The 57,671-nt window shown below is 40.2% G+C and carries 51 protein-coding genes and 1 tRNA gene (1 of these 52 only partly in view); 18 read left to right on the top strand and 34 right to left on the bottom strand.

The genetic code is table 11. The annotated features are described in order from the left end of the window. The 8 genes from R2R71_RS14230 to R2R71_RS14265 form a co-directional block, all read left to right on the top strand. Positions 1-79, top strand: the 3' portion of a protein-coding gene (locus R2R71_RS14230; protein WP_316831945.1) for an SRPBCC family protein. Its footprint begins 347 nt before the window's first position; only the last 79 of its 426 coding nucleotides appear in the window; its start codon lies beyond the left edge, outside the window; its stop codon occupies positions 77-79. A gap of 181 nt (positions 80-260) precedes the next feature. Continuing rightward, positions 261-1,649 (top strand): TolC family protein, encoded by a 1,389-nt coding sequence (locus R2R71_RS14235; RefSeq protein ID WP_316831946.1) that lies wholly within the window; start codon positions 261-263, stop codon positions 1,647-1,649. Positions 1,650-1,662: 13 nt separating this feature from the next. Further along, the gene (locus tag R2R71_RS14240; RefSeq protein WP_316831947.1) at positions 1,663-4,947 is read left to right on the top strand and encodes an efflux RND transporter permease subunit; all 3,285 of its coding nucleotides are present in this window, start codon (positions 1,663-1,665) and stop codon (positions 4,945-4,947) included. Between the two features lie 14 nt (positions 4,948-4,961). After that, complete coding sequence (locus R2R71_RS14245) at positions 4,962-6,059, top strand: efflux RND transporter periplasmic adaptor subunit (RefSeq protein ID WP_316831948.1); 1,098 nt, start codon at positions 4,962-4,964, stop codon at positions 6,057-6,059. Between the two features lie 24 nt (positions 6,060-6,083). Next, positions 6,084-7,022 (top strand): AraC family transcriptional regulator, encoded by a 939-nt coding sequence (locus R2R71_RS14250; protein WP_316831949.1) that lies wholly within the window; start codon positions 6,084-6,086, stop codon positions 7,020-7,022. Between the two features lie 90 nt (positions 7,023-7,112). Beyond that, the gene (locus R2R71_RS14255) at positions 7,113-8,117 is read left to right on the top strand and encodes a phosphotransferase enzyme family protein (protein ID WP_316831950.1); all 1,005 of its coding nucleotides are present in this window, start codon (positions 7,113-7,115) and stop codon (positions 8,115-8,117) included. A gap of 78 nt (positions 8,118-8,195) precedes the next feature. After that, a complete protein-coding gene (locus R2R71_RS14260; protein ID WP_316831951.1) occupies positions 8,196-9,047 on the top strand; it encodes a dienelactone hydrolase family protein in 852 nt (283 codons plus the stop codon). Between the two features lie 29 nt (positions 9,048-9,076). Next, positions 9,077-10,648, top strand: coding sequence for a hypothetical protein (locus tag R2R71_RS14265; protein WP_316831952.1), 1,572 nt, complete (start codon positions 9,077-9,079; stop codon positions 10,646-10,648). A gap of 23 nt (positions 10,649-10,671) precedes the next feature. On the opposite strand, the gene R2R71_RS14270 is transcribed toward R2R71_RS14265, so the two are convergent. From R2R71_RS14270 to R2R71_RS14280, 3 genes are all read right to left on the bottom strand, one after another. After that, on the bottom strand, positions 10,672-11,688 hold the full coding sequence (locus R2R71_RS14270; RefSeq protein WP_316831953.1) for a WD40/YVTN/BNR-like repeat-containing protein: 1,017 nt from the start codon (positions 11,686-11,688) through the stop codon (positions 10,672-10,674). Positions 11,689-11,697: 9 nt separating this feature from the next. Beyond that, a complete protein-coding gene (locus R2R71_RS14275) occupies positions 11,698-12,129 on the bottom strand; it encodes a DUF2147 domain-containing protein (RefSeq protein ID WP_316831954.1) in 432 nt (143 codons plus the stop codon). Positions 12,130-12,294: 165 nt separating this feature from the next. Beyond that, on the bottom strand, positions 12,295-12,717 hold the full coding sequence (locus R2R71_RS14280; RefSeq protein ID WP_316831955.1) for a VOC family protein: 423 nt from the start codon (positions 12,715-12,717) through the stop codon (positions 12,295-12,297). 168 nt (positions 12,718-12,885) lie between these two features. Between R2R71_RS14280 and R2R71_RS14285 the strand changes: the two genes are divergently transcribed. Then, entirely contained in the window at positions 12,886-13,848 is a 963-nt protein-coding gene (locus R2R71_RS14285) for a GlxA family transcriptional regulator (RefSeq protein ID WP_316831956.1), read from the top strand. Between the two features lie 308 nt (positions 13,849-14,156). Here R2R71_RS14285 and R2R71_RS14290 read toward each other — a convergent pair whose 3' ends face one another. The 10 genes from R2R71_RS14290 to R2R71_RS14330 all read right to left on the bottom strand — a co-directional run bounded on the left by R2R71_RS14290 (position 14,157) and on the right by R2R71_RS14330 (position 26,105). Beyond that, complete coding sequence (locus R2R71_RS14290; RefSeq protein WP_316831957.1) at positions 14,157-14,339, bottom strand: hypothetical protein; 183 nt, start codon at positions 14,337-14,339, stop codon at positions 14,157-14,159. Between the two features lie 96 nt (positions 14,340-14,435). Then, positions 14,436-15,806 (bottom strand): phosphatase PAP2 family protein, encoded by a 1,371-nt coding sequence (locus R2R71_RS14295; protein WP_316831958.1) that lies wholly within the window; start codon positions 15,804-15,806, stop codon positions 14,436-14,438. Between the two features lie 249 nt (positions 15,807-16,055). Next, positions 16,056-17,810, bottom strand: coding sequence for an ATP-binding protein (locus R2R71_RS14300; RefSeq protein WP_316831959.1), 1,755 nt, complete (start codon positions 17,808-17,810; stop codon positions 16,056-16,058). Between the two features lie 26 nt (positions 17,811-17,836). Further along, positions 17,837-18,964: a sensor protein KdpD gene (locus R2R71_RS14305; RefSeq protein ID WP_316831960.1), complete on the bottom strand. Its 1,128-nt coding sequence runs from the start codon at positions 18,962-18,964 to the stop codon at positions 17,837-17,839. Positions 18,965-18,993: 29 nt separating this feature from the next. After that, complete coding sequence (locus R2R71_RS14310; RefSeq protein WP_316831961.1) at positions 18,994-20,064, bottom strand: porin; 1,071 nt, start codon at positions 20,062-20,064, stop codon at positions 18,994-18,996. A 7-nt stretch (positions 20,065-20,071) separates the two neighbouring features. After that, the gene (locus tag R2R71_RS14315) at positions 20,072-20,632 is read right to left on the bottom strand and encodes a K(+)-transporting ATPase subunit C (RefSeq protein ID WP_316831962.1); all 561 of its coding nucleotides are present in this window, start codon (positions 20,630-20,632) and stop codon (positions 20,072-20,074) included. A gap of 18 nt (positions 20,633-20,650) precedes the next feature. Further along, positions 20,651-22,678, bottom strand: a complete 2,028-nt coding sequence (gene kdpB, locus R2R71_RS14320) for a potassium-transporting ATPase subunit KdpB (protein ID WP_316831963.1) — start codon at positions 22,676-22,678, stop codon at positions 20,651-20,653. A gap of 10 nt (positions 22,679-22,688) precedes the next feature. After that, positions 22,689-24,407 (bottom strand): potassium-transporting ATPase subunit KdpA, encoded by a 1,719-nt coding sequence (gene kdpA / locus R2R71_RS14325; protein WP_316831964.1) that lies wholly within the window; start codon positions 24,405-24,407, stop codon positions 22,689-22,691. Between the two features lie 36 nt (positions 24,408-24,443). Continuing rightward, a complete protein-coding gene (gene kdpF / locus R2R71_RS21185) occupies positions 24,444-24,521 on the bottom strand; it encodes a K(+)-transporting ATPase subunit F (RefSeq protein ID WP_410478236.1) in 78 nt (25 codons plus the stop codon). A gap of 252 nt (positions 24,522-24,773) precedes the next feature. Next, entirely contained in the window at positions 24,774-26,105 is a 1,332-nt protein-coding gene (locus tag R2R71_RS14330) for a sigma-54 dependent transcriptional regulator (protein WP_316831965.1), read from the bottom strand. A 142-nt stretch (positions 26,106-26,247) separates the two neighbouring features. Here R2R71_RS14330 and R2R71_RS14335 point away from each other — a divergent pair, with 142 nt between their 5' ends. Both R2R71_RS14335 and R2R71_RS14340 read left to right on the top strand, forming a co-directional pair. Beyond that, positions 26,248-27,018, top strand: coding sequence for an SDR family NAD(P)-dependent oxidoreductase (locus R2R71_RS14335; RefSeq protein ID WP_316831966.1), 771 nt, complete (start codon positions 26,248-26,250; stop codon positions 27,016-27,018). Positions 27,019-27,111: 93 nt separating this feature from the next. Next, positions 27,112-28,023, top strand: coding sequence for a helix-turn-helix transcriptional regulator (locus R2R71_RS14340; protein WP_316831967.1), 912 nt, complete (start codon positions 27,112-27,114; stop codon positions 28,021-28,023). Positions 28,024-28,059: 36 nt separating this feature from the next. Here R2R71_RS14340 and R2R71_RS14345 read toward each other — a convergent pair whose 3' ends face one another. The 4 genes from R2R71_RS14345 to R2R71_RS14360 form a co-directional block, all read right to left on the bottom strand. After that, positions 28,060-28,956: an AraC family transcriptional regulator gene (locus R2R71_RS14345; RefSeq protein WP_316831968.1), complete on the bottom strand. Its 897-nt coding sequence runs from the start codon at positions 28,954-28,956 to the stop codon at positions 28,060-28,062. 5 nt (positions 28,957-28,961) lie between these two features. Next, positions 28,962-29,426, bottom strand: a complete 465-nt coding sequence (locus R2R71_RS14350) for a nucleoside deaminase (protein WP_316831969.1) — start codon at positions 29,424-29,426, stop codon at positions 28,962-28,964. A 122-nt stretch (positions 29,427-29,548) separates the two neighbouring features. Further along, the gene (locus tag R2R71_RS14355; RefSeq protein ID WP_316831970.1) at positions 29,549-29,914 is read right to left on the bottom strand and encodes a DsrE family protein; all 366 of its coding nucleotides are present in this window, start codon (positions 29,912-29,914) and stop codon (positions 29,549-29,551) included. Between the two features lie 201 nt (positions 29,915-30,115). After that, positions 30,116-31,201: an NADH:flavin oxidoreductase gene (locus tag R2R71_RS14360; protein ID WP_316831971.1), complete on the bottom strand. Its 1,086-nt coding sequence runs from the start codon at positions 31,199-31,201 to the stop codon at positions 30,116-30,118. 200 nt (positions 31,202-31,401) lie between these two features. Between R2R71_RS14360 and R2R71_RS14365 the strand changes: the two genes are divergently transcribed. From R2R71_RS14365 to R2R71_RS14390, 6 genes are all read left to right on the top strand, one after another. Beyond that, positions 31,402-31,779: a VOC family protein gene (locus tag R2R71_RS14365; RefSeq protein ID WP_316831972.1), complete on the top strand. Its 378-nt coding sequence runs from the start codon at positions 31,402-31,404 to the stop codon at positions 31,777-31,779. After that, positions 31,772-32,212, top strand: coding sequence for an EVE domain-containing protein (locus R2R71_RS14370; RefSeq protein ID WP_316831973.1), 441 nt, complete (start codon positions 31,772-31,774; stop codon positions 32,210-32,212). The genes R2R71_RS14365 and R2R71_RS14370 overlap by 8 nt, the downstream gene beginning before the upstream one ends. Then, positions 32,205-32,663 (top strand): MarR family winged helix-turn-helix transcriptional regulator, encoded by a 459-nt coding sequence (locus R2R71_RS14375; protein WP_316831974.1) that lies wholly within the window; start codon positions 32,205-32,207, stop codon positions 32,661-32,663. Before R2R71_RS14370 ends, R2R71_RS14375 begins: the two co-directional genes overlap by 8 nt. A 250-nt stretch (positions 32,664-32,913) precedes the next feature. After that, on the top strand, positions 32,914-36,012 hold the full coding sequence (locus R2R71_RS14380) for a DUF6493 family protein (protein ID WP_316831975.1): 3,099 nt from the start codon (positions 32,914-32,916) through the stop codon (positions 36,010-36,012). Next, entirely contained in the window at positions 36,009-37,352 is a 1,344-nt protein-coding gene (locus R2R71_RS14385; RefSeq protein WP_316831976.1) for an SWIM zinc finger family protein, read from the top strand. Before R2R71_RS14380 ends, R2R71_RS14385 begins: the two co-directional genes overlap by 4 nt. 475 nt (positions 37,353-37,827) lie before the next feature. Beyond that, the gene (locus tag R2R71_RS14390; protein WP_316831977.1) at positions 37,828-38,340 is read left to right on the top strand and encodes a hypothetical protein; all 513 of its coding nucleotides are present in this window, start codon (positions 37,828-37,830) and stop codon (positions 38,338-38,340) included. A gap of 200 nt (positions 38,341-38,540) precedes the next feature. On the opposite strand, the gene R2R71_RS14395 is transcribed toward R2R71_RS14390, so the two are convergent. From R2R71_RS14395 to R2R71_RS14420, 6 genes are all read right to left on the bottom strand, one after another. Next, positions 38,541-39,197: a hypothetical protein gene (locus R2R71_RS14395; RefSeq protein ID WP_316831978.1), complete on the bottom strand. Its 657-nt coding sequence runs from the start codon at positions 39,195-39,197 to the stop codon at positions 38,541-38,543. 292 nt (positions 39,198-39,489) lie between these two features. Next, on the bottom strand, positions 39,490-39,936 hold the full coding sequence (locus R2R71_RS14400) for an SMI1/KNR4 family protein (RefSeq protein WP_316831979.1): 447 nt from the start codon (positions 39,934-39,936) through the stop codon (positions 39,490-39,492). A 287-nt stretch (positions 39,937-40,223) separates the two neighbouring features. Then, positions 40,224-40,688: an Imm9 family immunity protein gene (gene imm9 / locus R2R71_RS14405; protein ID WP_316831980.1), complete on the bottom strand. Its 465-nt coding sequence runs from the start codon at positions 40,686-40,688 to the stop codon at positions 40,224-40,226. 147 nt (positions 40,689-40,835) lie between these two features. Next, complete coding sequence (locus tag R2R71_RS14410; protein WP_316831981.1) at positions 40,836-41,411, bottom strand: SMI1/KNR4 family protein; 576 nt, start codon at positions 41,409-41,411, stop codon at positions 40,836-40,838. 303 nt (positions 41,412-41,714) lie between these two features. Beyond that, a complete protein-coding gene (locus tag R2R71_RS14415; protein ID WP_316831982.1) occupies positions 41,715-42,248 on the bottom strand; it encodes a hypothetical protein in 534 nt (177 codons plus the stop codon). Positions 42,249-42,492: 244 nt separating this feature from the next. Beyond that, entirely contained in the window at positions 42,493-43,248 is a 756-nt protein-coding gene (locus R2R71_RS14420) for a hypothetical protein (protein ID WP_316831983.1), read from the bottom strand. A 492-nt stretch (positions 43,249-43,740) separates the two neighbouring features. Between R2R71_RS14420 and R2R71_RS14425 the strand changes: the two genes are divergently transcribed. Continuing rightward, a complete protein-coding gene (locus R2R71_RS14425) occupies positions 43,741-44,061 on the top strand; it encodes a hypothetical protein (RefSeq protein ID WP_316831984.1) in 321 nt (106 codons plus the stop codon). Between the two features lie 698 nt (positions 44,062-44,759). Here R2R71_RS14425 and R2R71_RS14430 read toward each other — a convergent pair. The 11 genes from R2R71_RS14430 to R2R71_RS14480 form a co-directional block, all read right to left on the bottom strand. Next, a complete protein-coding gene (locus R2R71_RS14430) occupies positions 44,760-46,118 on the bottom strand; it encodes a TIGR00341 family protein (RefSeq protein WP_316831985.1) in 1,359 nt (452 codons plus the stop codon). A 2-nt stretch (positions 46,119-46,120) separates the two neighbouring features. Then, the gene (gene nhaA / locus R2R71_RS14435) at positions 46,121-47,455 is read right to left on the bottom strand and encodes a Na+/H+ antiporter NhaA (protein WP_316831986.1); all 1,335 of its coding nucleotides are present in this window, start codon (positions 47,453-47,455) and stop codon (positions 46,121-46,123) included. A gap of 427 nt (positions 47,456-47,882) precedes the next feature. Next, positions 47,883-48,014, bottom strand: a complete 132-nt coding sequence (locus R2R71_RS14440) for a hypothetical protein (RefSeq protein ID WP_316831987.1) — start codon at positions 48,012-48,014, stop codon at positions 47,883-47,885. A 79-nt stretch (positions 48,015-48,093) separates the two neighbouring features. Next, positions 48,094-50,220, bottom strand: a complete 2,127-nt coding sequence (locus R2R71_RS14445; protein ID WP_316831988.1) for an ATP-binding protein — start codon at positions 50,218-50,220, stop codon at positions 48,094-48,096. A 235-nt stretch (positions 50,221-50,455) separates the two neighbouring features. After that, positions 50,456-50,818, bottom strand: a complete 363-nt coding sequence (locus R2R71_RS14450) for a response regulator (RefSeq protein WP_316831989.1) — start codon at positions 50,816-50,818, stop codon at positions 50,456-50,458. Further along, positions 50,808-52,364: a PAS domain-containing protein gene (locus tag R2R71_RS14455; protein ID WP_316831990.1), complete on the bottom strand. Its 1,557-nt coding sequence runs from the start codon at positions 52,362-52,364 to the stop codon at positions 50,808-50,810. Before R2R71_RS14455 ends, R2R71_RS14450 begins: the two co-directional genes overlap by 11 nt. Positions 52,365-52,969: 605 nt before the next feature. After that, positions 52,970-53,053: transfer RNA gene (locus R2R71_RS14460), tRNA-Leu, on the bottom strand. Positions 53,054-53,100: 47 nt separating this feature from the next. Next, complete coding sequence (locus tag R2R71_RS14465) at positions 53,101-53,865, bottom strand: MBL fold metallo-hydrolase (RefSeq protein WP_316831991.1); 765 nt, start codon at positions 53,863-53,865, stop codon at positions 53,101-53,103. Positions 53,866-53,913: 48 nt separating this feature from the next. Next, positions 53,914-54,186, bottom strand: coding sequence for a hypothetical protein (locus R2R71_RS14470; RefSeq protein ID WP_316831992.1), 273 nt, complete (start codon positions 54,184-54,186; stop codon positions 53,914-53,916). A 155-nt stretch (positions 54,187-54,341) separates the two neighbouring features. Further along, positions 54,342-54,992 (bottom strand): outer membrane lipoprotein carrier protein LolA, encoded by a 651-nt coding sequence (locus tag R2R71_RS14475; protein WP_316831993.1) that lies wholly within the window; start codon positions 54,990-54,992, stop codon positions 54,342-54,344. Between the two features lie 59 nt (positions 54,993-55,051). After that, positions 55,052-57,652 (bottom strand): DNA translocase FtsK, encoded by a 2,601-nt coding sequence (locus R2R71_RS14480; protein ID WP_316831994.1) that lies wholly within the window; start codon positions 57,650-57,652, stop codon positions 55,052-55,054. Positions 57,653-57,671 lie beyond the last annotated feature (19 nt).

The following is a 57,671-nucleotide window of genomic DNA, read 5'->3' on the forward strand; positions in this document are numbered from 1 at the left end:
CAGCAATCCCATTGAAATGCAGCGTGGTGGCTGGCAGGCTATTTTGGATAATTTCAAAAGCCATACAGAGCAAGATTAGGCTATAAAGCCAAAAACCTTAGCGAATCCCCTTGCATAAAGGGGATTTTTTTTGTTGCTATAAAAATCAAACCACAATTAAGTAACATTTCGATGATTATTTGATTTGAATAATAATTGGTTTGCTTTAAATAGTTTGTTATTGCAATCATAATTTACATTTGCGGTGTAAATTATACACTATGCCTCGAATATCATTTTTTAAATTCGGTTTTCTAATCATTATGCTCACCGCTTGCCAGGTTAATGCCCAAACCTTAACCTTAAAAGAAGCTGTAAATACCGCATTAACGAATTATGGCACAATAAAAGCCAAAAATAATTATGCAAATGCATCAAAATCCGGTATTCAGCAGGCAAAGAGAGACTACTTACCCAATTTCAGTCTGAGTGCACAACAGGATTACGGTACCATTAACGGGCAAAACGGTCCTCAGTACGGCCTTGGCGGATTGGGTACAGCCTCATCAGGGCCGGCACTTGATCATCAAAACTGGAATGCCGCATTCGGGGCCCTTTACCTGGCTAATGTTAACTGGGATTTTTTCACCTTTGGCAGGATTAAACAACGTATAAAAGTTGCCGACGCGGCTTTTCAGCGTGATAAAAACGACCTGGAACAGGAGAAGTTCCAGCATGAAATCAGGGTTACTGCGGCTTACCTTAATTTACTGGCTGCACAACGTTTAACTAAATCGCAGGAGAAAAACCTTTCGAGGGCGGTAACCTTTCAGAATACCGCCATTGTTAGGGCTAAAAACGGTTTAATTGCCGGTGTCGATTCTTCATTTGCAAAAGCTGAAGTTTCAAATGCCCGAATCGCCTTAACAAGGGCTAAGGATTTTGAGCAGGAACAGGCGAACCGTTTGGGCGTTTTAATGGGCAGCATTGCCACATCCTATACCATTGATACCACCTCCATTACCAGAATCCCTGCCGATTTATTAAACGACAGCATTAAGAATTCCCATCCGGTACTTAAATTTTACCAGAACAGGATTGATGTAAGCAACCAGCAGGTCAGCTATTTCAAAAGACTTTATTACCCAAGCTTTTCGCTTTTTGGGGTTATGCAGAGCCGTGCCTCGGGTTTTGGCTCCAACTATCTGCTTAACCAGCACGATTACTCCAGCAATTATTTCGATGGCATCAATCCAACGAGGTCAAACTATTTGATTGGAATAGGAATGACATGGAACTTAACCTCACTGTTAAGAAACCATCCGCAGGTGAGGGCACAGCAATATACCAGCGAAGGCTTAAAGAATGAATATGAGCTTGTAGACCAGCAGTTAAAATCGCAACTGGCCCTTGCCGAAACCAAGCTAAAAAATGCACTGGATAATTATAAAGAAGCACCCGTTCAGGTTAAAGCCGCATCAGATGCTTACCTGCAGAAAAGTGTACTTTACAAAAACGGCCTCACTACGCTGGTAGATTTAACCCAGTCGCTTTTTACACTTAACCGGGCAGAAACCGACCGCGATATTGCCTATACCAATGTATGGCAGGCCTTATTGTTAAAATCAGCCGCCTTAGGCAACTTCGAAAGCTTTATCAACGAATTTTAATACGTTTCCATAAATGAACTTAATACGTTTCGCATTACGAAAACCAATTTCAATACTTGTTTTAGTAGCAGGTTTATTTTTCTTTGGTATAGGGGCAATTAACCAGATCAAGGTTGATATCCTGCCGCAGATGAATTTACCGGTAATTTACATTGCACACCCCTTTGGTGGTTATACGCCTAACCAGATGGAGGCCTATTTCGGCAAGCAATATGTTAACATTTTGCTGTTTGCCAATGGTATTAAAAGCATCGAAACCAAAAACACACAGGGTTTAATGCTGATGAAGTTAACTTATTACGAGGGTACAAACATGGCGCAGGCAGCAGCCGAGCTCAGTGCGCTCTCTACCCGGGCGCAGGCAATCTTTCCGCCCGGCTCACAACCGCCTTTTGTTATCCGCTTTGATGCTTCCTCACTTCCGGTAGGGCAGCTCGTATTAAGCAGCCCTAAACGTACCAACAACGAACTGCAGGATCTGGCAAACACTTATATCCGCCCGGGTTTCTCCGCTATTCCGGGATTATTGTCGCCCGCACCTTTTGGGGGTAGCCCGCGTACCATCGAGATTAATGTTAACCCTTCGTTGTTACGTTCGCACAATTTAACGGTCGATCAGGTTGTTGAAGCCATCCGCCTGAACAACCAGACAGCTCCTTCGGGAAATATCAGGATAGGCGATAAAAACTACATCACCCCTACCAACTACACTATTAAAAAGGTTAAGGATTTTGAAAACATCCCGCTTTTTAAAGGTGGCGTTCAGAATTTACAGCTTCGCGATGTGGCTACGGTGAAAGATGGTGCCGATTTAGTAGCAGGTTATGCCTTGATAAACGGAAAGCGGTCAGTTTACCTGAGCATTGCAAAATCGGGTGATGCCTCTACCTGGGATGTGGTAAAAAATCTGAAGAAAAACCTGCCCAATATCCAGGCTTCCTTACCTGAGGATGTAACCTTATCCTATGAGTTCGACCAGTCGGTATATGTTATCAATGCCGTAAAAAGTTTAATCAGCGAGGGGGCCATCGGGGCGATTTTAACAGGATTGATGGTTTTACTTTTCCTCGGCGACAGAAGAGCTGCCCTGATTGTAATTTTAACCATTCCGACATCGATTATCGCCGGGGTACTGTTTTTAAAACTCTTCGGGCAAACCATTAACATCATGACATTAAGTGGTCTGGCACTGGCCATCGGTATTCTCGTGGATGAATCGACGGTAACCATCGAAAACATACACCAGCACTTCGACATGGGTAAGCCCAAGGCACTTGCCATCTGGGATGCCTGTAAGGAAATTGCCTTTCCGAAGCTTTTAATTCTCTTTTGTATCCTGGCTGTGTTTGCCCCGGCATTTACCATGTCAGGGATTCCGGGCGCCTTGTTCTTACCCTTGGCCCTTGCCATTGGCTTCTCGATGGTGGTTTCCTTCCTTTTATCACAAACCTTTGTGCCCATTATGGCCAACTGGCTGATGAAAGCGCACCCTAAAAAAGGTGCAGAACACCATCCGGGCATTACACAGGATGAAGCAGACTTTACGGCAACGGGAATTACACTCGAATCGGAAAAAGATACCCTTAACCAGAAAAAAGTTTTAGTAGAAAGAGACGATTTCAGCGGCGATGGAAAAATTGGTTTCTTTGATAAATTCAGGAATCGTTTCATGCGTTTTATCGACCGCATCTTGCCTTACCGTAAATCGGTCGTATTAATTTATTTGTTTGTAATTATCGGTATTGCGGCGTTATTACTGGTTAATATTGGTCGCGATGTTTTGCCAAGGGTAAACTCCAGCCAGTTCCAGTTAAGGTTGCGTGCACCTGACGGGACACGTTTGGAACGTACCGAGGAAAAAGCAAATACCGTTCTGGCAGAACTTAAAAAAATGGTTGGTCCTGAACATGTTGGCATATCATCCGTATATGTAGGGCAGCATCCGGCGCAGTTTTCTGTAAATCCGATCTACCTTTTCATGACCGGCCCGCACGAAGCTGTTTTCCAGGTAAGCTTAAAGGATTTTGAAGGTGATATGGACGATTTTAAAGATGCTTTCAGGGATAAAATCAAAACAGTTTTACCTGATGTTAAGCTTTCGTTCGAGCCCATAGAACTTACCGACAAGGTTTTAAGCCAGGGCTCCCCTACACCGGTTGAAGTACGTATTGCAGGTAAGAACAAAAAGCTGAACGAAAAGTATGCGAAGAAAATTTTAGCGGAGCTGAAAAACATCCCTTACATGCGTGATGTACAGATTGCACAGCCGATTAAATATCCTTCATTGAATATTGATATCGACCGCACCAGGGCTGCGCAGATTGGGGTTGATATGGCCGATATTTCGCGTTCGCTGATTGCCTCGACCTCTTCATCACGTTATACGGATAAAAATATCTGGCTCGATGAAAAAGCTTCCTTACCGTATAGTGTTCAGGTGCAGGTACCTTTAAACCAAATGACAAATAAAGATGATATTGGCGAAATACCGCTCTTAAAAAATGCAGCAAGACCTGTTTTAAGCGACGTTGCCAAGATTACGCCGGATACCACTTACGGTGAGAATGACAATATTGGCGCAATGCCATTCCTTTCGGTTACGGCAAACCTTTACCATACCGATCTGGGAACAGCATCAAAAGATGTTGATAAAGCAATTGCAGCACTCGGCGAACTGCCAAGGGGTCTAAACGTTTCTCCTATTGGAATGAGCAAAGTACTTACCGAGACGCTTGACAGCCTACAATCGGGCTTATTTGTCGCCATTGTGGTGATCTTTTTAATGCTCGCTGCAAATTTCCAGTCGTTTAAAGTGCCTTTGGTTATTTTAGCAACCGTTCCGGCGGTAATACTTGGTTCACTGCTATTATTAACCCTCACAGGATCTACCTTAAACCTGCAGTCGTATATGGGTATCATCATGTCAGTCGGGGTATCCATTGCCAATGCGGTTTTACTCATTACCAATGCCGAGCAATTGCGTAAACATAACGGAGATGCACTGGCATCGGCCCGCGAAGCAGCAGCATTGCGTTTACGCCCGATTATCATGACCAGTATTGCAATGATTGCCGGTATGTTGCCAATGGCTATCGGCCATGGCGAAGGTGGTGGTGCCGTTTCACCACTGGGCAGGGCGGTAATCGGTGGTTTACTTGCATCAACCTTTGCCGTACTTATTGTATTACCTTTGGTATTCGCATGGGTGCAGGGCAAACAAAGCACAGATTCTATGTCACTCGACCCGGAGGATGAAGACAGCATACATTACATTAAAGGTTTAGCAGAAAACGAATAACAGCAACAGCATAAATGAAAACGAATATATTCTCAAAAACAATTTTAGGTTCGGGTTTAATCTTTTTAACCGTAGCCAGCGGCTGTAGCAATGCCGAAAAAAAGGAAGTAAAAAAAGAGAAGGAAGTAGCCATACCCACTTTCGACTTAAAGAAGGATAAACTTTCTACAGCTTTGACTTTACCAGGCGAACTGATCGCTTTGCAACAGGTAGATTTATATGCTAAGGTGAGCAGCTTTGTAAAAACGCTGAAAGCTGATATCGGCTCAGAAGTTACTAAAGGGCAACTTTTAATGACCTTAGAAGCACCAGAAATGGGATCGCAGGTAGCGGCAGCACAATCGAGGTTAAAATCGCAGGAAGCGATTTATATGGCCAGTAAAGCCAATTACGACCGCCTATACGAAACCAGCAAAACACCAGGAACCATTTCTAAAAACGACCTGGATCAGGCAGTAGCGAAGCGCAATTCGGATCTTGCACAGTTTGAAGCCGCTAAGGCATCGTTTAAAGAAGTTGGTTCGATCCAGAATTACCTGGAAATCAGGGCGCCATTCAGCGGTATTATTTCAGCAAGAAATGTGAATTTAGGCGCTTATGTAGGTCCATCGGGAAAGGGCTCAGAATTACCTTTATTTACCCTTCAGGATCAGAAAAACCTGCGTTTAGCGGTTTCCATTCCGGAGGTGTATACCGGTTATTTAAAACAAGGCGATGAAGTGAGCTTTACCGTAAAATCATTACCGAGCCAAACCTTTAAAGCTAAAGTAAAACGCTTATCTGGTGCTTTGGATTTAAGGCTTCGCTCAGAACGTGTGGAAATGGATGTACCGAACAGCACTAAAGTACTTTTACCGGGTATGGTTGCCGAGATAAACATACCGTTACCCGCCAGTGCAAGCACCTTTGTTATTGATAAAAAGGCACTGCTGGACACCAGTGAAGGGTTTTACGTGTTAAAGGTAGAAAATAACAAAGCGGTAAAGATTGCAGTAAAAAAAGGCCGTGAAACCGATGATAAAGTAGAAATTTTCGGCAACCTGAACGAAGGTGACAAATTAGTTGCAGAACCTACGGAAGAAATGCATGAGGGAATGACGATTAAACCTTAACTTTACCTTAAGCAATTAATGGATATGCTCGCCAGAACGGAAAGTTTTAATACCCTTACCACGCACGAAACGCTTGAGGATTTTTATAACAGGCTTAAAATTACACGTCCTGAAATTCCTACACCGAATTTAGGTTCCATTAATGAAATCGGGCATTTCAATGTTTTCAATCGTGCCATCGTTTGTACCAATACACCATCAGTTTTTAGCAGACGTGATTTTTATAAGATTTCTTTAATTATCGGCAATGGCATCCTGCATTATTCAGATAAGCAGATCGAAATTAAAGGCAGGGCTTTGCTTTTTACCAATCCAAATGTACCCTATTCGTGGGAAAGCACTTCAGCAAAGCCCAACGGTTATTTCTGCCTGTTTACCGACAACTTCATCCACCACCGTAACGAAAACCTGCGGGAATCTTTTCTGCTAAGGATAAATGACAACCCGGTAATCCATATCGACGAAGAAAAAGAAGTTGCAATAAAAGATATTTTCTGCAAAATGATTACTGAAATGGAAAGCGATTACATCCATAAGTATGATTTATTGAGAAACTATGTACAGCTGATTGCGCATGAAGCATTAAAAGTACTGCCTAAGGAAAATATATTTAAGCTTAACAATGCCTCGGCCCGTTTAACCGCCCAGTTTACCGAACTGCTGGAACGTCAGTTTCCGATTGGTTCTACCGAACATGTTCTGGAGCTGAAAACTGCACATGATTTCGCCTGCAGGCTTCTGGTTCATGTAAACCACTTAAACCACGCCGTTAAGGAAGTTACCGGGCGGACAACTTCTGAGCATATTGCCAAACGCATTACATCAGAGGCGCTGGCATTATTGAAACATACCGAATGGAACATTGGCCAGATTGCTTATTGCCTGGGCTTTGAATACCCCGCAAACTTTAATATTTTCTTTAAACGCCAGATGGGCTGTACACCAAAGGCTTTCAGGAACTAAACTCCCTGGTTTTTAAAGGTTTTAATGGCTGATTTGAAACCATGCATTTGGTTATTAAAATCTTATTTTTGACGACCAAATTTAAATCAGATGACGCAAGCTCCTTTCCCGGCACAATACTCTACCCTTTCTTCCCGAGCATTGAACGAACACTTATCTCGTGCTTATGACTTAAGCGGTTTTGAGTGCCGCCTGCTGATCAGAAATGTTAGCGATACTTACCTGCTTGAAAAGGGAAAGGAGAAATACATTTTCAAAATCTACCGTGATGCACACCGGAAACGCCATGAAATTGAAGCTGAAGTAGAACTGCTGAATATTTTAAAAGAAAATGGCCATCCGGTTTCCTATCCGATAAAAGCTGTTTCAGGCAAACAAATACAGCAGTTTAATGCGATAGAAGGCATCAGAAATGGTGTTTTATTTTCGTATGCTGAGGGTAAAGTAATCCACGACCTGGAAGAAGCCCACCTGGTTCAAATCGGACGGGATATTGCGAAATTACACAACACTACAGCCTCAATTAAGCTTAAGCAGCAAAGACATGTTTTTAACTTTGATACGACGCTTTTTGAGCCTTTAAAAACCTTAAAACTGCACTTTACAGAAATGCCTGAGGAATACCGGTACCTTGAAGAAATTTCGGCTGCTTTAGTTGAAAAATTTAAATCTTTCGAAACGGCTGCATTTAGTTACGGCTATTGCCACTATGATTTTTTCCCTAAAAACTTCCACTTCGACGAGTCAGGAAACATTACCTTCTTCGACTTTGATTTTGCTGGCGAAGGTTACCTGATCAACGATTTAATGTCTTTCCTTAACCATTTCTTTTTTCATGTTTTAAATAACCTTTTAACGGTTGAACAGGCGGCTAAAGATTTCAACACCTTCTTAAAGGCTTATCAGGATATCAGAAAGCTAACTGCTGATGAAATAAAGGCCATACCCTACCTGGGCATTACTTTTCATGTTTTCTTCCTCAGGTTTTTTTACGATAATTATGATGACTGGTCGAATACGTTTTTAACGCCCAGGTATGTAAAACACCGGGTAGGCCTAATCAAAAAATGGGTAGAGATGTACCAGTTGTTTTAACATCATTAACGTTACCAAACCAGTGTTTTAATTTCAAAATGAGAATGTTACCTTAGCTTACACCCGAAAATTACTCCCATGGATCAGAAAATCATTAACCTTTACGACAAATACACGCATAGCCAGTTAAGCAGAAAAGACTTTATGAAGAAGCTGGCCATTTTAACCGGAAGTACGGCACTGGCCTTAACCGTTTTACCATTACTGGAGAACAATTATGTGTCGGCAGCGGCATTTGTCAGCGATGACATTACTTCAGAAGAAATAACCTATCCGGGTGTTGATGGTGATATAAAAGCCGTACTGGCCGGGCCTAAGGCTAAAAAGAATTTAGGTGCCGTATTGGTGATACACGAGAACCGGGGTTTAAACCCGCATATCATTGATGTAACCAAACGCGTTGCCGCAGAAGGCTTCATTGCATTGGGTGTTGATGCCTTATCGCCTTTCGGCGGAACACCGGCAGATGAGGATAAAGGAAGGGAATTAATAGGTAAACTTGATCCTGAAAAGAACCTGCAAAACTACCTTAAAGGCCTTGAATACCTACGCAAAGTTAAGGGAGGAAATGGGAAAGTGGGCTGTATAGGTTTTTGCTGGGGTGGCGGCATGGCGAACAAACTGGCCGTAAACGACCCAAAATTACAAGCTTCTGTTGCCTATTACGGCGCACAACCCGCAGCAGCCGATGTACCTAAAATAAAGGCAAGTGTGATGATGCATTATGGCGGTTTGGATCAGCGTATAAACGCCGGCATTCCTGCTTACGAAACAGCTTTAAAGGCTGCAAACATAGATTATAAGATATTCATATATGATGGTGTAAACCACGCTTTTAATAACAATACCTCACCAACGAGGTATAACGAAGCAGCAGCAAAGCTGGCCTGGCAAAGAAGCATTGAACTTTTTAAAAATAAGTTGGGTTAATACATTTATTTAAACAGAAACGCTCTGTAATGAAAAAGACATTCCTTTCTTTTGTAACCCTTTTGGTGTTATGTGCATGCACGAAAAATTATAAAGCTGACGAGGTAGATATCACTAAAGTTCCCAATAAATCATCTAACTCCCAATTTAAAAATTATCTTGGTGTTAATGCCTTTGAATGGGATTTAGTTGAGGATAATAATTCGAACTTAATAAGTGAAAAAAAGATAGCTGTTATTAAGTCATTTGGTGCAATCAGACATTATCTTGATTGGGAACGAATGGAATCTGAACAAGGTCAATACAGCTTCAATCCTACCCATTCCGGTGGAGCTAATTATGACCTGATTTACACAAGACTAAAAAGAGATGGGATTGATGTACTTGCATGTATTAAAAATGTGCCACAATGGTTGATAAAAACCTATCCGAAAGACCAACAGGGTGCTGATAACACACCAGTAATATTTGATACTGATAAAAGTAAACCATCTTCCTATATTGCGCAGGCAAAAATGGCTTTTCAATTTGCTGCCCGCTATGGCAATAACAAAAAAATCGACACCACATTGGTTTCTGTTAATAAAAGCCCCAGATGGAATGGAGATAGTTTAAATGTTGTAAAAACAGGTCTAAATCTTATAAAATATATAGAATGTAATAATGAACCGGATAAATGGTGGGCTGGTAAAAAGGCTCAACAAACTGCTGAGGAGTACGCATCAAATTTGTCAGCTTTTTATGATGGTCATAAAGGTACTTTAGGAAAAAATGTTGGTGTAAAAAATGCTGATCCTAATATGACCGTTGTTATGGGAGGACTTGGTACTGCTGATCCGGAGTATGTAAAAAAAATGATTATCTGGTGTAAAGAGAACAGAGGGCTCAAACCTGATGGAACCGTAAACTTATGTTTTGACGTAATCAACTATCATCTTTATGCTAATGATGCATTTTTAAATGGTGGAAAAGCTTCAGTTGGTGTTGCTCCAGAACTTTCTGAAATTGGTACTATCGCTGATAAATTTATTAAAATGCGAGATGAGCAAGCAATAAATATACCTATTTGGGTTACGGAAACGGGTTATGATGCTGGAAAAACCCCACAAGGGGCAATTGCGATTGGAACAAAGTCTTCATTTATCACACAAGCGGACTGGAATTTAAGAACAGCGCTTTTATATGCCCGCCATGGTATAACAAGATGTATGTTTTACATGCTTGACGATGCAGGTGGTATTAATAATCCTGTACAGTATAGCAGTTCAGGATTTCATGATGATTTTAAGAAAAGACCATCGGCTGATTATATACTGCAAGCAAAAAAACTTTTAGGAAATTATACTTATTACCGCACACTGAGTAATGATCCTTTGGTTGATTTATACAAACTTGACAAAAAGGAGATTTATGTATTAACGGTTCCGGACCAAAAGAACAGAAAAGTGAGTTACTGGCTCAATTTAGGTACTGCAAAACAAGCCGTAATACATAGTTTACAGGTTGGAAAAGATAAAATGTTGCATAAAACCGTTAACACTAAAAACGGAAAACTACAAATCACTGTAACTGAAACACCTGTATTTGTAGAAAAGATATAAATCTTAATTGATTCAGCCCGGGCTTATTTAAGCTCGAGCTGATAGATGAAACCCTTGTTGCCTGCAAGTAATACCACACGGCCTTTTTTTGCCTTTTGTACAGCATTAAAACTGATATCGGAAATGTGCATCCAGTTTTTTCCGCTATCAACAGAAATATCGGTACCTGAAGTGCCTGTAGCAATTAAGGTATTTTTATCAATATAAGTAACACCTGAGCGGTAGCCAGAAACAGGAGTTTCGGGCTTATGCCAGTTCTTACCCCCATCATTGGTAAGCAGAACATTATTTGTATTTTCCTTGTCTTTCACATAATTGCCACCTACAACAATACCATTTTTTGCATCGTAAAAATCCATGGAGAAAGGACCGGTACTGTTCTCTCCCTGCCAGATCGGGCATTTAAACACCTGCCAGCTTGTTCCGTAATCAGCAGAATAATAGATATTAGATACTGTTCCGCCACTGGCGACCCAGGTTTTACCACCCGACAATGTTTTTATAGTAGTACCACTAGCAGCAAAACCAGCTTCGCCCTTGGCTAAGGAAATGCTTAAGTTTGATGAAACATCTGTCCAGCTTTTTCCGGCATCGGTTGTTTTAAGCAATTTCATTCTATTATCAATGGGATCACCAAAGATGATGGCTTTGTTTTTATCCCAAAAACCTAGTCCATCTAAAAATATTGCAGTGTCGGCATTTTTATAAGTTTCGATCCAGCTTTCTCCCCCATCCGTAGTTTTAAGAATATAGGCTGGCGAACCCGCATTTACAATAACGGCTTCCTTTTCATTAAATGCCTCTATGTCCCTGAAATCTAGTTTTTCGTAACCCTTAGGCTTTGTCCATTGCCAGGTTCTGCCACCATCGGTTGTCTTTCCTACAGCGCCATTACTCCCGCTAACCCAGGTTATTTTATCATTAACAACACTTAATCCCCTTAAACTCGTTTTGGTATTCTCATTTAAAGGCTTTAATGTATAATTCTGAGCAGTGCAAAAAAAAGGTGCCATCATCAGGCACCATAATAATTTTTTCATTTTCAAGTTTTACTTAACTCTTCTAAAAGTTTCTGATCGGCCAAGAAGTGAAATACCAATATATCCCCTTACATTCATCACATCTGCACTTTTTAACGATATATTACAACTGTAGGTTTTTCCGCTTTTTGGGTCGTAAATGGTTCCGTCAGTCCATTTGCCATCATCGTAAACAAAATCCTTTAAAATTTCCAAGTTCAGTAATGGCCGGGTTTTTAAACTTTCTGCTGGGTTTTTAGCATCTACTTTAGGTTTACCATTTAAATTAGGTTCCTTTAGCCAGGCAAGTTTTCCATAGTACTTATCGCCTTTTTTATAAATCTCTATCTGTCCTTCGCCAGAAGGATTTAACCATTTCCCTACAATTGCATCTTTATTCTGAGCAATTGCATTAAAACTTATTGCCGCGAGTAGCAGCACTAAAAACTGGAACTTTCTCATAACCGATTTCTATTTAGTGTTTTTAAAGATAGTGATTTGTATTTCTTATGCAAACATAATAAAGAGAAAAAGCGGCTGAAAGTTTTAATTTTCTTAAAACTATCGGGAAACGATTAGAGGTATTTCTGAGGGTATGCGTAAAAGGAATGATTTAAAATAATAAGACTATTTCTGGTTATAATCGTAATTAACCATCCACTGAATACCGAATTTATCAGTAAGCATACCGAATAAAGCGCCCCAGAACATCTTATCCAAAGGCATTGTTGCTTTGCCGCCTGCTGATAGTCCATCAAATATCTGGTGTGCTTCCGCTTCGCTCGATGCATCTACCGAAATGGAAATACCGTTTCCGAAAGTTGCCTTAGGCATTGGCTCCGTAACATCTGTTCCCATTAAAACATTGCCGCCAACAGGGAGTGCAATATGCATCAGCTTATCCTGATCTTCTTTCTTCATCCCCTCGCAACCTGGCGAATCTTTAAATCGCTGAACAGTTAGAAATTCTCCGCCAAATACCGATTTGTAGAAATTAAAGGCCTCTTCTGTATTGCCGTTAAAATTTAAGTAAGTGTTTATAGTAGCCATCTTGTTTAGTTAAGTCCCTGCCGGGCATGTATATATCTATTTGTTTTTAGTATTCTTTGTTAATAAAATTACGATAAAAAACCTGAAACCTGCATTGCTGGAAAAGTCAACATTAGGGTGTGCTTAAGACAATTATTTTTATATTTACGATATAACAACAGCTAACCAATGATTAAAATTGCCTTATTAATACCTGAACAATATAAATTACTAAGTGTAGCAGCAATATTAGAAGTTTTCGAAACGGCAAATAAGTTTCACAGTGCCAAGAATTCAGAAGCGGCATTTGACCTTTCTCTCCTGACGCTACACGATAATGTTGATGGCTTTTTTAAAACTTACAAAACGGCAAGGCTGGCAGATGAAGGCAATTATCAATTAATTTTAATCCCTTCTTTTACTACAGATGACATGAAGGCGACCATTACTGTAAATCATGCCTTTATTCCCTGGTTAATTAAACAATATCATTCAGGTGCTGAAATAGCAACTTTCTGCACGGGTGTGTTTTTACTTGGTGCTACAGGTTTGCTTGACGGCAAAGCGGCCACTACACATGTTGATGCCTGTCCTGCTTTTGCGGCGGCATTTCCTTCGGTTCAGCTAAAGGCTGATAAAACCGTTACACAGGATGGAAAACTTTTCACCAGTGGGGGTGCAACTTCTACATTTCACCTGTTGTTATACCTTTTGCAAATACACTGCGGAAAAGACATGGCCATTAAAACGGCTAAAATATTTGCGATAGATATGGACAGGCATAACCAATCATACTTTAGCTCTTTTCAGCCTTCAAGGCACCATAACGATGAAATTGTAGCTTCTGCGCAAGAAAAAATTGAAAGCAGTTACCAGGATGTTGCAACCATAGAAGAGATGATTAAAGACATTCCATCAAGCAGAAGAAACATTGTAAGGCGTTTTAAACAGGTTATCGGGATAACACCTATAGAGTATTTGCAACAAACCAGGATTGAAGCGGCAAAAAAGCTTCTGGAGCAAACGGCTCAACAAATGACTGAGGTAATTTATAATTCGGGCTATAACGATCCCAAAGCTTTTAGAAAAGTATTCAGGAAAACCGTAGGTATGACGCCATCTCAATATCGCGATAAATTTCAGGCCCGGTAACCGGGTTAACATTTTTTAACACAAACGCTCATTATTTGTAATCATTATAATACAATTAAAAATAATTCTGAATAATAAAATATTTCTGATTAACTTAACGTTATAGTATTTTAACCAAATAATTAATTATATGAGCACACTAATTGTAATTGTTGGTTCTTTCTATTTCATTTCACTTTGCGCAACGGTTTACAGCTACTACTCGGCTGAGCCTATGCCAAATGATTATGAGAAATTTTAGAATTATCTTAGGGTTTTAACCGGTATTTTCTTGAATTAACCTAACTAAGGTTTACTGGGATGTTTGGTTATTTGATGATCAAAATTACACCCTCATCTTTTATTTTATAGAAATATTCCTTTTGGGTATTGTGTGCCAATACCTGTACAGCTACAACTTCTCCCATTTTACCACTCTCGCAACGAACAAAGTCGCCTTTCTTTACATTATCGAGCACTACAGCATGTGTATTTTTTGAAATATTAATCATAACCGTTTTACCTTACCTGTATTGATAACGTTAAAACGGATGATATGTTTTAAATTTTCTGATTCTGGCTTTAATTAATAAATGAATTGTTAAGGCCTACTTCCATAAAAGTGCTGCAATACCGATGCCGTATACAATATGGTTATATCTGATCGATACCTCATTTTTAAAGCTGTAAATATATTTTCCATTCGGGTCGATGCTGCTCAGGTAATCAACCTTGAAAAGATGCTTAGAATCGAAGTAATTAACATATGCTTTTAGCGCCAGGTTTCTACTCAGTAATTTTTGCACTGCAAAACTAGTCGACCAGCTCGTAGCCGGATTAGGCTTATATTTAAAATAAGGTAATTCTACAGCCTGAAAAATGGGTTGATATTCTTCTTTAAGTGCAAGTATAATGTTTCCATCTGCACCGATCGACTTTCCAACCAGGAAATTGGCGTTCAGAAAAAAACCTTTTTTCAAGGGAAATGAAAAATATGGTCCAAAGTGAAGGTACCTCACTCCAGTTGGCTGGGTATAAATATCTTCTGAAATTTTAGGTATATCAGGATCAGAATAACGATAGTTATCATTTCTTATAGGAAAGCTGGAAAAGGCAAACTTTCCGCCAAGGCCAAAGTTTTTCTTAAAAAACCAGGCACCACTCAGCTCCATCCCGAAACCATGCTCTGCATTGATTGTTCCGTTTGGGTTATTCAAATCTTGAGTTACTGCCCTCGCTACACCAATGTTAATTCCGATAAAGCTAGGTTTACCACTTCGGGGCATATAGGTCGTTGCGAAAGACTCCTTGATTCCTTTATCCTTGTAAATCTTATCTGCTATTAAATAACCAGCTTCTGTTGCCAGTAAACCTATTCCTGCACCTGCAAGTACATCCGACACCCAATGCCGATTGTTCATTTGGCGGCCAACGGCAGTTGCTCCGGCCATAGTATAGGCACCGATTCCAAGCAAAGGGTGTGCTTGCCCGTATTCTTTATTCAGGAAGGCCGCATTCATGAAAGAATTTGCGGTATGGCCTGAAGGAAATGAGTTAAAAGCACTCCCGTCAGGTCGCTCTACGCCAGCTGAATGTTTTAAGGTATTTACAACAATAGCCATTGTAGCTGCAGAAAACAAATAGGAAACCGTTGTACGCTGAATGGAATGCCTGCCTTTTACACCTGCTGCATTTAAACCACATACACTTATGGCAGGCACATACTGTAAATAATCGTCAAAATGGTTTCTGAAATCGGGCAGGTAGCGGTTCCTCAACTTACGGATTTCCTCTCTTTTACCCCAGCTTAATGCGCTGGCAGAAAATAAGACGGCTGGAGCAATTGATGCTTTAAGGAAACTATTAGGATGACCACCATTATTTTCGGAGAAGACAGTGCTATCTGATGGGATTTGCTGACATACACAAATTAGCGGAAAAATAAAGCAGGTAAATGTCAGCAGTAAATTCTTTCTCATTGTTAAAAAAATGCAGCTTTCAGCCGCAGCATCTTTGTTGGTTAAGGATCGTTATCTGGTTTGAATCCTAAAGAAAGTAAATTATTTGGTCATTTCAAGTGATGGACTAATTTTTAAGATTAAATAGCAGTTAACCAATGCCGAGATGCAGCATTTTACAATTACTCACGTTTTATTGAAAACACCTATTATGAAAAAGCTAAGCGTTCTTTTTTTACTAACGATCGTACTTCTATCCTGTTAACTTATTTATGCTTCTGTTTGTGGTAATATAAAGTAGAATGTGCTGCCTTCACCTATCGAGCTTTCCATCCAGATCTTTCCTTTTTCAGCTTCGATGAAATCCTTCGAAATTGCCAATCCTAAACCATAACCCGATTTATTTTGTCCATCGGTGGGCACCTGGAAATAACGGTCGAAAAGTCTTTTCTGGTAACGTTCATCTATTCCCTTTCCAAAGTCTTTCACAGAAAATCTAATGTCACCGTCGAGGGACAAGACCTCAACAATAATGACTGATTTTTCAGCACTATAACGTAAAGCATTCGACAGGAAATTAACCAGCACCCAGGCCGTCTTCTGTATATCAGCCATCACCTCAGGCAAATTGTTGTCACAAATAATTTCTAGTCTTATATTTTTCTGTTGCGCCTGAAACCTCACTGCATCTACGGCGTAATTAACAATATCTACAGGCTTGGTTACGGCGAAACTGAGTTTTAAGTTTCCGGTTTCAGCCTGCGATAAATCCAGCAATTCACTTGTAATTTTCAACAGTCTTTCCGAATCTTCTCCGATATGTTCTATGAGTTGTTTCTGTTCCGGATTCATATCACCTACACGTTCATCTCTAAGCAGCTTAAGGCTCATCTTTATCGACGATAAGGGCGTTTTTAGCTCATGGGAAACCGTGGCGATAAAGTTGGTTTTGGCTTCATCGAGTTCTTTAAACTGCGTAATATTTTTTAGAACATACACACTCCCGGCAGATCGTGTAGACTCAACCAATGTATCCTCCTGGCTGGCTTCCAGGTTCGGGATAATAATCTCCCGGTTTTCCAGCTGAAAATAGGATTCACGCTCGTCAGTATAAATTTTTAAAGGTTGATGATCCTGTTCCACGTTCACAATTCTTTTCAACAGCTCATTTTTCTGCTGCAGTACGGCAACATTTTCTCCTACCGTTTTTTCCGCGTCAAGATTAATCAGTTTCGAGGCCTGCTCATTCAGAAACAGTACTTCTCCCTTTTCATTTAATCCGATAATGGCGTCTTGCATCTGCTCAATGATTGTTTCAATACGCAGTTTTTCACTTTTTAATTTAGAGAGGTTACTGTTTTCCCATTCGTTAAGTCGTGAAGCCATTGTATTAAATGCACCAGCAAGTGCTGTGAATTCATCGTTATTATCAAAATGTAAGCGTTGCTTGTAATTTTTATTGGCAATTTCACGGATGGCAGCACTAAACTCAGCTAGTGGATTAGCAACAAAACCAGGAAAGTTGATGATAAAAGTAAATAATACCAGAAAGCAAACCGTTGCGGAAATGGCAATGTAAATGTTGGCCCGGTTTGCCACAGCGTTGGCCTTTTCATTTTTATTGACTATGGCCTTCATATTTACCTCTTCAACCTTTTGAAGTGAGGTACGAAGTTGAAGGAGCTGACCGCTCACTGCTGTATTGGTTTGCGCCTGTATGAGTTTCTGGTAGCCCGATTTCAGATCCGCTACGGCTGCCTTTTCGCCAGGCTCCGTAATATTCCTTTCTTCACTACTAAGCGCAGACTCAAATTTATCTTTTGTGCTTTTTGAGAACGGAAGCGTATTCTTATCCAGCATGCTCCGCATTTCAGCAACATATTTTAAGCTTTCGTAATTATCCTTAAGGATGATTTTAGATTTATCGGAAAGCTCGTTTAAAAAGAAAAGCGCAATTAAGCCGAAAGAAAGAACGATGAAAAACAGAAAGCCGAAGCCAAGGCGGAGTTTGGTTTTAATTTTCATATTGGCTGTTTTATGATTTGCTAAATTTAGGAAAGGATAACCAAATCGATATCTTTCTTTGCCAGGTTTTTTAATAACCCATTAAATACGGCAGTACGGAGAATCACCTGAAAAATATTTAAATGTGGTTTACCGATACAAATGGTGGTTACTTCTTTTTCTGCGGCCAGATCCATAATCGCTTGTGTAACCTGATTATTTTTTATTTTAATTACTTCTGCACCAAGTGCGGTAGCCAGTTTAAAATGATTGATTAAATGGCGTTGCTTATCCAGTTTGATGCGTTCGGAGCTCTCCTGATCACTTTGTACATACAGCACAATCCAGGGCGAACGGTAATAGGAAGCCAGTCTTGCTGTTTTACGAATCACCACGCCAGCGGTTCCGGCATTGGATGAAATACAGGCCAGAAACCTTTCTGGCCGCAATTTAACTGACCGGGGAACTTCCGACTGTATTTTACGTTCAACCTGATGTACTACCTCTTTCAAAGCCAGCTCCCGCAGCTGCAGGATTTTATCTGTTTGGAAGAAGTTTCCAAGTGCACGTTCAACTTTACTTTGCTCGTAAATCTTTCCCTGTTTAAGCCTTGTTACCAGTTCATCAGCTGTTAAGTCGATGTTTACGATCTCATCCGCCATTTCCAGCATTTTATCAGGAATACGTTCACTAATTGAAATACCGGTTATTTGCTCAACCTCTTCATTAATACTTTCCAGGTGTTGAATATTTACGGCTGAAATGACGCTTATTCCGGATTCCAGCAAATCAAATACATCCTGCCACCTTTTGATGTTTTTACTACCCTCAACATTGGTATGGGCCAGTTCATCAACAATTACAACCTCAGGATGGCGGTTGATAATGGCTTTTAGATCCATTTCTTCCACCTCTTTTCCACGGTAAAATAGCTTCCGACGGAGAACGATGGGAATCCCACCTAACAGCGCATGGGTTTCAGCACGGTTATGCGTTTCTACATAACCTATACAAATATCTACACCTCCCTTAAGCAAGGCATGAGCTTCCTGCAGCATACGATAGGTTTTACCCACACCTGCACTCATGCCGATGTAGATTTTCAACTTCCCCCGCCTGGACTTTTTCACCAGGTTGAGGAAGTTTTTTACTGAATCATTTTGCTGTTCATCCATAATATCCTGTATTAAGCTGCATCCGCTTATTAAAACGAAACAGCAATACTTGCCGTGATACTGGCATTGGTGTTAACAGCGCTGGCATCACGAACAAATATTTTATTCTCACTATCGTAAGCCTTACCTTCCACACGGATGACGGCATTACTAATGGGCGAATAGTCGAGATTAAGCGAGTAGCCCTTTGTTTTAAAACCATCAGGTGTTCCGGTGCTAATGAGCATACCGTTTTTATCCTCATAATATTCAAATCTTCCGGCTACAGCCCACTTAGGTGCAAACTTATACTGAACAATGGCCACAGGAGATATGATCTCATTATGCCCACTGCTTCCTTTTTGCTTTTGCTGTGTTCCATAATCAAAACCAAGTGTTAAACCAAGCTGATCAGTGAGCTGGAAAATTCCATACAGATTATGATAGAACCTGTTTACGCGAACAGAATCTGCGCCTTCAGCGCCCAGATAGTTGCTGTAATTAACCGTTATTTTAGCTGAAGGTTTCCACGTGAATTGTAGCCCACCGGCGGGTTTGTTATTCCCGTTTAACCGTGTAATTCTTTGCCAGCCATTCAGGTACAATGCCGTTGCGGTAAATTTTCCATCCGTTGTAGCATAAGTTAACTTTGCACCCGACTCATAATAAGGTGTATTCTCTGAGGAGATATTCCTGGTGAGTACCCAGCAATCTTTGGAAATAGCACTTTCAAAACCAATATGCGAAGAAAAGATCCCGGCGTCCAGCCATAAGTTCGCTGTTTTAGACAATTTTACGCCTGCATTGGCTTCAAAAATGTTCTTAAGCACACCTGGTTCTGCTGATAAATTTGCATTGGCATAAGTGCCAGCCATTACCGCCAGGTTTGCACGGACATTTCCGCTATCGTAAGCTGCTTTGATAAAACCCAGATTCAGGTTTACCTCGTTCGCCCGATTGTGCGAATAGATAAATCCCGGACGGTTATGGTCTGCTGGTTTATTGAAATCGTATCCATAATAAGTTTCCAGGTAGCCTGAAACTTTTATTTTTGGTGCTTCCTGTGCTTTGGCAAGGAAGGTTGTGGTGATTAAAGCGGATAATATTAAAATTCTTTTCATGTGTCGATTAAAGGTTATCTAAAGCAAGGTTTAATTTGAGTACATCTACCGATGAAGGGCCGAATAATCCAAGCAAAGGTTTCTGTGTATTCATGGCCACCAGTTCCTTCACCTTTTGTGTGCTTATTTTTCGTGCCTCCGCTACCCTTCTGACCTGAATAACAGCCCCCTGTTCGGAAATATTTGGATCAAGGCCACTTCCGGATGCCGTAACCATGTCTGCAGGGATGTCGGATTTCTGAAGTCCTGGATTGTATTTCAATAAGGTATCAATACGCGACTGTACCTCCTTAAGGTAATCAGGGTTTGACGGGCCTTTATTTGAGCCCCCGGAACCCGCAGCATTATATCCGTTAGCTGATGGTCTTCCCCAGAAATATTCAGGTCTGGTAAATGATTGTCCAAGGAGGGCATACCCCACTACTTTACCATTTTTCATCACCTTTTCCCCATCTCCGCCTCCTTTAGAAAACCTGGCAACAAAAGCCACGCTTAAAGGATAAATAGCGCATAATAGAACCACCAACACTACCGTTAATCGGATCGATTGCATAATGTATTTTTTCATGATTTTTTTCTTTAAAGCCTATACAAAAAGGCCAACTAATAAGTCGATTATTTTAATGCCTATAAATGGTGCTACCACCCCGCCTATCCCATAAATAAAAAGGTTTCTGCGTAAAAGTGCCGTTGCACCGATAGGTTTGTAAGCCACACCTTTTAAAGCAAGTGGAATCAGAATAGGAATGATGATGGCATTAAAAATCACTGCCGAAAGAATGGCCGATTCTGGTGTATGCAAACCCATAATGTTTAAACTTTGGAGTGCAGGGATTGAGGCAATAAACAGCGCCGGAACAATGGCAAAATACTTTGCCACATCATTGGCGATAGAGAAAGTGGTTAATGTGCCCCGTGTAATCAGGAGCTGTTTACCAATCTCCACAATTTCAATCAGTTTGGTTGGGTCGTTATCCAGATCAACCATATTACCAGCCTCTTTTGCGGCCTGTGTTCCACTGTTCATGGCTACGCCCACATCTGCCTGTGCAAGCGCAGGGGCGTCATTTGTTCCATCGCCCATCATGGCCACCAGTTTTCCCAGCGCCTGTTCATCCTTGATGTAATTCATTTTATCCTCAGGCTTCGCTTCGGCAATAAAATCATCAACACCGGCTTTTTCAGCAATGTATTTAGCAGTAAGTGGATTATCGCCAGTCACCATGACTGTTTTCACCCCCATCTTTCTCAGGCGTTCAAAACGCTCGCTGATACCAGGTTTAATGATATCCTGAAGTTCGATTACACCTAAGGCCTGCTCATTTTCGCAAACGACCAGAGGTGTTCCGCCATTGATGGCAATCGTTTTTACATGATTTTCAATATCAGAAGGGAAAATGTTCCCCGACTGCTCAACCATATTGCGGATCGCATCGAAAGCACCTTTCCTGATCCTTCTGCCATTTGCGGTATCTAAACCACTTGAACGTGTTTCGGCAGTAAACTTGATAAAGGTTGATCCTGCAGGTGTACCGGATGAGTGGTAACCTTGTTCCGCGGCAAGTTCAAGAATAGACTTTCCTTCGGGTGTTTCGTCTGCCAGTGAGCTTAAAATACAGGCATCGCTGAAGTTTTTAGGGTCAACTCCCGAAGTAGGATAGAAATTAGTGGCTTTGCGGTTCCCGATGGTGATCGTTCCGGTTTTATCCAGAAGCAATACATCAATATCACCCGCCGTCTCAACTGCCTTACCCGATTTGGTAATCACATTTGCCCGCAAAGCCCTATCCATTCCGGCAATACCAATGGCTGATAACAAGCCCCCTATAGTTGTTGGAATTAAACAAACAAAGAGTGAAATCAAGGCTGCAATGGTAATGGGGGTATTGGCATAATCGGCAAAAGGTTTAAGTGTTACACACACAATGATGAATACCAGCGTGAAACTGGCCAGTAAAATGGTTAATGCAATCTCATTAGGTGTTTTCTGGCGTGAAGCACCTTCCACAAGGGCAATCATTTTATCCAGAAAACTCTCGCCAGGGGCAGTGCTTACCTGAACTTTAATTTCATCAGATAGCACTTTTGTACCCCCGGTTACGGATGACTTATCGCCTCCGGATTCCCGGATTACCGGAGCTGATTCACCTGTGATGGCTGATTCATCGATGGTAGCAATACCCGCTATAATTTCGCCATCGGTTGGAATGGTATCACCAGGCTCACACAGAAACACATCTCCTTTTTGAAGTTGATTTGAAGATCTGATTTCAATACTACCATTTGGCAGCAGCACCTTTGCTGGTGTTTCTTCTCTTGTTTTACGTAAACTATCGGCCTGGGCTTTCCCCCTGGCTTCAGCAATCGCCTCAGCAAAATTTGCAAAGAGCACCGTTAACAGCAGGATAAGGAAAATTAAAAAGTTGTAAAAAGCAGAACCCTGGCCGTTATTATTGAATGAATAAACAGTAACATAGGCCATGATGGCGGTTCCGATTTCAACGGTAAACATGACCGGATTACGGACCATTACCCGGGGATCTAATTTTATAAAAGATTGCTTTATTGCGGTCTGCACAAGCGCAGCATCGAACAATTTATTATTTGATATCATCTTAAACCTATTATTTGTTCATTGTAAAGTATTCAGCAATTGGACCGAGGGCTAAAGCTGGAAAGTAAGAAAGAGCATTTAATACCAGGATCACGGCAAAAGTCATCAGCGCAAAAGTTTTGGTATCGGTTTTAAGTGTTCCGGCAGATTCGGGGATGAATTTCTTGGCACCCAGCAAACCGGCAATGGCTACAGGGCCGATAATTGGAAGGAACCGACCAATCATCAGTATAATTCCGGTTAATACGTTCCAGAAAATGTTGTTATCGCCCAGGCCTTCGAAACCAGAACCGTTATTGGCATTTGATGAAGTAACCTCATATAACATTTCGGAGAAACCATGAAAGCCAGGATTATTCAGCCAGTTTTTAGGTTGTACTGCCCATGAGGCATAGCCATGACTGGTAAAGAAATACGTTGCTGCAGCAGTGCCGGCGAGAATTAAAAACGGGCTAAGCAGGGTAATAATTGCAGCGATCTTGATCTCTCTCGCTTCCACCTTATGCCCTAAAAATTCTGGTGTCCTGCCAACCATCAAACCGGAAATAAATACAGCAATCATCAGGTATACAAAGTAATTTAATAGTCCTACACCACAGCCGCCATAAAATGAATTAATCATCATGGCCAGTAGCTGCCAGAGTCCGGTAAGTGGCATGGCAGAATCGTGCATACTGTTCACCGATCCTGTAGATATAATGGTGGTTACGGTGCTCCAGTAAGCCGATATGGCCGGGCCGAACCGCACCTCCTTACCTTCCATGGCACCTGTTGTTTGCGATATGCCCATTTTTGCCAGGGCAGGGTTTCCTCCCAACTCTGAACTGATGGTTGGAATAAGCAGGAGCAGCATCCCGATGGTCATGACACCAAAAATGGTCCAGGCCAGTTTTCTTCTTTTAATGAAAATACCAAAGGCAATTACCATGGCAATAGGTATAATAACCTGGGCAATTAATTCAACCGTATTGGTAATGTAATTCGGGTTTTCAAAAGGATGTGCAGAGTTGGCTCCAAACCATCCACCGCCATTTGTTCCAAGATGTTTAATGGCAATGAACTGTGCCGCTGGTCCCCGCGAAACATGTACGGTATCCCCCTGCACGGAAATAAACTGGTCTTTACCTTCGTAACTGGCAGGTGTACCATTGAAAGCCAGGATCACAGCCATCACAAAGGATAATGGCAACAGTAGCCGGGTAATTGACCTCACGAAAAACACCCAGAAATTACCCAGTTTAGCAGCTGTTTTATCCCTGAAGGCTTTAAAGAGTACAACCGTTGCCGCCAGCCCTGTTGCACAGCTTACAAACTGCAGAAACATTAAAACGTAATGCTGCGACAGGTAACTTACGCCTGTTTCACCAGAATAGTGTTGCAAATTACAGTTTACTACAAAGCTGATGATGGTGTTGAATGACAGGTCAGGTGTCATCCCCGGGTTAGCATCCGGGTTCCAGGGAAGTTTATCCTGATAAATCAGAACGAAGAAACCATAAACCAGCCAGATAAGGTTAATCATCATTAAGGCTTTAAGGTGTTGTTTCCAGTTCATCTCTTCTTTTGGGTTTATACCCGAAAGCTTATAAATGCCCGATTCAATGGGCTTTAAAAAGTCAGTCCAGACTTTTTCTCCGGCAAATACTTTCGCCAGGTACCGTCCTAACGGAATAGCAATCGCCAGTGTAAGCAGATAGGTTGCAATTATTCCGGATAATTCTGTGTTCATTTTCTTTGATGTTTAATTCACCCTTCAGGGAAGCGTTTAAAATTTTTCGGGTTTTATCAGCACGTAAATCATATAAATGAAGACGGCGATAGCGATAATGAATAGTGTGATCATGTCTTTAAATTTTGTCGAACCAGTTAATGGATTTGTAAGATGCCCACCAGAGTACCAGCAGGAGAATAAAGAGTAGTAATTGCATAGCTTTTTGTTTTTCTCTGCCAGGATTCAACTCCTGTACCACAAAAACCAGCAAAACTGATAGAACACTAATAATCAGACACTTAATTAATCATTTAGCCGATTCCAAAAAATAAGGCATAAAAAAACCCTTCCATTTTGGAAGGGTCGTTTTCATTTTGAAAAGAACTAGCTGATGCTGTATTCTTCTATTTTTCGGTAAAGGGTAGTTAAACCTATACCAAGCAACCGGGCAGTTTCTGTTTTATTGCCCCCGGTATAAGCCAATACTTTTTTGATATGTTGTTTCTCTATTTCCTCCATACGCATTCCATTTTGCTCATTTTGGCTTTCATGAAATTCGAAAGGCAGGAGTTCGACGGTTAACAGGTTGCTGTCTGACAAGATTACGGCACGCTCCATTACATTTTTCAGTTCTCTGATATTGCCTTTCCAGGTATAGCCGGTTAAAAGTTCAGCAAATGCCTGGTCCATTTTGATTTCTGTACGGTTAACTTTTAAGGTGAATTCAGCTAAATAATGCTCAGCAAGGGGAATAATATCTGCCTTTCTTTGCGCTAATGCTGGCAGCTGGATTGAGAAAACAGATAAACGATAATATAAATCAGAGCGGAAACGCCCGCTTTCAGCTTCTTCTTTTAAATCCCTGTTCGTGGCAGCGATAATACGGACATTTACTTTACTGGTCTTGGTATCACCCACTTTAATGAAAGTCTGGCTCTCCAGCACCCTCAGGAGTTTAGCCTGTAAATCTACATTCATCTCACCGATTTCATCAAGAAAAAGTGTTCCTTCATTGGCTTCTTCCAGCAAACCTTTTTTATCTTTTGATGCACCAGTGAAAGCACCCTGACGGTAACCAAAAAGTTCGCTTTCTAAAAGTTCGGGATTGAAGCCACTGCAATTAAGTGCAACAAAGGGTTTAGTATTCCTCGGGCTTTCCTGATGGATGGCTTGTGCAAAAACTTCTTTTCCGGTACCTGTTTCGCCAAGCAATAACACCGTAGCATCGGTAAGTGCTACCTTACGGGCCATTTTAACGGCATCCTGAATGGCCGGGGAAAAACCAATAATATTTTCAAAACGGTGGCTTTGCCCTACTCTTTTTTCCAGTTCAAGAACCCTTAACTGAAGCTTTACCTTATCTACCGCTTTACACAGAAGGGGAATAATCTTATCGTTGTCGTCTCCTTTAACAATATAATCGAAAGCACCATTTCGCATGGCCTGTACCCCATCATTAATTGTTCCGAAGGCCGTAAGGTTTATTATCTCTATAAATGGCTTGATTTCTTTAATTGCCGAAACCAGCTCAACGCCATTATAATCCGGAAGCTTAACATCACTGATCACCACGTGTACCTCCTCCGACTTAACCATCCGGAGCCCTGATTTACCAGTGGCTGCCTGCAAAACCTTAAAGCCTTCAAGTTCGATAATCCTTGATAACAGCCCAAGTATTTTTGGTTCATCGTCTATGATCAGTACCGTATTTTCCATAGGGTAAATATAGCTTAGATTTTAATATTCCTTTTCATATTAATGATTTCTTGAATTAGGTTATGAATGTCCTTGATTTGGTTAAGTGAGCCGGTTTAAGTATGCTGACATTTGTACTATTCAATAATCAATTAAGATTCATATGGAAAATCAAACTAAAAAACCGACCAATAAACCTGTTGCTTTGGTAACGGGTGCCAACCAGGGCGTAGGTAACGAAATTGCCCGGGCGCTGGCCGCCAATAACTATATTGTATATGTGGGCTCACGTAATTTAAGCAATGGTGAAAAAGCCGCTGCCGAAATAGGTGAACATGCAATAGCCATTCAAATTGATGTAACTAAAGAAAACACCATACGTGATACCATGGCCACCATCGAAAGCAAACATGGCCATCTGGATTTACTGGTAAACAACGCCGGTATTTCCCATGCCGGAAACCCCAACCGCTCGATGGAAGACATGCTTGCTGACGGTAAAGCCACAACGGCATCCTTAGCTGAAATAAAGGCAGTATGGGAAACCAATGTATTTGGGGTAATCAGTGTTACGCAAGCGGCATTACCCTTACTGCGCAAGGCTGCCACCGCCCGCATTGTTAATGTTTCGAGTGGATTAGGCTCACTCACCTGGATTTCCGACCCCGAATGCTGGGCCCGTGAGAACTTCGGCGTTGTATATGCCGCTTCTAAAACAGCATTAAATGCAGTAACAACGGCATTTGCAATAGAACTTGAAAAAGAGAACATTAAGGTAAATGCCGTAAGTCCTGGTTTCACGGCAACAGCACTTAATAATTTTCAGGGTACAGATAGCCTTGAAGTGGGCTCCCGCGAACCTGTTCGTGTGGCTTTGGAAACCGACGGCCCTACCGGGACTTTCACAGGTCCTGAAGGTATATTACCATGGTAATTTTAGCTGAGGGATAAAATCATTTCAATTATGACCGGTTGCTGAAACAGTAACCGGTTATTAGCACTAACTTTAAAATTAAACAGCAATACTATGGACAACATAACCCGACTTGATACCATCGCCGATGTTCACCGTGCACATCAGCTTCCCGGACCAACGCACCCCTTAATTACGATTCTGGATGCTTCAAACGGGCATTTAAAATTGTGTAGTCTGCCGGAACGTTATGTACTGAATTTTTATAAAATCACCTTTATAACCAAACTGGGTGGAAAAATAAAGTATGGGCAAGGTTATTATGATTTTGATGAAGGCAGTATGCTCTTCGCTGCACCCAACCAGATTATGGGCAGCAGTGCAAATTATGGTGACAATGAGGGTTACTCGCTACTGATTCATCCTGATTTTTTTCTCGGTTATCCCCTTGCAAAGAAAATAAAGCAATTTTGTTTCTTTTCTTATGCTGCAAATGAAGCACTTCACCTTTCTGAGCAGGAAAAATCGACCATTATATCAATCTATACCATTATACGTAATGAACTGAATAGCCGTATTGATGACTTTAGCCATGATGTAATTATCGCACAAATAGAACTACTGTTAAATTATGCACGGCGCTTTTATAAAAGACAATTTTTAACGCGAAAAGTGGTAACGAATGATTTACTCCAACAACTGGAAGATTTACTCGACAAACATTTCAATAGTAAGCTCGCTACTCTGCAAGGTATTCCAACCGTTCAGTATATTGCAGAGCAGCTGAACTATACGCCAAATTACCTGAGCGGCATGTTGCGTTCGCTCACTGGCCTCAATGCCCAGCAGCATATCCACCTCCGGCTGATTGAAAAATCAAAAGAACTTTTATCTACAACTGATCAAACAGTAAGCGAGGTTGCCTTTCAGTTGGGTTTTGAACATCCGCAGTCGTTTACAAGGCTCTTTAAAAGCAAAACCAGGATGTCTCCAGTTCAGTTCAGGGCATCCTTCAGTGATAATTAAATTCATATAAACTAAAGCATGAATAATTAAGGTTATTTATTCTGAAACAGGCGATAAGTTTCCCCTGTTAAAACCAATGGTATTCCGGTAAAATTGTGGCGATATATCGGTTTTACCTTTAAAAACACGGCTGAAATAATACTCATCATCATAACCCAGTTCGTAGGCAATTTCCTTAATGGTTTTATCAGTAAGGTATAATTCACGCTTTGCTTCAATGATGATGCGTTCGGTGATTAAATCGGATAGTGTTTTATCGAAATGGTTCTTCGTGATTCGCGCCAGCGAAGCCGGTGTAAGGTTTAACAACTCAGCATATTCACTGGCAGAATGTTTAATCCGGAAATTATCCTCTATGGCATTCTTCAGGTTCTGGATTACAAACTGTTGTTTGCCGTTAAGTGTTTTCACCTCCTGCGGGCTTTGCTGCTCCAGTTTTATCCGGGTAAGCATTACCAGCAAAATTTTAAGGTAAGATACAAGCGCTTCATCTTTCCTGAAAGCGTCGGCCTTAAGCTCATTAGCTATACCTTGTATCAGATTAAGGATGTTCGCATTGCAGGTATCGTTCAGCTTAACGAAAGGCTGCTCATATACATTATTGAATAAAATACCATTTGCGGCAATTTCCTGATGGTGGCGGTAAATACAAAAAAAATCGTGGTGGAACTGTATTGAAATCCCTATCAGTGGCTTTTTAGCTTGAAGCATAAAGGGTTGATAAGGATAAAAGGCAAATAAGGTATTGGCCTCAAACCGGTAATCGCATAAATCAACCGTTGCAATGCCCTCGCCAGAAGTGATTAAGATAAGCGTGAAGTAATTATTGCGTTGGATATGATCGAAATAACTGTTGTTATCGAACTCAAACAATTTAAAGGCAAGGTTGCCGTTTTGCTGATTTACAAGTGTATATACCGATTGGGATAACATGATGCTTAAGATTTTACTGATATTTTAAATGCTTCGTTGAGTGTTTCACAGGCTTCACGAGAAATACCGCTAACTATTTTCGGACTTTTACCCCATTTGGGTACATCCTGCGTAGCTAAAACGTTGAATTTCGAAGTTATCCCGCCAACAAAGGGAACGGCGATTCCATAAATGATTTCGGCAATGTGATGGTGACGAATCAGATAAGCACACATGATACAAGGTTCGTGTGTAGTATATAGACTGGAAAGGTGCAATTGTGCTGCATAACCATTGGCTATTGCCGCCCTAACCGCTAGTATTTCGGCATGGTTGGTAATGTCGCCACTCGATTTGCCCGATTCTATTCCCTCACCGATAACTTCCCCATTTAAAACCACAACCGCACCAACAGGTGGATTACCTGCAGCCAATGCCTTTTTACCAAGCTGTAGGCATACTTCCATATAATATTCAGGGTTCTCTTGCATAGTCTTCCGATCTGGCTTTAAAGCTGTCAACAATCTTTTGCTAAAATACTTAAAAAATACTAGCTCCTTTTTCTACGACAAAACTGTCTTCCTCTTGTGGAGAAAGACAGTTTAAACTTCGGTTAGAAAATCATGATACTATAACCATCTGCTCTAAGGTTCAGAAAACTGGGTAAGCCAGGCGTACCAGGTACTTCATTGTCGTTTAATAAATCGTAACCGGATACTTCTGTTCCAAAAACCGCCACACAACCTTTAGATAAACCATGTACATGATCTTTCACTTCTGAATAAAGTGCATGAACCGGGTGTTCTGGTTGCTCCAGTAGTTCAGGCCATCTAATGCCTGCTCCCTGAAAGATGATCTTCACATCTTCTCCGGCATGTTTAAATTCGTATGCAGATGCTAAAGCGTTAAATACTCGTCCTAATGCTTCTTCTGAACCAGCCTTGGGGTCAGAAAGAATAATAATTGCTGTTTTTTTCATGATAATCAATTTATTACACCGCAAAGATGGGGTGCCTTTTATTTTTAAAGAATGGATGATTTTTAGGATATGATGGAGATTTCTTAAGGCAATTTTTTTTCCCGCAGATGCGCACAGATAAACGCAGATTTTCATCTTCAAATCCATCAGCTCATTTCTCACTGTATATCAGTGGTTTATATTTTTTTATTAGCCTAAATATTAAGAGCCAGGGATCACGAAGGTCTGCCAACCCCTCATCGTTTCAATAAAGTGTTCGCTAAGTCCACCCTTTCGCAGGTAATCGGCGGTTACAGGCAGTTTCGGGCTATCGTAATTCGGGTTTGCCTTTACCTGGAGCGGGAAGTCGCGTTGCAGGATTCCGGCTCTTGCGATCAGTACAAAATCGCAGCCTTCATCCAGCAATTGCGCTGCTCTTTGCGCACTCATAATCTTTCCGGCAGCACCCAGCCGAACTCCTTTTCTCGGAATTTCTGTAAATACACTGAGCATGGTTTTGCCCTGAAATGTACCTTCACGAACCAATTGAGCCGAATCCCATAGTGCCAGATCGAGGTAATCAATCAGCTCGCGTTCAAAAACTTCATCTGTAATTTCACGCAGCTCTTCCAAACGGAGGCCATATCTTTCTATAGATAAACGCCAGCCAATCTGAAAATCCGGTCTGCAAGCTTTGCGGATGCCTTCAATTACTTCGAGTGTAAACCTTGCCCGGTTTTCTACGCTACCGCCATACTTATCATCTCGATCGTTCAGGTTGGGCGATAAAAACTCTGAAAGAATCCACCCAAAAGCACCGTGTACTGAAATACCATCGAAACCCGCCAGCTCTGCCCTTTTAGCGGCAGCAATAAAACTATCGCGGATGCGCTCCACCGCCTCGGTTGTCAGTGCATTAATGCCAGGTAGTGTTTTAGCGGATGCCGGCGCAGGAATACCTCCAATGGCCGGTTTTGCCCGATGTCCGGCATGATGCAACTGCACGGCAGATAAAGCCCCACCCTGACGAATCCTGTTGGCCATCTGGGTTAAGCCAGGCAAATGTTCATCACTGTGAATGCCCAGTTGCCTTTCGAAAGCGATACCACCCGCTTCAACTGTGGCAGCACTGGTTTGAATTAAGCCATAACAGCTTTCAGCAAGTTGCTCCATCCAGAACTGATCATATACTGATGCGCTGCCATCATACTCACTCTGCTGACTCGTTAATGGTGCCAGCATGAAGCGATTGCGCATTGCAGGCCCGTGCAAAAATGTGAGTGGCTTAAATAAATCGTTTACAGACATTTTCTATAATATTTTAGGATTTAACTGAATAACTCTTGTCTGCTACAAAAGTGGCCACTTACTTGCAAGCTAAAAATGGACGATTCCAATCATATAATGGATGTTTTTACTGTCTGACAGCATCAGATAAAATAAATATCAGAAATAGTTTAAATATTGTTGTCACATATACTATATTTGCAGCTACAATATTATATACAATGAGAAAATTAACATTTGCATCGCTACAGGTTAGCGATATAGAAGCTTCTAAAGCCTTTTACGTAAACAATTTAGGTTTTGAAATTGCCGACACGAATCCGCAGGCTTGTGTTTTTCAATATAATCATGGTGAAGCGAGTTTTGCAATACGTACGCCCCTTGAACCAATTGATGATAAAGAACTGGGCATAGGCGTGGCCATCTGGTTTGCGGTTGATAAAAAGGTAGATGAACTTAAAGCACAATTCATTTCTAAGGGTGTAACTACTGCAGGGCCTGTTATCAATACACCTTTTGGCAAGGCCTTTCATGTTAAAGACCCTGATGGTTATAAACTTACCTTCCTGGAGGAAAATAACCCGACAAGTCATGACTAACCTTAGCGCAAAATACTGGTTGATTGTAGCATCCAAAGACCATGTAAAAGCAGGTATAGCGGATGGAATTGCGCAAGCCTGTCATGGAAAATCTTCGCCGCTAAAAAGAATGCGAAAAGGCGATTTCATTATTTACTATTCCGGGAAGCAGACTTTAGGCAAGGATGATAAATGTCAGGCTTTTACAGCTCTGGGACAAATACTTGATGATGTGCCCTACCTTCATCAGGTAGCTCCCGATTTTTGTCCATCGAGGCGAAATGTTGAATTCAGGCAAACAAATGATGTTTCCATCTTGCCTTTAATTAACGACCTCGATTTCATTAAAAACAAAAAAAGTTGGGGTTATCCGTTTCGTTTTGGTTTCTTTGAAATTAATCAGCATGATTTTGAGCTGATTGCATCCCAAATGCTTAAGCACCAATATGTCTAAAGAAATTGAATTCCGTTTTAAAAGTCCGGCAGACAGTCCGGGTTACCTGCTAGGGCAGTTAACCATGCTTTGGCAACGTAAGGTAAAAAAATGCCTGGATCCATTGGATTTAACGCAAACCCAGTTCGTAATGCTGGCTGCATTGGGCTGGCTTTCTAAAACCAATGATGCGGTAACCCAGGTAGACATTGCCAACCAAAGCAATGCAGACCGAATGATGGTTTCTAAAGTTTTAAGGACTTTAGTGGATAAAGGCTTTATTACACGCCAGGAACATGAAAAAGATACCCGTGCAAAGGTTATCCGGCTCACCCCAAGTGGCGAGAGCGTTTTACAAAAAGGACTTATCGCAGTAGAAAATGCCGATTTAGCTTTTTTCAATCCCATTAAAAATCAACTTCCGGCATTTAATCAATCCATGTTGCAGCTTATTGATACACATAAGGAATAGCCGAACATTTATATTTTCAGTGGTGATTGCCACTGATTAACATCTTTAATATAGATGAAATTGAGTTCTAAATACCTGCTCAAATTAAGTATTTGATTTGCTTATGATACTCATTATATTTAGCAGATGAAACGCTATCTCCTCTACCGAACAACATCAATCTCACCACTATTTTCAAGTATATTTCTGTATTATTCATCCAGTATATAATGCTGAAAACTTTACCTATTTGTTAACTGATAGCTCCAAAATGAAAAAGCACCTGAAATATATTGAAGGCAGTTCAGATAAATTCTGGCAAATTGAAACCAGCGATCTTAGCTACACCGTTACTTATGGTAAAAACGGCACTAATGGCACCTCGCAGAGCAAGTATTTTACAACAACTGATGAATGTTTAAAAGCTGCCGAAAAACTATTAAATGACAAGATAAAAAAAGGTTATTCTGAAAGCGGTGAAGTAATGATAACAGCCAGCAAGACATTAAAGGAAAATGAAAAAAACCTAGATAAACAAACTATTATTGCCGAATATGATAAGCTTCTTAAGTCGAAAAACGTAAATGATTTGCTATCTTTTCTGCAAAGATACGCCAAAGGGAATATTGATTTACTGAAAAAGCACATCAAAACACAAAAGCGTTATTACATGAATTTTGTGGATCTCAGTAAGGAACCCGGTTATCCATCAAATCATTGGGGAACCCGTGGAGATGAGTTTCAAAAAACAATCCTAACGCTTAGCGCTATAGCTATATTCAATAAGTCAGACCTTATTACCTGGGAGGAAGTAAGCGATCAGCTAACAAAAGCGAGGTCGCCGGAAGTGATTGACATTTTACACTGGGCCAAACCTAACTGGATAACCGAGTTACTGTTAGAAAGAGTGAGAAAAAATGAATGGCGAAACATGCCTTATCAAACATTACGTTTTCTTGAAGCAGAAGGATTAATAACCTATGAACCGGAACTTTATGCCCGAAGTATTGCGCAATTCAACGAATGGTCTGCCAAAATTAACCATACACAATATATAGACTACATTGTAAATGATGAACTGGCTTTCAAGCGAGATGTACCTGCAGTTTTTGAATACGAAACCGGCTTGCAAAACAGTTATTTCAAGCTGGATAAAGATGCACCATACGACCAATACAAAACCTGGGAAGTTATTTTCACCAAATTACTCGAAAGTGATAAAATAGCCAGAAGCTACTTCATTGAACAGTGTATTCTGATGCAAACTAAAGATTGGAACACTAACCTTAAATCTTTCTTCAGGAAACGATTGGCAGCCTTAGCTCCGAATAGTGCTGAACTACTAGATTTCCAGGAACAACTCTTTAGCTGCCTGCAACATCCTGATAGTCCGATTGTAAACTGGGCAACGGATTTTATTAAAAAGATGTATGACTCGCCCACATTCAACGCTGCTTCTTTTTTGGATTGGATTGTACCAACCATGATGAGCAATGCGCATAAAAGCGGTGTAAAAAACCTGCTAAGTATTTTTGAGAAACTGGCGAAGCTAAAACCCAAACTAGCTAAACAAATGAGTTTGCTCATCGCTGACAGCTTCGTAATTCCCGACCTCGGTTTACAAGAAAAAGCCACAAAAACCCTGCTTAAAATTGCAGGAACAAATGATGCAGAACTCACCGACAAGCTTAATATGTATGGCAGTTTAATGCTCGGGCAGACTAAAACAGCATTAGCTGCCTATTTGAATGAGGATACTGCATACACGCAAGCGGATAGAACAATCGATTACGTGTACCAAATGCCTGAGGTAGATGTATTGGACCAGCCGATTTCACTACCGCAGAACTGGCAGGAAGTTTTTCTCCTTTTCGGAAGATTTATTAACAGCGAAGAAGTTGCAGACGCTGAATTGCTATTAAATGCCTTCATCACGCAACGTAACCTCTTCCCCAGCAACCATCAAAAGCAATTACAAGCTTACTTGCAGCAACTTGAAAAAAAGTATTTCGAAAGCATAAACAAAGCTTACCTCTCGGTGTTTTTTCAGCAAAAAACCAAAACCTACCACGAGCAATTTAGAGTAAGGATAGGCGAATACCATAAAGTTAAAACACTATTACTAATACAACCTTTGCTGTACACAGCACAAACACTTATCGATACAGGTAAGCCGTTGCCCTTACTATCTTTTCCAAGCCATTACCCGCATTGGGTTGCACCGAAGGTACTGATAGAGCGTTTAATTGCCTATATCAAAAATGGTGTACCAATAGATAAGCTGGACCTGAGTATAGCAATCAGCCGTATGCCCAGGGCTCAGGTAGCTGAAGCCATCCCTTTACTTGATCAGTTGAGTGGTCCTATTAAAAGCTTAATGGAATTTTGTTTGGGCGTAAGCAATGAAATCAACCTGAAGCCACAAAGCTTATTTAAAAAGTTGTTAGGTAAGGTATCTGCAACTTTTAACGATGATAACATTGATGCTGTCTGGGTCACTGCAGCACGTACATTTCACCCTAATGCTACCTTTGAAATATTTAATCAAACAAGCTTAAGTAAGATTCCTTTTGCTGTTGCGCCATATTCACCCCCTTTTTATATTAAGGAAAGGTGGAATGAATATCAAAACTACTACACAAAAAAAATGGAACGTAGTGAATCCTGGCAGGAGTTAATCTTTGAGGATGTTTCCTTTCCCATGCCGCCTTCTTATTTCTTATATGCGCAAGATTTAACCGGTAAAAAGAATATCTGGAACTATTTACTGGGCAATGAGGGTAACGTGGCTTACTGGCATAGTTTAATGCCTCAGAATAACGACCCACTGGCACTATACCTCTTACGCTCTACATGCATTACCGCCAACGGAGGCTCGGGTAATGACTTAAAAGGTTTTCTTACAATAGTAAACGGTAAAGGTTTTAAATTTTCCGGACTTTCAATATTTCTTTTCGCTTGTATCTGTTTCCAGGAGAAAAAAGAAATCAGGTTAATGGCTTCGGAAGTGTTCATCAATTTAGTTGAAAAGCAGGCAATAGACATGACTGCCTTCGCCACCAAAGTTGCCTTTTTAACCAACCATAAGTACGGGCCTTTTTCAAGAATGATAGAAAGTACTGAAGCCGTAAAAGAACTCTCTCCCTTACACCAAAGTGCTTACCTTCAACTTATTGAAGGTTTATTAGCTAATCTTCAGGTTGACGAAAAGCTACCAACCAACTTCAGGAAACTGGTAGAAAACTATGTCGATTTGCTTTACAAGACCGAAAAACAACCTGGTTTAGCTGCAGTAAATTTCTTTAGTCAATGGAAAGATAACAGCACCTTAAAAAATCTAATCAAACAAATATTAGCTCCACAAAAATGACAGATTTACAATATACCTATTCCGGGATTTCGACCTTTACCAAAAACAAAGGAATTAACAGTTTAGTTTTAGCCCATCAAACCGAAATACAAAGTGTAAATAATATTCCTTGCTTTTTTTGGGGTAACCTCACTGAGCCTTACCTTACTGCAAAATGCTGGACTACTATTGCAAAAGTTGTACGCAGCAGCTTTGGCCCCGTACCGCCAAGTTTACGCGATCCTATTGTATCTGCCGGTACAGACAAAATCAGGTTTGAAGGTTTTTCATCCTGCAATGGTGTATATGTACGCCTGGATATGAAACCAGACGCTGTAGATGGCGAATTCATTGCTAATGGGACAACCAATGTCGATTTTAATGAACCCATGCTGAATGCCTTAAATGCGATACAAAAGAACGAACGTGTAACCCTTGCCGTTGGCCAAAAGGATATGCAGGTAATTACCAGCAAGACCAAAGTTGTAGAAAAGAAGGTAAGTTTGCCTACGCGATGGATTAAGGGGCTAACCAGTGTACAGCTCTATCTTGCTGATATGACGCCTAAATTTCAGCTTTCAAAAATTCAGACAATCCAGCTTTTTCATGGCCTTCCTAAAGGAAATGTGAAAAGCGACTTCTATATCAGTAACCGTGCCGGTCGCTTTATGTTTTCTACCTTAGCCACAACCGATGCCGTTCGTATCAGTGGGATTCATCGTTTACGCTTACTTGAAGGCCTGCTACCTTTGACCGACCATTTATTTGTGTATGAATCGGAAGATAAGCAAACCGCAGCCTTTGTTTGCGAATTCGGTAAAATGCAATTGCTGATGGCCTTTTCTCCTGATGCGTACAGGGGGTTCTCAGGCGAAGGAAAAGCATTAGACCAACTCACCGAGAATCTGCCGATGGAATGGATATATGGATTAAACGGTTTACTAAAAGCCAACGAAACCTTTGACCCAACATTGATTTCGATTGACCATGATATCGACTTCGGGACAATGGATCAGCTTACTGCAAATTTATCATCTATTGGTTTACTGGGCTACGATTTAATGGATCGAAATCATTTTTACAGGCAGCTGCCGTTCAAAACTGAACGTATTTTAAGTCTAAACCCCAGGTTAAAAAATGCAAAAAAATTACTTGCCGAGCAGGATGTGAAAGTAATTAAAAATGACAATGGCAATATAGAAGCAGAGGTAAAAGGAACCAATGTAATGCATCGGGTACAGCTTAGTTCACAACATCAGCATTGCACCTGCGAATGGTTTACCACCTACCAAGGTAAACGTGGTATCTGCAAGCACATTTTAGCGGTAAAAATGTTAAGTTCAAGTATTTCTTCAGGTTAGTATTAAATGAATTCTGCTTCAAACTATCTTCGGAAAGAAAGCTTATTAAGATTGTTCGGCTTATTTACCGCTCAATAATGGCATTTATAAAGGAAATCGCTAAATAACTCGGTAAAGTTATAGGTTTATCATACGATTGAGGTGAAGCCGTATATCTACGAGACGAAGCTCTAAGAGCATAAAATTATTAACAAGATTTTACTGTTAAGTCGCATTTTAGTCGGGGTTTGGTCGGGGTTCAGACGGAGTTATGACAATTCTACCCGACCAAAGCCCGGCTTAATCACGAATAAAATCTGTGGTTAAGATTAAGAATAGATAAACCTTTGCATTTGTTGAGCCATTAAAAGCAAAAAAGTGCAGAACTATAGACTGCATGAGATGGCACAAGGCTGCTTTGACTGCGAATAAAAAATCGATGTTGTTAATGACATAAATTCTGTAAATTTATTTCGAAAATCTAATATCCTCAATAATGAAAAAACGCTACTTCCTTTTATTATCACTGCTAACCCTTTCAATACCTGCCCTTGCTCAGGAGAACTGGGTTCGAACCAAAATCGATGAAAAGGTTTCGGTCGCTTTTCCAAGCGAACCCCAAAAAACCAGCAAAAATGGAAATGATATTTTTATTGACCGTGAAGCAGACAGCATCCTCTATAGTGCAGTCATGATGGACCTTAAGCCACTTGCGGGCCTGGATTCGGCGAAGCTTGCCACAATCAAAGATACCCAGGGCTTTGCTGATCAATTTATGAAAGGAGTGGCCAGCCAAAAAACCAATTATGAATTTGGAAAGACGACCATTGCAAAATGGAAAGGCTTTACCAGTTATGAAACATCGGCTGTAGATAAAAATGGCAAGGGAACCTTATACACTTATCTAATCATCATAGGCAGTAAGGTCTATACATTGACCTGCCGCGTACCCGACAAGCTCAGCACTAAAAACAAGGAACGCTTTATCAGCAGTTTAATGCTCCAGTAAGCGTAACTTATACTGCATTTCTTACTTTCAGGAAATTTCGCTACAAACTGACACCCGCTGGCATAGGCCTTAGTACACTACATTGATTCCTCTATTAAAGCAAGTTTAGCGCCTGGCCAATGCAATGGCACTAACTTGTGCTTTCGTTACGCTTGCAATTAGAGTTGTCGAGCTGTGCTTGTGTTAGATGGGAGACTTTCCTATTTAGTTTTACTTTTATAGATATCATTCAAGAGCAATAAAATAGATGGCTTGAGATATCTATCAATCTTATTAGTCGAAACAAACTCTTTGCTTTCGATAGTAGATTTGTCAATGAATTTATAATTACTATAATTAGCTAATGTGTCAAGAAAATTTGGCGCTGGCATCTTAGTTTTCAATCTAGCTACAGACTCTAAACAATTATTTCTTTTAAATTCATAAATATCCAGAACTTCAGGAATTGAATTATTTGGAAACATATTTGAAACATTCGTGTAGTATACCGTAGCATTTTTGTATTCTAAATTATATATACTATATAGATTAATTAATACTGAACGATAAGTATCAGCCTGAGCAGAATAAATGTCAGACAAAAACAAAACAAATTTATCATCTGTTGCAACAAAGAAATTTGGTAATTCCCCACTTTCGAGAAATAAGAAGCCTTGGATAAAGTTATTTGTTTTTTTATAAATCAACGACTTACCCTTAAGTCTTGAGCTGTTGGTTACTTTTTTTAAATCTTTGAAAGATTTGACACATTTCATTTTGTAACCGTTTTTCACAAAATAATTAAGTTCAGTGTTTTGTGAAAAACAGTAATAGTTTACAGAAACCATAAAAAAACAAAATATTAAAATTTTTCTCATTGTTGTTTGGATTTATCGAACAAAGGTATCAATTCAAAAGGTTTGCCTCACTACGGCACGTGTGTCAAGCCTACCCTATACTGGCCGTCCTGGCATTGCAACTGTCCTGAGTTGTACCTTTGTCTAGCCGACAGATTGATTCCGATTAAATATAAGGCAGAGTGTTAAACTCCGCACATTACCTAAAGTAATTTAAAGCACAAACAGTATCCTTACGCTAGTATCAAGATAGCTTTTGCCATATAAAGTTTAAGTGGCAGCTGAAAAAGCAAGCATTTAAGCCAAAGAAGGATTAATAATTAGTTCCTATTTGTTTCTTTAAAAAATCTAAAAAATCATCGGCATATTTTTTGGAATTAGATAAGGTATATATAGGGCTCTCTCCCAGATCATCTTTTTGTTCTAGATCAAAGTAAAAAGTTTCTCCTTGATCAGTAGACATAATTGATAATTGGTGTTTATTTAATATGCTGTTTTTTCTATCAAGTTCATTGATATACACGATATCTCCACCAGGCATGGAACCTAAAGTACTGTAAACACTGAATATTTCATCACCATATATTTCGCCACCGGCATAATTTTTTAACCACCAGATATATGAGGGTGGAAAGTGAACATCAAGTTTTTCTTGTGCTTGATCAATGAGCTCCTGTGAAGTGCCCTCACCATATTCGGCAAAATTTGCAATTGATTGATTTTTGTTTATAAGTTCAATTATTGAATCAAATCTGTTCATATAATATTTTATTTAAAATTCCCTACTGGCGAAAGTTTTGGCGCCATAGCAGATACAACGTATTGCCTTGTGCTCCCTAAGGAGATTGAATCAATTCCGATTAAATATAAGGCATAAGTGGTAAACTCCACACATTTACTAAGCTCAAAACTTAAAACAAAAAAAGCCAGGGAAAATTGCTAAGCTTAACAGTGGTTTAAAGCACAAGTGTAAGCTTGCGCTAAAATTATCGAAATGTATTTGTGTTAGATAAAGCTATCTTATTGTCCAACCTGAATAAGCAAATACTATTTACACTTGAATTCAATACCATTGACTTTAAATCCTTTATGAAAACAATAATTAATAGACCTCTTCATACAATCAAATACGTAATCTTGTCTATTATCAAACTTAAAAAAATCAACTTCTAACAAATTAAAATTTTTCAAAATATGATCTAAATGACTCGACTCCTTATAGACATGATCTTCACTCGGAACACCCCAACTAGCTTGACTTTTATTAGGAAAAGGAATATGAACTGTAATATCCTTGGTCTTTTCAGAAGATAAGGATTTCTCCTTTAAATATATCATAATTGACTTTACATTATTATATCTGAAATAAAAATACAAAGTCCAGTCATGAAGTTTTGTGTTTTTCTGCTTATTTAAGTTCTCGATTACAAAAGATTTGGTTAAGTCACGTATTTCTTCAGTATTAAATTTGAAGTTATAAATATAAGCGGAGTCTAGTATTCTAATTTCCATTGATTAATTTTTGCAATTTTTAGCTTTCTTTATCCAAAGGAAGTATTTCGCTTAGCTCCTTCAGTCTCACCAAATCTCCATTTGTCATAGTTTATCATCATATGCGATTCGAGTCTTAGCCCTCACTACAAATTGGAAAGTCGAAAATTATATCAGTCGGGGTAATGTACTTGCTGTGATATCTAATTCCAATCCTTTGTCGTCGAACAATGCTATTAATCTGTCAATTTCTGAAGACAACATATTTTCAAAATTACTCCAACTTAAAAGGGAAGTAGCATCATCATTACTGCATAAATGTACACTTTCAGACAAAGAGTCTATATAAACCATTGATCCGTCCCAATCATATCCTCCAATGAAAAAAAAATGCTTTTTAGAATTGGTAGGTCGCTCAAAGAGATTTTTTGTTCGAATATCAAAAGGCTGCCAAAGACTATTCAAATCGCGCCTGTTATTACTTCTTATACCATCTAAACAAAGCGTTGTGTTAAAAAGTTTCAGCCCATTATTTTGTAACAAAAAAGCAATGTATGAACTCGGTATTGAGACCTTTAATTCTTGTTCTAAATTTTGAATATGCTTTATGTCGAGACCAGGAAAAATTGAATGCAACCAGGCTTGTGGTGCAATATGCGTTGCTTTCCCAATTAAATATGTTCCATCTTCTAAAATTTTTTCGCCAAACCTGGAGTATTTACTTAGTTTATCCAAAATATCCATATTTTATTCTTTCGTTTTATTCAGCTTGTTTTTTTCTTGTCTGTTTATTAATGCGACCTCAACTGAACTAAGTCTTAAAGCCCAGGCCATTGCAACGGCCTTGACTTGTATCCTCGTTATGCAGATAGAATCAATTCCGATAAATATAAGGCATAAGTGGTAAACTCGACACATTTACTAAGCTCAAAACTTAAAACAAAAAAAGCCAGGTAAAATGGCCAGGCTAGACAGTGTTCAAAGCACAAGTGGTAGGCTTGCAAATGGAGTTGACGAGATATGCTTGTGCCGGATAAGGAAGAAAATTTACATTTCTTGTTCAAATCTAATCGTCGAAGTAAAACTATATCTAACAATAACATTTTTGTTTTTACACTTCCCGGGAATCCAGTTAGGCATATCAGTCAAAGCTTTTACGACAGCTTTATCTACATTTGAATAATCCTCAACACTCTTATTATTAATCTGACATCTGTCGATTTTTCCATTATCAAGCACATGAAATTCGACATCAAGGCGATAAGATACCAAAGAAGTATCAAGAGAAAATTTCACATTCTTTACAAGATAATTCATTAAGCTACTATAATGTTTGCTTTTGAAAACAGGCATATCATCAACCAGAGAATAAATTAATTTCCCGTTATAACTCTTATCCTCGACCTTACAATTAGTCACTGGCTTATTATTATCTTTAGGAAGATACGATGTCAAAAAGATTATATTACAAAATGCTATTAAATAAAATAAGTTACGGTTTCTGTTCCACCGCTTCTCTTGGGTAACCATGCCATTACTTATCAGCTTTGTGCCGATATGATTTTGATAATCCCGCTCCATATTTTTGCAAATTAATATCGTTTAGAATTAATTTTAACTGATCATTTGTTAGCATTCTTAATCTAACACTACTGTTGCAAACCTTAATTCCCTAACCAATGCAATGGCAAAATGTTAGAATAACAAACGGCTAAATTTAAGTGATAGCTGAAGAAGCGAATACTTAAACTAGAAAAGCTGATTAATAATTTTAAAAATCACTTAGCCTCTGAAATGCATATTTTAGACGGGCATCACTAAATATTTACGGATATTGAGAACTTAATTGCTTTATATTTATCCAATCTAGCCAGCTTTGTTGTATTACCATATTTTCTTCTGAATCGCTCTCTTCAACATCATCAAATAGCTTAATAAAAAGACAACCATTTTCGATCTCTTTGATTTCTGATGCATTCGGGAATGAAACTAAACGTTCCTTTGGAACCAACTTAAAGAAACCTGGGCCAAACCACATTTTATGTGCAGCAATTATCCAAGTATTACCAATTAAAAAACTTCGTCCAGGGTTATTGGAAATGTCGTAGATTTTAACTCCTGTAGAATTATCAATTGTGAAGGGCGTATATCTTAAAGACTTTAAGGAATAACCTAAACCTTGTATGTTGCCTTCATACTCTGTATCCTGAACTGCAACATAATTAGTACTATATCGGTAAGCGGAGCAAAATCCCTTATTTTGAATAAAACATTCAATATCATTATCAGAAATAATACCATTATCTTGTGACAAAGCTATACTAATAAATGGGCTATCTGGATTAGCTGTTGTAACAGAAAAAAATCTTTCATTTTGTGATGCAGAAAAATTATCTAAATATCCTGCCTCACTTATTTCTAATTTATATTTCTCTTTCCAATTAGTGACCTTCCAAGTCCCCCCCTCTTTTTTTAAAGAAAAACGACTTGGATTAAAATTTAGAAACAGATTGAACATCTTAATATACTGCTTTCCGTTGATTGAATTGATATCAAAACTATATTTTATGGTTTCTTGCATTATTATTTTTCTATTATTCGTGTTTTTACTTTTTTGTCCGCTGCATAATTTAATACATCTGTTAATACACTTCTATCATAGTCCTTAGGTATAACAATGTCCAGCCTAACACCTTTTAATTGTCTTTCGGCGCCATTGGAAACTATCTTACTTTACTTTGCAATATCAACTAATTCGTCTATATTTTTTCTTATATTATGAAATTTAAAATTTTCAATTGAATTAACCGTTTTTAGGCTTATACCTAATTTTGATGCTGAATCATAAAAATCTATTGTCTTAAAAAATGGAGAAACAGTTTCTCCTAAATGCTCAAGTTTTTTTATAAATTGTACCTGCCAATTTATACTCCATTAAAGTTCCTCTAATAAGGCTCCTTTTTGCCAGATTTCTGCAGTTGATGTAGTTCGTCCTAAAGCGCCAGTAGCCCTTAAATCAGATATACCAAAAAAGCAAATGCTAAATTTGTAGTTCCCCAACCATAATCGCCATTTGTACAAAACCTGGTTTAAAAAATTTAGCGAGGAAAAAGCAGTTTTAGAAAATGCGCTCAAACCAAAGGCTTCTTCAAAAATGTCCACTCATGAGTTAATAAAAAGAACGCTACCCAATTTAAAAAACTTATTAGGAATTTATGAAAAAGGAAATATTTTTCAAAAGCATTCTATTATTAGAGCGGTGTTCAAAGATTCGTTGGCTTACAGTAATGGGATGTTTAGAACACCCTACGTCAACCCAGCATTCGAACACAACTTATTGAATATCAATGAAAAAGGGCTGCTAATTTATGAGCAGGCCTCTAAAAAAAATTAAGAAATCTTCGTTAAGTACCCGGAAGAAAGATTACTTTACACAGCTAGACGAGCTCTGTATTGTTTTAGAACCAATTATCCAGGATTTAAGAAGTAAAGGATTTATAGAAACCCTTTAAATTTGCCTTGCAGAAGCACCGCAAGGCAACAAAAAAAGAACTATGTTTTTTGGCTGAATTTCCCAACTTTTTGTATGACCGTTTTTTCATTCGTACCGGAAAAACCATCCAACTAAAGCTCTCTGACATCTCGGAGATTCGGTGCAGACAAAGCATATCGGCCAGCTGAAGCGCTTGAGGAGAAAGTACACAGGGTTGGTTATTAATGGCTTTTGTTAATTATTATTTGATCAGCATTGATGATGTTATCGATCAGGTCTAAAAACGGGCATTGTTCTGACACTCCGATCATTCGGAATTTGAGTACTAAAAAGTTTACCTCAGATTCAGGGTGTGATTGAAGTGTCCAAAGACCAATTATCTGATTTTATAATGGTTTAGTTCTTGCTATTTCCTATCTTGCAGAAACACTTAATCGTCCCGATATGCTGCTTTTCCTGGTACCCGCTTATTTTATACTATTCTTTGGTTGGCTGATTTATGCCGGTTTAATTAAAAAGAACCTTAAGAAACACAAACAGGTGGTTTATGTAGGCAGCGTGTTTAGTGTAATATGGATGATTGTAGCCGCGTTGGCGATTTATCTATAAGTTTTTAGCTGCATTTGTTGTTGCAGAATGAGCTGAACGGTATCCTTTTTTAAGCGCGATTTTAACCAACGATTCATCCGCTGCCTTTCCGGAGCCAACATAGATGATTTTAACCTGGCAGCAAACTGCATCACCGTATCTCTTTTTAACGTATCCATCCGGACGATGATGGCCTGATTCAGGCTGTAGCTTGCGACAGATGGAAAGAGCGCTTTGAGTTCTTCCCGGATATCAGGCAACTGCCCTTTAACATTATTATTTTGTTTTGAAGCCAGAGAATCCCGGTTAAAAACGTCTTCCATAATACTGGCCTTAATCTGCGAAAAGTCGACGTTGGCACGGGCATCTAGTCCCTGACGGATAATAAGTTTGGTGCCTTCCAGTTTATAACTTTTAAGTTTTGTTTTAATGCTGTCGATGGCTGGTTTGGTAATTTCCGCTCCTATCAGCAGCAGATCGATTTCTTTTGAGTTTCTGGAATATTTGAAGGTCTTGTTAACCACCTGTGTATTGGAAAAATCAAATACCTCCCTAACGAAACGTTGCGCACTGTTCTCAAAGATGCTTTTTTGTACAATCCCATAAGCAAGGTAAATACTTGGCAGAATGGTAATGAGCACACTGATCAGGATATAGCGGGATACCTTTTTTTCTGTGCTGCGATCTTCAAAATGCTTTTTATTGAATTTCAGGAAACGAACGATGAGGTAGGTAGAAATGCAGATGAATAGGCTATTTATAAAAAACAGGTAAAGTGCGCCGGCAAAATAAAGCAGGTTACCTGCAGCTAAACCAAAACCCGCGGTACAAAGGGGCGGCATGAGTGCCGTGGCAATGGCAACACCAGGAATAACATTGGTTTTTTCCTTTCTGGTCACCGCGATTGCACCGGCAAGCCCACCCACAAAAGCAATGAATACATCCCAGATGGAGGGCGTAGTCCTGGCCAGTAGTTCGCTTTGGGCATCATGCAATGGGGTCAGGTAAAAATAAAGCGTGGAAGTGGCGATACTAATCAAGGCAGCAATAAGCAGGTTCCGCCCACCTTTGCGCACCAGTTCCAGGTCGTTAATGCCAATGCCGAGTCCGATACCAATAATAGGGCCCATTAAGGGTGAGATGAGCATGGCACCAATAATCACCGCTGTCGAATTTACATTAAGCCCGATAGAGGCAATAAAAATCGCAAAGATCAGAATCCAGAGATTCGGCCCAACGAAAACGCTGTTCGCCTTGATGGAGGCAACCACTTCTTCTTCGTTGGCTTTATCCAGGTGCAGGTTAAACCTGCGGGCCAGAAACAAACGGATATAAGCCCAAAGACCATTATGGTGTTGTTGTTCTTCCATATTTATTTAGCGCTGAGGATTTTAGCTTTGGTAGATTTTAATACGATCGTTCCGAGTATTCCGGCAAGTACCGAGGCGATCAGGATGCCATATTTGGCCTGTTCTGCAAACCGGGGATCATCAAAAGCAAGTCCGCTGATAAAGAGCGACATGGTGAAACCAATTCCGGCAAGGAGGGAGATGCCCATCATTTGCTTCCAGCTAGCCCCTTCGGGCAGGCGGGCAAAACCAAGTCTCACCATTAAAAAGCAGAAGAGCATGATCCCCGTAAATTTACCGATCACCAGGCCAGCGCTTACCCCCAGTGATACAGGATTGAGTATGGCACTAAAGAAATCCGGACCAATGATGATCCCGGAGTTTGCCAATGCAAAAAGCGGCATAACCAGGAACGCAACATAGGGATGTAAGGCGTGTTCTATCTTTTGAAGTGGCGTTTCAGCCGCAAGGCTTAAAGTTTTAACCTGGCGGATGGTACGGTGCTGGTCTGGGGTGGTCAGGGTACTGTTACTAGGGATTTCGCGATCAAAATCATCAGTCAGCCTACGCAGGGTTTTGGAATACAGCATTTCATCAATCCTGGTTCTCGCCGGAATGGTAAAAGCCACCAGTACCCCGGCAAGCGTAGCATGCACACCCGAGAGCAGGAAACCGATCCAGACCGCAATACCTACAATGAGGTAAAAAGCGCTGCTTCTAATGCCCATAGTATTCCCGATAATAAGCACCAGCAGTAATAATCCGGCAATGCCAAGGGCCATAAAGTTTACCCAGCCCGTGTAAAAGAAAGCAATCACCAGTACAGCGCCCAAGTCATCAGCCACGGCCAGCGCAGAGAGAAATACTTTTATTGAGGATGGAATATGTTTTCCCGCCATAGACAGCAGCGCCAGTGCAAAGGCAATATCAGTGGCCATCGGGATACCCCAGCCATGTTCCGCTGATGAACCGTAATTAAACAGGATATAAATCCCTGCAGGTACCAGCATACCACCAAGGGCCGCCGTCATGGGCAACAGTGCTTTCGAAAAGGTAGAAAGCTCCCCTTCCATAAACTCCCGCTTTAATTCCAGGCCTATAACAAAAAAGAACAATGCCATCAGGCCGTCATTTATCCAGATGTGCAAGGGTTTGTCCAGAATGTTTGAACCAAATCCTACTTTGAAGTGCATATCCCAAAGGTGATGATAAGACTCACCGTAAGCCGAATTGGCCCACAGTATAGCAATAATCACGCTAATTAGCAGTACAATGCCACTGGTATATTCCAGATGGACGAAGCGACTGACCGGGGCTATAATTTTTTCAATAGGCGTTTTGGGTAGATTTTTAATCATAGTATACTTGTTCTCGTGGCTGCAAAATAGTGTTTTTATCTGGCTGGTGATTAATTAAAGTTTAAACAGGTATTCAGCTGGACGGTTTTGATAAAAATCGGATTTTACTTTGAAAGTGTCGATTCTTTGAATTGATAAGTTTAGCCGAACTAATGAGAAAAACTGTAATTACCTCTACAAGAGCGGCTATGTGGTTTCAATGGTTGTATCCCCGTTTTGAGGATATTCAAAATCAATAATCTTGTATAGCCTAAAAAGCTTAAGTCCTAACTAAAACGTGATAAAGCAGTAAGGAAATTTAAATCGACTGGTTGCGATTTATCGTTTCATGAGGAACCGTTGATGGTATGAAGTTCAAATTTGAAGTCCGCCATTTCATACCCAGCGTCTTTTTATTATGTGGCAGTGCATCAATAAAATCAGCTGCTCAACCATCATAAAAGTAATCGCTTACTCCTCTCCAAGCATCGTGGTTGCTGTCGATCTGAACGAAAGATATGGAAACCTTTGTTTTCTCATCAGCTGAAGCACTTACGGTAAAAGCCTTCGTGGCTATCAAATAAATAAAGTATGTTCTGGTGATAAATTCACTAATAAGGAGCATTAATCTGTCATGGCCTGCGCTGTTAATACAAATACTAATCCTTAATGGGAAGTGTAAACCAGAAAGTACTACCTTCCCCTTCTTTGCTGTCTGCACCAATTTCACCTTGATGGGAACGGATAATCTCTGAGGAAATATAAAGCCCCAAACCGAGACCTTTGCCTTTTTGGCTTCCGCCCTGATAGTAACGTTCAAAAAGATGAGAAACCTGGTGTGCTGGTATGCCCTGCCCCTGATCACTTACGCTTATGCGTATTTGCTGTCCTAAGTTTTCAAGCTTCAGACTGATCCGTTTACTTTCAGGAGCATACTTAACGGCATTATTGACAAAATTGGTAATCACCTGCCCAATGCGAATCTGATCGGCTTCGATCATCATTGATTCGGCTAGTATACTAATATCAAAGTCTTGATTTTCCTGGACATGCTGGCTACACGCAGCCATTAACAGGGAGATGTCGAAGGGGGTTTTGTGCAGATTGATGTTGCCGTCAGTATGCCTGCCTAAATCAAGCAATTCATCAACCATGTTATTGAGCCGATCCATGCTGGTTAATGCCGACAGGATAAGTTTCGAGGCCATTGGGTGGTCGATTTTATCGCGGATTTTACCCAAGAGCTGGAGGTTACCCTTCAATACAGTAATCGGGGTCTTCATCTCATGGCTGGCTACCGAAAGGAAATCATCCTTCCTAAGCTCATACTGTTTTCTCAAAGTAATATCCTGGGTAACGCCAATCATTTTAACCGCTTTCCCTTTCTGATCATACCTTGGGCGGCCATTGACCTGAATCCAGTGGATACTGCCTTCGGGCCAGGCGATCTGGTATTCAATGTCGTAAAGGGTGTTTGACTCGATAGATTTTTCGACACTCTTTTGCACCATTTCCCGGTGATGAGGCATAATGGCCTGCATCAGGTCCGGAAAATCGAAATCCTTTGTTAACGGAATGCCGAAATTTGTTTTGCATTGGTCGCTGCACAGCATCTTGCCACTTTCCAGATCAAGTTCATAAGAACCCAGCTGGGCCGCATTAAGGGCAAGTGACAGTCTTTGGTTCTGCTCTTCAACCAGTTTTCTTGAATGTACCTGTTCGCTCACTTCTGATGCTACAACAATGATGCTTTCAGTAAGCCTGTTTGGGCCCAGAATGGGTTTATAGATAAAGTTAAAATGGTATTCATCTCGTTTTCCTGCACGTATGAGCTCAATTTGTTCTTCCCAGCCATTGTAGGTTTGTCCGCTGGAATAGACCTGGGCGAGGATTTCGGGCAGCCGCTGACCGGTGAGTTCAGGGAAGACTTCAAGCAAGGGATGTCCTATAACCGAAGCGGATTTCCCCCAAAGCTCGAGCATAGCAGGATTCGCACTTTCTATTCTCAATGTACTACCCTTCAACAAGGCAACAGCAAAAGGGGTATCATGAAAGAAGCTAAGCGCCCTGGCTACTGCGCCGCTCAAAGAGGTGTTCTCCTTGTTCAGGTTCAGATTGATACCGTGAAGCTGACTGTTTGCCTTTTCCAGTTCCAGGGAAATGGACTCCAGGCGTTCATTGGCCTGCTGTAATTGTTCATTGGTTGCAAGGTATTCTTCATTCATGGCAGCAAGCTGTTCGTTTGCTGATTGCAGCTCTTCGTTGGTGGCCTGGTATTCTTCGTTCAGGGCTGCCAGTTCATTATTCAGCTCGCCAAGTATTATATTCCCCCTATTGAGATCCTGATTAAGCTGTTCAGCCTCTGCCTGTTTTTCGTGGGCCAGTTTCCAGGCAGCTACACGTCCGCTCACATCGGTGGCCGTATGCAGGATGCAGTACATCTTGCCATGTTCATCACGGATGGCACGGTAGGTGAAATCAAAATATGAAGTTTTCATCTCCCCATTTATTTCAAGTGTAGCCTGTGTATCTGTGGCCTGGAAAGTTTCACCCGTTTTCCAGACATTTTTAAGCAACTTGGTAAAGGGTTGTCCTTTCATCTCGGGTATGGCATCCTCAAAACGCATCCCATGAACGGATGAATTTTTCCCCCAGATGTTGAGCATGGCATCATTGACAAGCTGTATGGTAAGCTCTTCGCCAGTATAGATCGCAGTGGCATCATGGGAACGCAGCAGGATATCCAGGAGCGCCTGGCCACTCATTGTACTGATAAATTTAATCATTGCACGCTCAACTTAACAGGGCATAAACAAAAATAATTAAATTGGTTTAATTTAAAAAAGCTTAAAAACCTAGATGAGTATTTTTAAACGAAAATCAGCATATAACGGGAATTTGTTATCCGTATTCGGACACAAAGTTTATAATCTTACCCGAACTCGAATAGCTGTTCGTTTTATCCATCGCGATGGAAGAGTTCCGCTCAATGCTCCGAAACAGTCCATAGTTTGCAAGGAATCAATCTAGGAAGCTCTCGACAGTATCTAGTAGATTATCCATGTCAAAAGGTTTGGCCATGTAAGCAGATGCCCCTGCAGCAACTGCGATTTCCTGCCCATCCCGGCTGGCGGAGATAATCATTACCGGCAGATGCTTCGTTACCGGATTGGCACGAATAGCCCTGAGTAGCTGATCGCCCGATACCACGGGCATCCAGAGATCGAGAATCACCAGGTCCGGCTGCTCTCTTTCAATGAGCATGGGTACGTTCAAACTATTGAGTTCACAAATGATTTCATGAGAAATGTCAGCGAGCATGAGCTCTAGTACATCTAGGATACCTTCGTCATCATCACAGATGAGTATCTTCTTATTCGGCATCTGCTTCCTTTCCTTTTTTAGGTAGCGTAAAACTAAAGACAGACCCTTTTCCTTTTTCACTTTCCACCCACAAGCTCCCCTGATGATTCTTAATGATCTGGTCACAGATGTACAGGCCTATCCCCATGCCCGGAAATTTCTTTTGGATATCATTGCCACGGTAAAAGCGTTCAAAGACCTTTTTCTTGTCTTCTTCATTCATTCCAAGACCAAAATCCTTGACCGAAACCTTTACATAATCGCTAAGGCTGGCCACATTTACTTCAATCTCACGGGCATCTGGAGCATACTTAATGGCATTGGAAAGCAGATTGTTGATCACCTGGATCAAGTGGGATTCATCTCCTGTAACCTGTGAACCAGTTTTTCCGATAAGAGAAATTTTATGTCCAGGAACCGTGGCCCGAATGGCTTCAACCGATTCGAGTACCATCTGATCAAAATCAAAAGGTGACTTATGAAGCTCTATGTTTCCTGTCTGGATGCGCGAAACGTCAAGCAGTTCGGCGATAAGGCTATTCAGGCGGTCAACATATTGTGACACTTTATTTAAAGTAGCAGTATATTTTTCGGGAACGTTATTAGGGACTGTTTTTTCCAGAACCTGTATGTACCCTTTGATGGCAGTCAAGGGGGTTTTAAGTTCATGGCTGGCAATGGAGAGAAAGTCATCCTTACGCCGCTCAATTTCCTTACGGTCGGTAATATCCTCTATAGCCAACAGAATCTGGTCTTTAAACTGCCCCTCGAGCTCAATCCGGTAGGCATTGAGCAGCATCAGCTTTCTGCCGATGTGTGGAAAATCATAATCAACCTCGAAATCAACGACCGGGTTATTAGTCGGTAGGATTTTGACCAAGAGCTCACGAAGTTGCGGAATATCCCATTGGTTGTTCCCCAATTCATAAAGGGTCCTACCAATAGTTTCCTCTGCACTTACCTTAAATGTTCTTAAGAAATGGTAATTCACGCTGAGCACCTTGAAATGGGGATCCAGGACCAGAAGTCCTTCCCGTACGGTCTGTATGATACTTGATAAAAAGGCTTCGCTATCTTTTAAATCAGCTGTTCGTTCTTCAATGCGTTTTTCCATGATGGCCTTTTGCTGTCGCAGGTCATGTTCGGCATTTTTCCTGGCGGTGACGTCATTCTGTACGCCAATGAAATGAGTTACAGCGCCAGAGGCATCTTTGACCGGAGACATATATAATTCATTCCAGAAAAGTTCTCCATTCTTTTTGTAATTACGGATTTCCACGGTACATTCTTCCCCATTTTCAACACAATCTGAAAGCATATACCTTTCTTTCTGGTTGCGGTCTGCAGACTGCAGAAAGCGGCAGTTGTGTCCGATAATTTCTTTTCGATTATAGCCGGTCATTTTTTCAAACGCAGCGTTACAGTAAACGATTGGATTATCAGGTTGGGTATGGTCGGTAATGATTATACCTGAAATGGAGGCATCAAGTGCCTTGGTCAGGAGTTCGAAATTCTTCGTCAACGAATCGCCCGATAGGTCGAACTTGCCTTCTTTAAATGTGCTCAATGTTTAATTGTAAAGTGTAACCATATATATGGAGCGGTTTAACTGACTATGCCGAATAATCAAATTACTTAAATGATCGATTCATTCGCAGCTAAATATAGTACATTTAAATTAAGCAAATTGTTTTTGCCAGCATACAACTATTTCGTCTATATCTGTTCACTGAAGTTAGAGTGATGTATACAGCGCTAGATGTTTGGAGATTTCGCCGGACTTCTTTGAAATATCACTAAATAGTGAATAACAAAACAGACCATCTGACAATAATGTCAGTACTATTTCCCCTTCATCAATGTTATTACAGTTTCTAATAGCCGAAATTTTAAAAAGTGGAGACAAAACTGAAAAAAATGTTCTAAGCTAATCTGCTCAAGGTATCAGCACTCACTTTATTTTTATAAAAAACACTCCAAATCTTAACAAATTGACATTCAAAATGATGCAAAAACCAATAGAAAAACCGTAAAAAACTAGTATTTTGAAGTGTTTGAAAATCAGAAATTTGCAAAATTAAACTTTCTAAAATCACGGCAAAAAAAGCTTAAAAAAGAAACATTTTTAAAACACAAATAGCTAACAATCAGATTGTTAGCTATTAAAAAATGTACCCAGAAGCAGATTCGAACTGCCACGCCGTTGCCAGCGCCACCCCCTCAAGATGGTGCGTCTACCAATTTCGCCACCTGGGTATTTATGCTGCAAATATAATTTAATTTTGGATTTTGGAAACAGCTATTTACAATTCGATTTTCAATCCATCATACGCCAGCCTGATGTTTGGAGGTAAATCCTTCTCTACAAGTTCATGCAAACCTAAATTATGGCTGATGTGTGTTAAGTAAGTCGTTTCTGCACCTACCTGGTTTGCAAATTCAATTGCCTCTGCTAAGGTAAAATGTGAGATATGCGGCTCTTTCTGTAAGGCATTAATCACCAGTATTTTGCTACCTTTAATTTTCTCAAAACTGCTTTCAGGAATGGTTTTGGCATCAGTGATATAAGTAAAATCGCCAATCCGGTAACCCGTAATAGGTAAAAGATGGTGCATCACTTCAAATGGAATGATGCTATGCTTACCTATTTTAAAGTCTTCGCCATTGTGTACGGTATGCAGGTTAATTTGCGGCAGGCCATGGTATTTAGTTTCTGCAAAAATGTAGTAAAACTCGCGTTTTAATGAGGTTTGAACCCGCTCTGTTGCATAAACATCAATAATTTTATGCAGCAGATAATTAAAGGGACGGATATCATCAAGACCGGCAATATGGTCTTTATGCTCGTGTGTAAATAAAACGGCATCCAGGTCTTTTACTTTTTCACGCAAAAGCTGGTAACGAAAATCCGGACCACTATCTACCACAAGGTTTTTATCGCCAAGCTCAATTAAAACAGAAGTCCTTAAACGATTATCGCGTTTGTCTGTCGATTGACAAACCTCGCAGTTACAAGCAATAACAGGAACGCCTTGTGATGTACCGGTTCCTAAAAAAGTAACCTTCATCTTAAATTCTTTCCTTTCTGACTAAATAATTGCCTGTTTGCTGCTGCATTAAAATAATTCGGTTTGCTGTAGTGAATGAAAAAACTGGCGTTGCTTTTCATCTAACAGATTTTCGTCGGGATTGGTTTGCTTTACCAAGGTAACCAGGGCAGCAATTTTACCTTCGAGGTTAGAGAATTTATTAACAACAATGATTTTATTATGTTCGAGCAGGCATGACCCTGTTTTAAAGTTCCCTTTCTCATAACGAACCTTAAAACCCATTGCATGGAGCAATAATTCTAATTTCTCTAAAGTATGGTTTGTTAGTGGCAACGACATTGGAACAAACTTAGAGAAATCTAAGCAGCATTCATAAACACATGCTTGTTTTTTTTCACCAACTTAAACAGCTAAGTGGACAAAATAAATAACAAAGGTTCAATTGTTTCCAACTGAACCTTTATATGTATCATCCGCCATGCGGAAAGATAAAATTATCTTAAATCGACAACCTCAACACCAGGATATTTCTTCGCATCGAAAGCAAATGTTGTTTCAGGAACATTTACATTTGGCGAGAAAGTTTTCACGTTGTACGTGTATTTATTACCATTTTTATCAAATAACACCACATTTGCAATTTGCTTTGCCGTTTTATCAATACTTAAGCGAACTTTAAAGATTGATTTTTTCGCATCAACAGGCGTTAAGTCAATCATCTGGTAAGTTTTAGCACCTACTTTTTCTTCACCTGTATAAATATATTTAAATCCTTTTTCGTAAACGGTAAAGATTTTAGCAGGATTAATGGCATCGCCGCTGTTATCCACATTGCTTACCTGTACTTCTTTATCTTTTTTCAGATAAGTCCACTGGCTTTTACCATCGCTGAATAATTCCTGGTTTGTCATTGCCACTTTATACTTATTTGAATTGGCTTTAACATATAAAGTACCTTGCTGTGTTTCTTTAACCTTAGCTTTAGGATTATCTAAAGTGAAAGTAAAATCGGTTTTCACAATATTATACGATTTGTATTTTTTACTTACTTCTGCTAAAATTGCTTTAGCCTTTGCATCAGTTTGAGCATAAGTTGATGTTGTAAAAGCAACCACAACCATTAATGCTGAAATTAATTTCTTCATCTTATATCTTTTATATTTTCTATTGAACGTTAGAGTAGATTTTTAACAATTAGTTTAATCTAATCTTTGTTATCCATGCTATTCAAGAATTGTTCCAAAGAATACTCATCAGGATATAAAACTTCCCGGGCCTTGCTTCCTTCAAATGGGCCAACAATACCGGCGGCTTCCAGTTGGTCGATAATCCGGCCTGCACGGTTGTAACCGAGTTTAAGTTTACGCTGAATAAGGGATGTTGAACCTTGTTGGTGCAATACAATCAGCCTTGCAGCCTCTTCAAAAAACTTATCACGTTCGTTAGGATCGAAATCGGCCTTACTCCCCTCTCCTGCTTCATCTATGTATTCAGGCAACTGATAAGCATCAGCATAACCCCGTTGGTTACCGATATATTCAGAAATTCTATCCACTTCAGGTGTATCAACGAAAGCACACTGTAGCCTGATTAAGTCGCTGCCTGTAGATAACAGCATATCTCCGCGGCCAATAAGCTGGTCGGCACCACCGCTATCCAGAATTGTACGTGAGTCAATTTTCGACAATACCCTAAAGGCCAGCCTTGCCGGGAAGTTGGCTTTAATTGTACCTGTAATGATATTAACTGATGGACGCTGCGTAGCCAATACGAGGTGAATACCAATGGCACGGGCAAGTTGTGCTAAACGGGCAATCGGCGCTTCTACTTCTTTACCCGCAGTCATCATTAAATCGGCAAACTCATCCACCACCAATACAATGAAAGGCAAGAAACGGTGCCCGTTGTTAGGATTAAGCTTGCGCTTGATGAATTTATCGTTGTATTCCTTTAAGTTCCTTACCTGTGCATCTTTTAGTAAATCATAACGCTGATCCATTTCGATACATAAAGAGTTAAGTGTATTAACCACTTTTTTGGTATCCGTAATAATAGCATCGGCTTCTCCTGGTAATTTAGCCAGGAAATGGCGTTCAATTCTGTTAAACAGGGTAAGCTCTACCTTTTTTGGATCGACAAGTACAAATTTTAACTGCGCCGGGTGTTTTTTAAATAGCAGCGAAACCAGAATGGAGTTAATACCAACTGATTTACCCTGTCCTGTAGCCCCAGCCACCAACAAGTGTGGCATTTTAGCTAAATCGGCAATAAACACTTCATTACTAATGGTTTTACCCAATGCGATAGGTAAATCCATGGTATTCTGTGTCCATTTTTCCGTATTTAAAATGCTCCGCATGGGCACCATTTCCGGATGCTGGTTAGGCACCTCGATACCAATGGTTCCCTTACCAGGCATCGGTGCTATAATACGGATACCTAAAGCTGCCAGTGAGAGTGCAATGTCATCTTCCAGATTTTTAATTTTCGAAATCCTTACACCCGGAGCCGGAATAATCTCGTATAGGGTAACTGTTGGGCCAATCGTTGCTTTAATCTTATCAATTTCAATGTTGTAATGATTGAGGGTTTCGACAATTTTATTCTTATTGGCTTCGAGTTCTTCGGCATTAACCGAAATTTTATTGGTACCGTAATTCTCCAGTAAATCTATAGTAGGGTACTTATAACCTGATAAATCAAGTTTTTCGTCGTAGTTACCAAACTGTTCAACCAAATCATCAGATTTTTTCTCTTCTTCGGTTTTTTCGATGGTAAATGCAGGTTCCTTTTCTTCTTCGATGGCAGGCTCAACCGTTAGTGGTAATGATGATGCCGCAGCTGAAGTGACTAAAGGTAAATTGGTGGCCATTGGCGACAAAACTACTGGTGTAATCACCTCATCTTCTTCTTCCTTCCCTTCGTAACGACTTGGCTGAATAACGACATTTTGTTGCTTGCGTTCGTTATTAAAAGGAGCCTTGTCGCGAACCGGAAATTCAATTGACTCAGATGGTTCTTCAACTTCGCGGTTTTGAGCAAACTTCTCCCTTACTTCATTAACATAATCAGGGGTTTCGTTATCAAGGTAAACTTCTTTCTTTTTACGCTCGGGGATCTTAAAATCAATATTGTAGGCAATGATTAAAATGGTTAAACCGGCAAAAGCAATTAGTCCTGCCACACCCGCCGCACCGATTTGGGCAGCAAGTAATTTGTTACTCCAGTAACCAAATTCGCCTTCAACATAATGTGGCGACTCTGACCAGAAGCTATGCGCAAAACCCAGTGTTAAGGATATAAACAACAAAAAGAAAAAGCTATACCCTAAGGTTTTAGAAATAGACAGGATTTTAACCTTAAATAACAACCGGTAGCCGATAATAAAGAAAGCCAGTACAAACAGGAAAGAAGCAATTCCGAACCATTCGTAAATAAACTGGTGCGATAAGAGTGCCCCAAATTTACCCAGCCAGTTTTGTACCACCGGAATGGCAACGCCCGAATCTTTAAGTTCATCGGCAGTTTTAAATAAATTGCCCCAACCGCCGTTGGCATCGATTACATAACTCTGGTCGTCTTGCCAGGTAAATAAGTACGAGGTAAAGGCAATTAAGAAGTAAAGAGAAAGAATAACAAAAAACAGACCTACTATCTTTACGGCACGCCCATCCTGCAAGTCGAAACTTGGTAAATATGCTCTTTTTTCCTTAGGCTGCCTTGCCGAAGACGATCTGCCCGAAGCATTTTCGTTGCCTTTATCTTTGAATGTGTTGGTTTTAAACTGGTTTCCCCTTACCGCCATTTTCTATCCTAATATTTTT

The sequence above is a fragment of the Pedobacter aquatilis genome (genome assembly GCF_032678405.1).
Classification (GTDB): Bacteria; Bacteroidota; Bacteroidia; order Sphingobacteriales; family Sphingobacteriaceae; genus Pedobacter; species Pedobacter aquatilis_A.

Excerpts from the sequence above, each read along its gene's own strand:
- R2R71_RS14295 (WP_316831958.1), bottom strand. The coding sequence starts at position 15,806 with ATGAGAAAGAATTTACTGCTGACATTTACCTGCTTTATTTTTCCGCTA.
- kdpA (WP_316831964.1), bottom strand. The coding sequence starts at position 24,407 with ATGAACACAGAATTATCCGGAATAATTGCAACCTATCTGCTTACACTG.
- R2R71_RS14265 (WP_316831952.1), top strand. The coding sequence starts at position 9,077 with ATGAAAAAGACATTCCTTTCTTTTGTAACCCTTTTGGTGTTATGTGCA.
- R2R71_RS14415 (WP_316831982.1), bottom strand. The coding sequence starts at position 42,248 with ATGGAGCGGGATTATCAAAATCATATCGGCACAAAGCTGATAAGTAAT.
- R2R71_RS14260 (WP_316831951.1), top strand. The coding sequence starts at position 8,196 with ATGGATCAGAAAATCATTAACCTTTACGACAAATACACGCATAGCCAG.
- kdpF (WP_410478236.1), bottom strand. The coding sequence starts at position 24,521 with ATGATCACACTATTCATTATCGCTATCGCCGTCTTCATTTATATGATT.
- R2R71_RS14340 (WP_316831967.1), top strand. The coding sequence starts at position 27,112 with ATGGACAACATAACCCGACTTGATACCATCGCCGATGTTCACCGTGCA.
- R2R71_RS14250 (WP_316831949.1), top strand. The coding sequence starts at position 6,084 with ATGCTCGCCAGAACGGAAAGTTTTAATACCCTTACCACGCACGAAACG.
- imm9 (WP_316831980.1), bottom strand. The coding sequence starts at position 40,688 with ATGGAAATTAGAATACTAGACTCCGCTTATATTTATAACTTCAAATTT.
- R2R71_RS14410 (WP_316831981.1), bottom strand. The coding sequence starts at position 41,411 with ATGGATATTTTGGATAAACTAAGTAAATACTCCAGGTTTGGCGAAAAA.
- R2R71_RS14280 (WP_316831955.1), bottom strand. The coding sequence starts at position 12,717 with ATGGCTACTATAAACACTTACTTAAATTTTAACGGCAATACAGAAGAG.
- R2R71_RS14350 (WP_316831969.1), bottom strand. The coding sequence starts at position 29,426 with ATGCAAGAGAACCCTGAATATTATATGGAAGTATGCCTACAGCTTGGT.
- R2R71_RS14345 (WP_316831968.1), bottom strand. The coding sequence starts at position 28,956 with ATGTTATCCCAATCGGTATATACACTTGTAAATCAGCAAAACGGCAAC.
- R2R71_RS14270 (WP_316831953.1), bottom strand. The coding sequence starts at position 11,688 with ATGAAAAAATTATTATGGTGCCTGATGATGGCACCTTTTTTTTGCACT.
- R2R71_RS14375 (WP_316831974.1), top strand. The coding sequence starts at position 32,205 with ATGTCTAAAGAAATTGAATTCCGTTTTAAAAGTCCGGCAGACAGTCCG.
- R2R71_RS14400 (WP_316831979.1), bottom strand. The coding sequence starts at position 39,936 with ATGAACAGATTTGATTCAATAATTGAACTTATAAACAAAAATCAATCA.
- nhaA (WP_316831986.1), bottom strand. The coding sequence starts at position 47,455 with ATGATTAAAAATCTACCCAAAACGCCTATTGAAAAAATTATAGCCCCG.
- R2R71_RS14465 (WP_316831991.1), bottom strand. The coding sequence starts at position 53,865 with ATGAAGGTTACTTTTTTAGGAACCGGTACATCACAAGGCGTTCCTGTT.
- R2R71_RS14275 (WP_316831954.1), bottom strand. The coding sequence starts at position 12,129 with ATGAGAAAGTTCCAGTTTTTAGTGCTGCTACTCGCGGCAATAAGTTTT.
- R2R71_RS14290 (WP_316831957.1), bottom strand. The coding sequence starts at position 14,339 with ATGATTAATATTTCAAAAAATACACATGCTGTAGTGCTCGATAATGTA.
- R2R71_RS14445 (WP_316831988.1), bottom strand. The coding sequence starts at position 50,220 with ATGATTAAATTTATCAGTACAATGAGTGGCCAGGCGCTCCTGGATATC.
- R2R71_RS14285 (WP_316831956.1), top strand. The coding sequence starts at position 12,886 with ATGATTAAAATTGCCTTATTAATACCTGAACAATATAAATTACTAAGT.
- R2R71_RS14315 (WP_316831962.1), bottom strand. The coding sequence starts at position 20,632 with ATGAAAAAATACATTATGCAATCGATCCGATTAACGGTAGTGTTGGTG.
- kdpB (WP_316831963.1), bottom strand. The coding sequence starts at position 22,678 with ATGATATCAAATAATAAATTGTTCGATGCTGCGCTTGTGCAGACCGCA.
- R2R71_RS14305 (WP_316831960.1), bottom strand. The coding sequence starts at position 18,964 with ATGGATGAACAGCAAAATGATTCAGTAAAAAACTTCCTCAACCTGGTG.
- R2R71_RS14245 (WP_316831948.1), top strand. The coding sequence starts at position 4,962 with ATGAAAACGAATATATTCTCAAAAACAATTTTAGGTTCGGGTTTAATC.
- R2R71_RS14330 (WP_316831965.1), bottom strand. The coding sequence starts at position 26,105 with ATGGAAAATACGGTACTGATCATAGACGATGAACCAAAAATACTTGGG.
- R2R71_RS14420 (WP_316831983.1), bottom strand. The coding sequence starts at position 43,248 with ATGCAAGAAACCATAAAATATAGTTTTGATATCAATTCAATCAACGGA.
- R2R71_RS14380 (WP_316831975.1), top strand. The coding sequence starts at position 32,914 with ATGAAAAAGCACCTGAAATATATTGAAGGCAGTTCAGATAAATTCTGG.
- R2R71_RS14480 (WP_316831994.1), bottom strand. The coding sequence starts at position 57,652 with ATGGCGGTAAGGGGAAACCAGTTTAAAACCAACACATTCAAAGATAAA.
- R2R71_RS14355 (WP_316831970.1), bottom strand. The coding sequence starts at position 29,914 with ATGAAAAAAACAGCAATTATTATTCTTTCTGACCCCAAGGCTGGTTCA.
- R2R71_RS14360 (WP_316831971.1), bottom strand. The coding sequence starts at position 31,201 with ATGTCTGTAAACGATTTATTTAAGCCACTCACATTTTTGCACGGGCCT.
- R2R71_RS14395 (WP_316831978.1), bottom strand. The coding sequence starts at position 39,197 with ATGAGAAAAATTTTAATATTTTGTTTTTTTATGGTTTCTGTAAACTAT.
- R2R71_RS14240 (WP_316831947.1), top strand. The coding sequence starts at position 1,663 with ATGAACTTAATACGTTTCGCATTACGAAAACCAATTTCAATACTTGTT.
- R2R71_RS14385 (WP_316831976.1), top strand. The coding sequence starts at position 36,009 with ATGACAGATTTACAATATACCTATTCCGGGATTTCGACCTTTACCAAA.
- R2R71_RS14335 (WP_316831966.1), top strand. The coding sequence starts at position 26,248 with ATGGAAAATCAAACTAAAAAACCGACCAATAAACCTGTTGCTTTGGTA.
- R2R71_RS14430 (WP_316831985.1), bottom strand. The coding sequence starts at position 46,118 with ATGGAAGAACAACAACACCATAATGGTCTTTGGGCTTATATCCGTTTG.
- R2R71_RS14300 (WP_316831959.1), bottom strand. The coding sequence starts at position 17,810 with ATGAAAATTAAAACCAAACTCCGCCTTGGCTTCGGCTTTCTGTTTTTC.
- R2R71_RS14390 (WP_316831977.1), top strand. The coding sequence starts at position 37,828 with ATGAAAAAACGCTACTTCCTTTTATTATCACTGCTAACCCTTTCAATA.
- R2R71_RS14475 (WP_316831993.1), bottom strand. The coding sequence starts at position 54,992 with ATGAAGAAATTAATTTCAGCATTAATGGTTGTGGTTGCTTTTACAACA.
- R2R71_RS14310 (WP_316831961.1), bottom strand. The coding sequence starts at position 20,064 with ATGAAAAGAATTTTAATATTATCCGCTTTAATCACCACAACCTTCCTT.
- R2R71_RS14470 (WP_316831992.1), bottom strand. The coding sequence starts at position 54,186 with ATGTCGTTGCCACTAACAAACCATACTTTAGAGAAATTAGAATTATTG.
- R2R71_RS14450 (WP_316831989.1), bottom strand. The coding sequence starts at position 50,818 with ATGCCGAATAAGAAGATACTCATCTGTGATGATGACGAAGGTATCCTA.
- R2R71_RS14255 (WP_316831950.1), top strand. The coding sequence starts at position 7,113 with ATGACGCAAGCTCCTTTCCCGGCACAATACTCTACCCTTTCTTCCCGA.
- R2R71_RS14365 (WP_316831972.1), top strand. The coding sequence starts at position 31,402 with ATGAGAAAATTAACATTTGCATCGCTACAGGTTAGCGATATAGAAGCT.
- R2R71_RS14235 (WP_316831946.1), top strand. The coding sequence starts at position 261 with ATGCCTCGAATATCATTTTTTAAATTCGGTTTTCTAATCATTATGCTC.
- R2R71_RS14370 (WP_316831973.1), top strand. The coding sequence starts at position 31,772 with ATGACTAACCTTAGCGCAAAATACTGGTTGATTGTAGCATCCAAAGAC.